This is a genomic window from Aidingimonas lacisalsi, from assembly GCF_008079445.1.
In the GTDB taxonomy this organism is placed as follows: Bacteria; Pseudomonadota; Gammaproteobacteria; order Pseudomonadales; family Halomonadaceae; genus Aidingimonas; species Aidingimonas lacisalsi.
The window spans coordinates 168583-226253 of sequence record NZ_VRYH01000005.1 but is presented as its reverse complement, the minus strand read 5'-3'; the positions used below and the strand labels follow the sequence as shown (position 1 = coordinate 226253).

Annotated in this window: 50 protein-coding genes (2 of these 50 only partly in view); 22 read left to right on the top strand and 28 right to left on the bottom strand. The window is 58.4% G+C overall.

Annotated elements, in window-relative coordinates; translation table 11 throughout:
- From FVV99_RS12455 to FVV99_RS12440, 4 genes are all read right to left on the bottom strand, one after another.
- On the bottom strand, position 1 holds a 1-nt sliver of the coding sequence (locus FVV99_RS12455) for a YcjX family GTP-binding protein (protein WP_148254398.1). It extends 1403 nt beyond the left edge of the window; just 1 of its 1404 coding nucleotides falls inside the window; the start codon is cut by the window's left edge — 1 of its three bases falls inside, at position 1; its stop codon lies beyond the left edge, outside the window.
- A 26-nt stretch (positions 2-27) separates the two neighbouring features.
- Positions 28-1206 carry an MFS transporter gene (locus tag FVV99_RS12450; protein ID WP_148254397.1) on the bottom strand — a complete coding sequence of 393 codons (1179 nt, stop codon included), beginning with the start codon at positions 1204-1206 and terminating at the stop codon, positions 28-30.
- 10 nt (positions 1207-1216) lie between these two features.
- Positions 1217-2227: a GlxA family transcriptional regulator gene (locus tag FVV99_RS12445; protein ID WP_148254396.1), complete on the bottom strand. Its 1011-nt coding sequence runs from the start codon at positions 2225-2227 to the stop codon at positions 1217-1219.
- Positions 2228-2376: 149 nt separating this feature from the next.
- A complete protein-coding gene (locus FVV99_RS12440) occupies positions 2377-3972 on the bottom strand; it encodes a solute:sodium symporter family transporter (RefSeq protein ID WP_148254395.1) in 1596 nt (531 codons plus the stop codon).
- A gap of 298 nt (positions 3973-4270) precedes the next feature.
- Here FVV99_RS12440 and FVV99_RS12435 point away from each other — a divergent pair, with 298 nt between their 5' ends.
- Both FVV99_RS12435 and FVV99_RS12430 read left to right on the top strand, forming a co-directional pair.
- A complete protein-coding gene (locus tag FVV99_RS12435) occupies positions 4271-4819 on the top strand; it encodes a DUF924 family protein (protein ID WP_201745085.1) in 549 nt (182 codons plus the stop codon).
- Positions 4820-4876: 57 nt separating this feature from the next.
- Positions 4877-5119 carry a GlsB/YeaQ/YmgE family stress response membrane protein gene (locus FVV99_RS12430; protein WP_148254394.1) on the top strand — a complete coding sequence of 81 codons (243 nt, stop codon included), beginning with the start codon at positions 4877-4879 and terminating at the stop codon, positions 5117-5119.
- 178 nt (positions 5120-5297) lie between these two features.
- On the opposite strand, the gene gabT is transcribed toward FVV99_RS12430, so the two are convergent.
- Together gabT and FVV99_RS12420 are read right to left on the bottom strand one after the other, a co-directional pair.
- Complete coding sequence (gabT, locus tag FVV99_RS12425) at positions 5298-6596, bottom strand: 4-aminobutyrate--2-oxoglutarate transaminase (RefSeq protein ID WP_148254393.1); 1299 nt, start codon at positions 6594-6596, stop codon at positions 5298-5300.
- A gap of 33 nt (positions 6597-6629) precedes the next feature.
- Complete coding sequence (locus tag FVV99_RS12420) at positions 6630-8075, bottom strand: NAD-dependent succinate-semialdehyde dehydrogenase (RefSeq protein ID WP_148254392.1); 1446 nt, start codon at positions 8073-8075, stop codon at positions 6630-6632.
- A 232-nt stretch (positions 8076-8307) separates the two neighbouring features.
- Here FVV99_RS12420 and FVV99_RS12415 point away from each other — a divergent pair, with 232 nt between their 5' ends.
- Both FVV99_RS12415 and FVV99_RS12410 read left to right on the top strand, forming a co-directional pair.
- Complete coding sequence (locus tag FVV99_RS12415; RefSeq protein WP_201745084.1) at positions 8308-10761, top strand: DUF1266 domain-containing protein; 2454 nt, start codon at positions 8308-8310, stop codon at positions 10759-10761.
- A gap of 170 nt (positions 10762-10931) precedes the next feature.
- Entirely contained in the window at positions 10932-11522 is a 591-nt protein-coding gene (locus FVV99_RS12410) for a C40 family peptidase (RefSeq protein WP_148254391.1), read from the top strand.
- On the opposite strand, the gene FVV99_RS12405 is transcribed toward FVV99_RS12410, so the two are convergent.
- On the bottom strand, positions 11507-12421 hold the full coding sequence (locus FVV99_RS12405; protein ID WP_148254390.1) for a LysR family transcriptional regulator: 915 nt from the start codon (positions 12419-12421) through the stop codon (positions 11507-11509). The two genes, FVV99_RS12410 and FVV99_RS12405, sit on opposite strands and share 16 nt — an antisense overlap.
- Before the next feature lie 88 nt (positions 12422-12509).
- Between FVV99_RS12405 and FVV99_RS12400 the strand changes: the two genes are divergently transcribed.
- Positions 12510-13715 (top strand): MFS transporter, encoded by a 1206-nt coding sequence (locus tag FVV99_RS12400; protein ID WP_148254389.1) that lies wholly within the window; start codon positions 12510-12512, stop codon positions 13713-13715.
- Here the strand turns inward: FVV99_RS12400 and msrA are convergent.
- On the bottom strand, positions 13683-14327 hold the full coding sequence (gene msrA, locus FVV99_RS12395) for a peptide-methionine (S)-S-oxide reductase MsrA (protein ID WP_148254388.1): 645 nt from the start codon (positions 14325-14327) through the stop codon (positions 13683-13685). The two genes, FVV99_RS12400 and msrA, sit on opposite strands and share 33 nt — an antisense overlap.
- A 161-nt stretch (positions 14328-14488) precedes the next feature.
- On the opposite strand from msrA, the gene FVV99_RS12390 reads away from it, so the two are divergent.
- Both FVV99_RS12390 and FVV99_RS12385 read left to right on the top strand, forming a co-directional pair.
- Positions 14489-16648: an FAD-dependent oxidoreductase gene (locus tag FVV99_RS12390; RefSeq protein ID WP_148254387.1), complete on the top strand. Its 2160-nt coding sequence runs from the start codon at positions 14489-14491 to the stop codon at positions 16646-16648.
- Positions 16649-16693: 45 nt separating this feature from the next.
- Positions 16694-17329, top strand: a complete 636-nt coding sequence (locus tag FVV99_RS12385; RefSeq protein WP_148254386.1) for a CDP-alcohol phosphatidyltransferase family protein — start codon at positions 16694-16696, stop codon at positions 17327-17329.
- 97 nt (positions 17330-17426) lie between these two features.
- Here the strand turns inward: FVV99_RS12385 and slyD are convergent, their stop codons facing one another.
- On the bottom strand, positions 17427-17915 hold the full coding sequence (slyD, locus tag FVV99_RS12380) for a peptidylprolyl isomerase (RefSeq protein ID WP_148254538.1): 489 nt from the start codon (positions 17913-17915) through the stop codon (positions 17427-17429).
- Positions 17916-18156: 241 nt separating this feature from the next.
- Between slyD and FVV99_RS12375 the strand changes: the two genes are divergently transcribed.
- Positions 18157-18441, top strand: coding sequence for a hypothetical protein (locus FVV99_RS12375; protein ID WP_148254385.1), 285 nt, complete (start codon positions 18157-18159; stop codon positions 18439-18441).
- Positions 18442-18526: 85 nt separating this feature from the next.
- Here the strand turns inward: FVV99_RS12375 and FVV99_RS12370 are convergent, their stop codons facing one another.
- The 9 genes from FVV99_RS12370 to FVV99_RS12330 form a co-directional block, all read right to left on the bottom strand.
- On the bottom strand, positions 18527-19000 hold the full coding sequence (locus FVV99_RS12370; protein WP_148254384.1) for an outer membrane lipoprotein: 474 nt from the start codon (positions 18998-19000) through the stop codon (positions 18527-18529).
- A gap of 225 nt (positions 19001-19225) precedes the next feature.
- Entirely contained in the window at positions 19226-20824 is a 1599-nt protein-coding gene (locus tag FVV99_RS12365; protein ID WP_148254383.1) for an isocitrate lyase, read from the bottom strand.
- A gap of 272 nt (positions 20825-21096) precedes the next feature.
- Entirely contained in the window at positions 21097-21525 is a 429-nt protein-coding gene (locus FVV99_RS12360) for a GNAT family N-acetyltransferase (RefSeq protein ID WP_148254382.1), read from the bottom strand.
- On the bottom strand, positions 21522-22715 hold the full coding sequence (locus tag FVV99_RS12355) for a cupin domain-containing protein (RefSeq protein WP_148254381.1): 1194 nt from the start codon (positions 22713-22715) through the stop codon (positions 21522-21524). The genes FVV99_RS12360 and FVV99_RS12355 overlap by 4 nt, the downstream gene beginning before the upstream one ends.
- A 42-nt stretch (positions 22716-22757) precedes the next feature.
- Positions 22758-24122: an adenylosuccinate lyase gene (gene purB, locus FVV99_RS12350; RefSeq protein WP_148254380.1), complete on the bottom strand. Its 1365-nt coding sequence runs from the start codon at positions 24120-24122 to the stop codon at positions 22758-22760.
- Positions 24123-24149: 27 nt separating this feature from the next.
- Positions 24150-24788, bottom strand: a complete 639-nt coding sequence (hflD, locus tag FVV99_RS12345; protein ID WP_148254379.1) for a high frequency lysogenization protein HflD — start codon at positions 24786-24788, stop codon at positions 24150-24152.
- Positions 24785-25921 carry a tRNA 2-thiouridine(34) synthase MnmA gene (gene mnmA, locus FVV99_RS12340; protein ID WP_148254378.1) on the bottom strand — a complete coding sequence of 379 codons (1137 nt, stop codon included), beginning with the start codon at positions 25919-25921 and terminating at the stop codon, positions 24785-24787. The genes hflD and mnmA overlap by 4 nt, the downstream gene beginning before the upstream one ends.
- Positions 25922-26018: 97 nt before the next feature.
- Complete coding sequence (locus FVV99_RS12335) at positions 26019-26468, bottom strand: NUDIX domain-containing protein (protein ID WP_148254377.1); 450 nt, start codon at positions 26466-26468, stop codon at positions 26019-26021.
- Entirely contained in the window at positions 26465-27061 is a 597-nt protein-coding gene (locus FVV99_RS12330; RefSeq protein WP_148254376.1) for a pseudouridine synthase, read from the bottom strand. Before FVV99_RS12330 ends, FVV99_RS12335 begins: the two co-directional genes overlap by 4 nt.
- A 319-nt stretch (positions 27062-27380) precedes the next feature.
- Here FVV99_RS12330 and FVV99_RS12325 point away from each other — a divergent pair, with 319 nt between their 5' ends.
- The 3 genes from FVV99_RS12325 (at position 27381) to clpA (ending at position 32672) form a co-directional block, all read left to right on the top strand.
- Positions 27381-29615, top strand: a complete 2235-nt coding sequence (locus tag FVV99_RS12325; RefSeq protein WP_148254375.1) for an NADP-dependent isocitrate dehydrogenase — start codon at positions 27381-27383, stop codon at positions 29613-29615.
- 260 nt (positions 29616-29875) lie between these two features.
- A complete protein-coding gene (gene clpS / locus FVV99_RS12320; protein WP_148254374.1) occupies positions 29876-30205 on the top strand; it encodes an ATP-dependent Clp protease adapter ClpS in 330 nt (109 codons plus the stop codon).
- A gap of 193 nt (positions 30206-30398) precedes the next feature.
- Positions 30399-32672, top strand: a complete 2274-nt coding sequence (gene clpA, locus FVV99_RS12315) for an ATP-dependent Clp protease ATP-binding subunit ClpA (RefSeq protein WP_148254373.1) — start codon at positions 30399-30401, stop codon at positions 32670-32672.
- Positions 32673-32801: 129 nt separating this feature from the next.
- Here clpA and infA read toward each other — a convergent pair whose 3' ends face one another.
- From infA to aat, 3 genes are all read right to left on the bottom strand, one after another.
- Positions 32802-33020, bottom strand: a complete 219-nt coding sequence (gene infA, locus FVV99_RS12310; protein ID WP_013332816.1) for a translation initiation factor IF-1 — start codon at positions 33018-33020, stop codon at positions 32802-32804.
- A 144-nt stretch (positions 33021-33164) separates the two neighbouring features.
- Complete coding sequence (locus tag FVV99_RS12305) at positions 33165-33899, bottom strand: arginyltransferase (RefSeq protein WP_148254372.1); 735 nt, start codon at positions 33897-33899, stop codon at positions 33165-33167.
- Positions 33900-33999: 100 nt separating this feature from the next.
- The gene (aat, locus tag FVV99_RS12300; protein ID WP_148254371.1) at positions 34000-34710 is read right to left on the bottom strand and encodes a leucyl/phenylalanyl-tRNA--protein transferase; all 711 of its coding nucleotides are present in this window, start codon (positions 34708-34710) and stop codon (positions 34000-34002) included.
- Positions 34711-34891: 181 nt separating this feature from the next.
- On the opposite strand from aat, the gene FVV99_RS12295 reads away from it, so the two are divergent.
- Positions 34892-37939, top strand: coding sequence for a DNA translocase FtsK 4TM domain-containing protein (locus FVV99_RS12295; RefSeq protein WP_148254370.1), 3048 nt, complete (start codon positions 34892-34894; stop codon positions 37937-37939).
- 133 nt (positions 37940-38072) lie between these two features.
- On the top strand, positions 38073-38708 hold the full coding sequence (lolA, locus tag FVV99_RS12290; RefSeq protein WP_148254369.1) for an outer membrane lipoprotein chaperone LolA: 636 nt from the start codon (positions 38073-38075) through the stop codon (positions 38706-38708).
- A 59-nt stretch (positions 38709-38767) separates the two neighbouring features.
- On the opposite strand, the gene FVV99_RS12285 is transcribed toward lolA, so the two are convergent.
- Positions 38768-40099, bottom strand: coding sequence for a replication-associated recombination protein A (locus FVV99_RS12285; protein ID WP_148254368.1), 1332 nt, complete (start codon positions 40097-40099; stop codon positions 38768-38770).
- A gap of 175 nt (positions 40100-40274) precedes the next feature.
- Here FVV99_RS12285 and FVV99_RS12280 point away from each other — a divergent pair, with 175 nt between their 5' ends.
- Positions 40275-40823, top strand: a complete 549-nt coding sequence (locus FVV99_RS12280; protein WP_148254537.1) for a hemerythrin domain-containing protein — start codon at positions 40275-40277, stop codon at positions 40821-40823.
- Positions 40824-40841: 18 nt separating this feature from the next.
- Here the strand turns inward: FVV99_RS12280 and FVV99_RS12275 are convergent, their stop codons facing one another.
- A complete protein-coding gene (locus FVV99_RS12275) occupies positions 40842-42107 on the bottom strand; it encodes a Y-family DNA polymerase (RefSeq protein WP_148254367.1) in 1266 nt (421 codons plus the stop codon).
- Between the two features lie 18 nt (positions 42108-42125).
- Complete coding sequence (umuD, locus tag FVV99_RS12270; protein ID WP_148254366.1) at positions 42126-42566, bottom strand: translesion error-prone DNA polymerase V autoproteolytic subunit; 441 nt, start codon at positions 42564-42566, stop codon at positions 42126-42128.
- Positions 42567-42715: 149 nt separating this feature from the next.
- Between umuD and FVV99_RS12265 the strand changes: the two genes are divergently transcribed.
- The 5 genes from FVV99_RS12265 (at position 42716) to FVV99_RS12245 (ending at position 51712) form a co-directional block, all read left to right on the top strand.
- A complete protein-coding gene (locus FVV99_RS12265) occupies positions 42716-43609 on the top strand; it encodes a LysR family transcriptional regulator (RefSeq protein ID WP_148254365.1) in 894 nt (297 codons plus the stop codon).
- On the top strand, positions 43606-44421 hold the full coding sequence (gene murI, locus FVV99_RS12260; protein ID WP_148254364.1) for a glutamate racemase: 816 nt from the start codon (positions 43606-43608) through the stop codon (positions 44419-44421). Before FVV99_RS12265 ends, murI begins: the two co-directional genes overlap by 4 nt.
- 20 nt (positions 44422-44441) lie before the next feature.
- On the top strand, positions 44442-45545 hold the full coding sequence (gene trmA, locus FVV99_RS12255; RefSeq protein WP_148254363.1) for a tRNA (uridine(54)-C5)-methyltransferase TrmA: 1104 nt from the start codon (positions 44442-44444) through the stop codon (positions 45543-45545).
- Positions 45546-45744: 199 nt separating this feature from the next.
- Positions 45745-50583, top strand: coding sequence for an NAD-glutamate dehydrogenase (locus FVV99_RS12250; protein ID WP_148254362.1), 4839 nt, complete (start codon positions 45745-45747; stop codon positions 50581-50583).
- Between the two features lie 109 nt (positions 50584-50692).
- Positions 50693-51712, top strand: a complete 1020-nt coding sequence (locus FVV99_RS12245; RefSeq protein WP_148254361.1) for a quinone-dependent dihydroorotate dehydrogenase — start codon at positions 50693-50695, stop codon at positions 51710-51712.
- A 108-nt stretch (positions 51713-51820) separates the two neighbouring features.
- Here FVV99_RS12245 and rmf read toward each other — a convergent pair whose 3' ends face one another.
- On the bottom strand, positions 51821-52027 hold the full coding sequence (rmf, locus tag FVV99_RS12240) for a ribosome modulation factor (protein ID WP_148254360.1): 207 nt from the start codon (positions 52025-52027) through the stop codon (positions 51821-51823).
- Positions 52028-52363: 336 nt separating this feature from the next.
- On the opposite strand from rmf, the gene rlmKL reads away from it, so the two are divergent.
- Positions 52364-54568 (top strand): bifunctional 23S rRNA (guanine(2069)-N(7))-methyltransferase RlmK/23S rRNA (guanine(2445)-N(2))-methyltransferase RlmL, encoded by a 2205-nt coding sequence (rlmKL, locus tag FVV99_RS12235; RefSeq protein WP_148254359.1) that lies wholly within the window; start codon positions 52364-52366, stop codon positions 54566-54568.
- Positions 54565-54888 (top strand): glutaredoxin family protein, encoded by a 324-nt coding sequence (locus tag FVV99_RS12230; RefSeq protein WP_148254358.1) that lies wholly within the window; start codon positions 54565-54567, stop codon positions 54886-54888. The genes rlmKL and FVV99_RS12230 overlap by 4 nt, the downstream gene beginning before the upstream one ends.
- An 85-nt stretch (positions 54889-54973) precedes the next feature.
- Here FVV99_RS12230 and FVV99_RS12225 read toward each other — a convergent pair whose 3' ends face one another.
- Positions 54974-55252, bottom strand: a complete 279-nt coding sequence (locus tag FVV99_RS12225) for a hypothetical protein (protein ID WP_148254357.1) — start codon at positions 55250-55252, stop codon at positions 54974-54976.
- A gap of 119 nt (positions 55253-55371) precedes the next feature.
- Between FVV99_RS12225 and pdxB the strand changes: the two genes are divergently transcribed.
- Positions 55372-56514, top strand: coding sequence for a 4-phosphoerythronate dehydrogenase PdxB (gene pdxB / locus FVV99_RS12220; RefSeq protein WP_148254356.1), 1143 nt, complete (start codon positions 55372-55374; stop codon positions 56512-56514).
- 5 nt (positions 56515-56519) lie between these two features.
- Here the strand turns inward: pdxB and htpX are convergent, their stop codons facing one another.
- Positions 56520-57422, bottom strand: coding sequence for a protease HtpX (gene htpX, locus FVV99_RS12215; RefSeq protein ID WP_148254355.1), 903 nt, complete (start codon positions 57420-57422; stop codon positions 56520-56522).
- A gap of 154 nt (positions 57423-57576) precedes the next feature.
- Positions 57577-57671 carry the final stretch of a pyridoxal phosphate-dependent aminotransferase gene (locus FVV99_RS12210; RefSeq protein WP_148254354.1) on the bottom strand. Its footprint extends 1132 nt past the window's final position, so only the last 95 of its 1227 coding nucleotides appear in the window; its start codon lies beyond the right edge, outside the window — the gene reads right to left on this strand; its stop codon occupies positions 57577-57579.

Genomic DNA, 57671 nt, shown 5'->3' with positions numbered 1-57671 from the left:
TCGGTGTGATTCCGTTCGCTGCGATAATCAGCCACTAATGTGCGGGTGTTGTCCGCGTCTGGCAAGCCGTTGCCAGACGAGTAGCGCAATGGGGAACAGCGACATGGGAATCAGCAGAGCATTGAGCAATGACCACCCCAGCCGATCCACGAGCGGGCCGGCCAGCAAAGCGGTCAGTGCGACCGTGGTAAAGACCAGGAATTCGTTGGCAGCTTGGGTACGCGCTTTTTCAACCGGGCGATAGGCTTCGGTGAGGAGGCCGGTGGCGGGTAGGAAGGTAAAGTTCCAGCCGAGACCCAACAGAATCAACGCGATGTGAAACCCCATAACGCCTGATGCGAATTGCGAGGCGATGGCAGACCCCATGAGTAGCAGGCAGCCCGTGCCGATCATGCACGTCGTGCCGAAACGGGCCGTGAGATGGCCAGTAATGAATGAAGGCAGAAACATCGCCAGTACGTGCCACTGAATGGTCGTTGCAACATGGTCGAAGTGAAAGCCGGCGTTGGCCATGGCCAGCGGCGTTGCCGTCATGGCAAGATTCATGACGCCATAGCCGATCAGTCCCGAAAGGGCAGCAACGATAAAAACGGGTTGGCGAAGGATCTCACTGATGGGTCGGGACCGCCCTTCGCCATGTGTCGCTGCCGCCGGTGGCAAGCGAGTCAGTGACAGGATGATCAGTGCTATCAGATAAAGCGCCCCCAGACCAAGAAAGCTGCCGAGAAAGGGGGTAGCGGCGATCTCGCGGCTGACACGCGCTAGCCAGGGGCCGAAAAACGCCGCCAGCACACCGCCTCCCATGACCAGGCCGATGGCACGGTCACGTAGCGCGAAGGGGGCCGCCTCGACAGCCGCGAAACGGTAGAGTTGGCCAAAGCCAATCCCGATGCCTATCATCCAGGTACCTGACATGAAAAGGAAAAAGCGCTCGCCGATCAAGGCTTGACTGGCAATGACGACGCCGATCAGCCCCATCAGGTTGCCGAGCATGAAACCGCGCTTGCGTCCAAGCCGAGCCATGATCAACGAAGCGGGAATGGTGGCACACATCAGCCCGAGCCACTGGGTAGCGACCGGTGCCGTGGACCACGCGGGCGTGGGCGCCAGTTCGGCGCCAATCAAAGGAGACACCGCAATCAGCAGAATGTTGCCGCTAACCAGTAAAGCTTGGCAGAGCGACAACAGCATGACGGTAATCGGCATGGGCTCTCTCCTAGTCTTCCTTGAGATATGAAATCGAACTGTCGTGACTGACGCGACGACCGAAACGCTGCCGATAGGTCATTGGTGAAACGCCATAGTGTCGCTGGAACAGTCGGCGCATCTGTTCGGCACCCCCGAGCCGCCAGTGCTGAGCCAAGCGTTCCAATGAGGGAGCTTGAGAGCTATCGATCAAAGCGAGCCGGGCATGTTCCAGGCGCAGTCGAGTCAAATAGGCACCTGGCGAGGTTCCCAACTGGTCACGAAAAAGGCGTGATAGATGACGTGGCGACACGGCGATGATACTGGCCATGTCCTCCAGTCGGTGGACTCGGCTCGGATCGGCATGAAGTCGGTCCAACACTTGCCGCAACGGCCCGGTGGACTGTTGCTGCCGGGTGAGGAGGTCGCTGAACTGCGACTGCCCTCCAGGACGATGTAGGAACATGACCAGTTCGCGGGCGACTCGGCCAGCCAATTCGCTGCCATGATCGGCTTCCAGCAAGGAGAGCGCCAGATCGATGCCCGCCGTCACGCCAGCGCTGGTAAAACGACCGCCGGATTCGAGATACAGGGCGTCGCTGTCTACCGCGATACGTGGATACTCTCTGGCCAATTGCTGGCTGTGCCGCCAATGCGTGGTGGCTCGATGACCGTCGAGCAGCCCGGCGGCAGCCAGCAGAAACGCACCGGTACAGACGGAGCCGAGCCGGCGGACCGTGTTTGCCTGATGTTGCAGTATCTGTTGCAGTGCCTGCGATTGACATTGTGCCGTGACCCCGCTGCCTCCGGCGATCAGCAGCGTATCGAGTGGTGCCAGGGACTGGAGTTCCTGCCAACTGAGGTCGGCATGGAGGGAGAGGCCGCCGTTGGTGCTAACAGGGCCGGAGCGTTCGGCGACCAGCGACAACCGGTAGAGTGTCCTGCTGCTCAGTCGGTTGGCGGTGGCGAAGACTTGCCAGGGGCCTGTGACATCCAGCAGTTGGCAATGATGATAGGCCAGCAGGGCGATGGTACGGGACATGATGTTGACACCTCGTCAGTGATTCGAGAAGTGTCGGCTCTGCACGGCATGTCTGCAATGACCCATCTCCCACCAATCAGGACATGCGGGTAAAAAAACGCCCTGCCTGAGAGGCAGGGCGCTGAAGCGTTGGTGATGAGATTAGCGTGCTATCCGGCAAAGGCTGCGTAGATAGCGATCACCAGGACGACCAGGATGATGCCTGCAGGAATGGCACCCTTCCATGGCGTCAGGTCGACGGCGCCACTGTCTTCATGAACCCACTCGACCTCACGTGGCCGTAGCTTGCCGATCAACAGCATGACGAGGACCATCAGAACGAAGATGCTGGCGACGAAGTGGAATTCGCTCATGACTGCAGGCAGCAGTGTGAAGGGCGGGATGAAATAGCCGGCGAAGATCAGCAAGCAGCCGCCTATCAGACCGATCTTGGCCCCCATGGCGGGAACACGCTTGGTCAGCAGACCCACCAGCACCACGGCCAGGATCGGGATGAAATAGATGGCATTCATCTTCTGCAGGTAGCCGAAAAGGCTCTCCTGGCCAGCCAGCAACGGCGCGATGGTCATCGAGGAAACCGCCATGACCCAGCCGAAGATCTTGCTTGCTTTGACGACCTGGGTTTCGGTCGCATTCTTGTTGAGCACGCCCTTGTACAGCCCCATGCTGAACAGCGTCGTGGTACTGTTGAGCGCCGAGTTGAACGACGACAGAATGGCGCCGACCATCACGGCGGCAAAGAAGCCGGTTAGATAGGGCGGCAGCACGTTGAATACCAAGTGGCCATAAGCTTCATCGGCGCGGATACCCTGATCGGCATACAAGTGATAGGCGATGATGCCGGGTAATACCAGGTACAACGGCCCCAACAGTTTGAAGAAACCGGTCAACAAGACGCCTTTCTGACCTTCGGCCAGGTTCTTGGCTGCAAAGGTCCGCTGGATGATCTGCTGGTTGGTGGTCCAGTAGAACAGGTTGATCAGGAAGACCCCGGTGAACAGCGTCGAGAAGGGAACCTGCTGATCGCTGCCACCAATGGAGTTGAGCTTCTCCGGATTGGATTCCTTGAGCGTTTCCCAACCGGCCATGATGCCGGCGTTATCGCTGACAGCCTGGAGGCCGAAGTAAACGATGACGAAGCCGCCGACCAGGAGACCGATACCGTTGAGAGTATCCGAGACGGCAACGGTGCGAAGACCGCCGAACAGGGCGTAGACCGAACCGATCAGGCCGACCAGCCATACCGTGCCCCAGAGGAGGACGGAATCGGATTGAATGCCGGTCAATCCCTGCAGATCGAGCATGCCCTGCAGGCCGACAGCACCTGAATAAAGAATGATCGGCAACAGGATCACGGCGTAGGCGATCAGGAAAATGATATTGCAGATCAATTGCGTGCCGCTGTCGAAACGAATCTGCAGGAGTTGCGGTATTGTCGTGATTCCACTGCGTAAAAAGCGTGGCAGGAAGAACAGTGCCAATGCCACCAAGGCGAGTACGGCAACGACTTCCCAGGCCATGACACTCAAGCCATCGGTAAATGCCGAGCCATTGAGCCCCACCATTTGTTCGGTGGAGAGGTTGGTCATCAACAGTGAACCGGCAATCAAGGGGAATGTCAGGCTACGACCGGCAAGGAAGAGGCCGCTGGTGCTCTTATGATCGTCCCGTCGCGTGACACGCCAGGTAATGAAGGCGACCAGCCCGGTAAAGAACAGGAACGACGCCAGAGTCAAGGCATGCATGGTATCGTAATCCTTCAAGTCATGGATGGATGTTCGCGGCGTTGCCGAGTAAAAGTTGCGTAAACTTACGACTAACGAGGGGATTTTAGTGGGCTGAATCGATTCCTCCATTCATCTTTGGTCTAATGTCTGACATTTGGCAGTCAGTGTCCGTCATGCGCCGGTGACTCGTTGACTCTGCATACGCACCTGCCGTGGCGTTTGGCAGGCAGTGCGTATTCGACATGTGCGGTGAGGCGGGCCATGATTACACCATCGTTAACTCGTAGCTTCATTGAGGCGTTGCCAGAGACTCACTATGAACGACATGACGGCCCAGACTGTGTTGGCGTTCTGGTTCGAGGAACTGTCACCGAAACAGTGGTTCATCAAGGACGAGACGTTGGATCGTACGATCACGGAACGCTTCAGCACATTACTCGAAGCGGCCATTCGTGGTGAATGCTGGCGGTGGCGGCAGTCGGCACAAGGGCGTTTGGCGGAAGTCCTGGTGCTGGATCAATTTTCACGCAATATCTATCGTGATACACCGGGCGCCTTTGCTCAGGATCCCCAGGCGCTGGTGCTGGCCCAGGAAGCGGTGGTACGCAAGGTGGATCGGCATCTCGAGCCATCGGAGCGGGCTTTTCTCTATATGCCATTCATGCATAGTGAATCATTGCTGATGCATGATGAGGCCCTGCGGCTGTTCGATCAGCCCGGCCTGGAGGACAACCTGCGTTTCGAGCATCGGCATCGAGAGATCATCGAACGGTTTGGACGGTACCCGCATCGCAATGCCATTCTGGGGCGTGAATCCACTGAGGAAGAGCGGTGCTTTCTACAGGAACCGGGCTCATCATTCTAATCGGAACAGCGGGATGATGGGCATTATTGGAAGATGTCAGCAACAGGAGCGTGAACTATGGGATTGATTGCGTGGTTGATCATCGGTGGGTTGGCAGGCTGGATCGCCGGCAACATCATGCGCGGTGGGGGCTTCGGGATTCTCGGTAATATCGGAGTCGGTATCGTGGGGGCTGTGGTCGGCGGTTTTCTGTTCAGCCTGTTGGGCCTGTCTTCCGGCGGATTCATCGGGTCGCTGGTAACGGCCATCGTGGGTGCCGTGGTGCTATTGTGGGTGGTTGCCAAGATCAAAAAGGCCTAGCGTGCTATTTTGACTTGCCAACGAACCGCTGGATTTGAAGCCGAGCAGTGTCGCGAATTTGGGGCTTGAGTCGGGCGCGGCGCGACATGCCTGGTGTCCCTATATATAAAAGCCGCCCGAAGGCATCCCTTCGGGCGGTGGACGTAGCGCCAGCCGGGCTTGCCGGCACAAACGTGGTTCAGGCTGTCGCTTGAGCCTTGTTGCCGACCAGTTCGGTCAAGCTGGCCTCGATGATATCGAGCCCTTCCTCCAATAGCTTGTCCTCAATGGTGATCGGCATCAGGAAGCGAATGGTGTTACCGTACATCCCGCAAGAGAGCAGAATCAGCCCCTTCTCACGCGCCTTCTTGCACAGTGCACCGGCCAAGTCCGCATCAGGCGTGTGGTCGGCTTTGCTGGAGACTAGCTCGAATGCTGCCATGGCGCCCAGGTTGCGTGGGTTATCGACGCAATCGAAGTCCTGCTGCCATTGGGCAAAGCGTGTGGCCAACTTGTCACCCAGCGCCTGGCTTTTCTCCAGAATATTGTCTTCTTCGAATACCTCGAGAACGGCGAGCGTGGCTGCACAGGAGACCGGGCTGCCGGTATAGGTGCCGCCCAGCGAGTTACCGCCAGAGGCGTCCATGTGCTTGTCGGTACCGACGACCGCTGAAATCGGCATACCATCGGCCATGCTCTTGGCCATGGTCATGATGTCCGGTTCCACACCGCTGTGCTCAATGGCAAACAGCTTGCCGGTTCGGCCGAAGCCGCTCTGGACTTCGTCGATGATCATCAGGATACCGTGCTCGTCGCAGATGTCCCGAATCGCCTGCAGGAAGCTGGGGGACGCAGGGTAGAAACCACCTTCACCCAATACCGGCTCAAGGATGATGGCAGCCGTATCCTTGGGGTTGGCATCGGTCTTCAATGCCATCTTCAGGCCACGCAGCGCCTCATCTTCACTGACACCGTGATAGGGTACGGGGTAGGGGGCGCGGAAAACCGTTCCCGGCATCGGGCCGAAGTCGGTCTGGTAGGGGTTGACCTTGCCGTTCATGGCCATGGTCATGAAGGTGCGGCCATGGTAACCACCATCGAAGCAGATCACATTGGTCTTGCCGGTGGCGGCGCGGGCTACCTTGACGGCATTTTCCAGCGCTTCGGCACCGGAGTTGGCGAGCATGACCTTGGCATGACCACGTACCGGAGTGAGTTGGCTGAGCTTTTCCGCCACTTTCACATAGCTTTCATAAGGCATTACCGTCTGGCAAGTATGCATGACCTTGTCGAGCTGTGCCTTGACTGCTTCGACCACCTTGGGATGGCGATGGCCGATGTTGAGAACGCCGATGCCACCGGCGAAATCGATGAAGCGATTGCCGTCTGCGTCCCAGAGTTCGGCATTTTCTGCACGATCGGCGAACTGAGTGGCGGGGCTGGCGGCACCGCTGGCGACATAACGCTGCTTGAGCTCGTTGAGTTGGGCGTTGTTCATGATCGATCTCCTGTCCAGGAAAGAGTAGGGCGCTCAAAGGCCGCCGATACAGACGTATTTTAGCTCAGTGTATTCATCCAGGCCGTGATGCGATCCTTCACGACCGAGTCCGGATTCCTTGACCCCTCCGAAGGGCGCCAGCTCGGTAGAAAGGAGCCCCTCGTTAACGGCTACCATGCCATATTCAAGGCCTTCCATGACATGCCAGATGCGGCGGTAGTCGTTGGCATAGAAATAGGCGGCCAATCCGAATTCGGTAGCATTGGCCATCGCAATGGCCTCATCATCATGGTCGAATCGGAAAACAGGGGCCAGCGGGCCAAAGGTTTCCTCGGTGGCAACACGCATGTCGTCGGTGACATCGGCGATGACCGTGGGTTGGAAGAAGGTACCGCCGAGCGGATGCGGCTCGCCGCCGCAGATCAGTCGGCCGCCTTGGCTCAAGGCATCCCGAATATGAGACTGTACCTTGTCGACGGCGGCGTCATTGATCAGGGGGCCTTGCACCACGCCTTCTTCAAGTCCGTTACCGACCTTGAGCTCCGTGACGCGCTTGGCCAGTTTTTCCACGAAGGCATCATGCACTCCCGATTGAACGAGGAACCGGTTAGTGCAGACGCAAGTCTGGCCGGAGTTGCGGAATTTGGAAGCAATGGCGCCTTCCACGGCAGCATCGAGATCTGCGTCGTCGAAAACGATGAACGGCGCATTACCGCCCAGTTCCATCGACGCCTTCTTGACGGTCCCGGCGCATTGAGCCAGCAATGTCTTCCCAACCGGCGTTGAACCGGTGAAGGATACCTTGCGGACACGTGGGTCGGTGGTCAGAACCTCACCGATGGCGGCAGGGTCCTTGGCCGTCACGACATTCAATACGCCTGCCGGGAAGCCGACTTGTTCGGCCAGCTTGGCCAATGCCAGTGCGGTCAACGGCGTCGCTTCGGCGGGCTTGATCACTACCGGACAGCCAGCAGCCAGTGCCGGTGCGCACTTGCGTGTGATCATGGCCAAGGGGAAATTCCAGGGGGTAATGGCTGCCACGACACCGATGGGTTCGCGAAATACCAGCAAGCGCTTGTCAGCCCCCTGACTGGGGGGCGTTTCCCCCGCCATTCGTTTGGCTTCTTCGGCATAGAATTCCACAAAGGAGGCACCGTAGGCGACTTCTCCACGCGACTCACCGAGTGGTTTCCCCTGTTCGAGAGTCATCAGCCGTGCCAGGTCGTCTTGATGTGCCATGATCGCGTCGAACCAGGCACGCAATAGGGTAGCGCGTTGCTTGGCCGGTGTTTTTCGCCAGGCTGACCAGGCGGCGTCGGCGGCGGCGACGGCATCTCGTGTATCGGCGGCGGTCAGATCAGGGACGTCGGCCAGGTGGTCTCCTGTGGCGGGGTTGGTCACTGGGAACTGCTGTCTGCCTTCCCGCCAACGACCATTTATGTAAGCTTGGGGGATCAGTAGATCGGGTAACTGGGGCATGTTGACTCCTTGAATGGCACCGATCGGGTTGTAGGCATCATTATCGTGAATGTCATCATATTTGACGGAGTGTGCATTATTTAAAACACGTCGCCAACTCTTTTCTGGTCCACGCGATGGCAGCCGACACGTCATAATATCGAGCCATCGGCGATCGCTTCGCTTTCGGCTACACTAGGCGCCGTTTGGCGAATCGTATTCCGTTGTGCAATAGCCCATGTCGAGGTGAACATTGGTCGATCCCCTTAAAGTTTGGTGGGCCCAGCAGTTGGTGCTTTGCGGTTGGCCATTCGAGCCCGACCCGACCGCCATGGATCCTGAACTCGCTGAAGAGCGCCTTAGGCTCATGGATGTGCAGGATCGCGGTGAGCTGGGTTGGCGTCTGCTCGATGCCTGTACGCCGGAAACGTCGACCCCGGCCGCTCAACTGTCAGCATTGGAGTGGCTGGCACTGGCAACAGCCTCGCGTTGGATGGATGAAGCCCGAGCGCTTGCCTGGGTGCATCACCTGGCAGATGACATAACGAGACGTCACCAAGGTCTGGATGAGTGGTTGCGTGCCGTGCGACGAGCCCGTGGTGCTGAAGGGTGGGTGCTCGGGGACGATGAGTTTCCCCAAGCTTGCGAGGCGTTGGCGACACTGGAACGTGAAGGCGAGGGCATTACCTGGGACCGGCTTGTCGGAGCATTGCAGGCATCGGAGCCGACGTCTTCCCTGTGGGCCGATCCACCGGTATGGCGATTGCGTGCGATGTTCGCCCCCACGCTAATGACGCCAGCCAGAGCTGCATGGGATGCACCCAACGCGGCTGAGTGGTTGCGTCGGGAGTGGGGGGTTACCGGTCGTGATGACCTGGTGCGCACCCTGTTGTGGTTGGCTGGCCAAGGTGACCGCTATCAATGGGACATGGATGCCACTCGGCTGCTCGATATGGAGACATCCGCTCGCTACCGCTGGCTTGCCTCGCTTCAGGATGGCGTACCGTACGGGCGTACCCTGGTCGATTTTGTCTCCCGAGGAGAGCCACTCGAGTGGGCTGCATGGGACTGGTTACGGCTGGTGGAACTCGCTTTTATCGGTGATGGCCTGGCGTGGCTCGATGCCGACGAGGCCCGCGCCTTCGCCGCGCATGCTGCTGATCTGATGTCGCATCGTTACAACGACTGGATCGCTTTGACGAATGCCTATCAGCGAGGCCGGAGCCTGTTCGAGGGACGAGACCTCATGGCGGATATCAAACGCGACTGTGCATCACTTTGGTATTCGCCGGTCAGTCCCTGGCAGCTACCGCTGGCGGAATTGCTCGACGAGCAGACTCGTGACATGGCGCGGGCGACACTACGGGAGTGGCGCAACGGCGCCATGCACTGGGTCCTGACGCTGGCCTCGGTGCGTGAGCCGGGCTTGCTGAGTCGTCAGGCAAGGGTGATGACATCGCCGTCTGACGATCAACGGGAACAGGCAAGGCAACATCTGCGAGAGACGCTGGGGGTATATCCCGGTGACGGTGCGGCGTCACTATCGCGCTTCTGGCTACCTGCCCAAGCGCATCATCTCAATCAATTGGCAGCGGATGCCAGCCATGGGGCCTTGCCACCTACTGAAACCCGGTTAGGAAAACCTGACCCGGGGGCCGTGCAGCAGCGTACCCGGTTGCAGGGCTGTAGCCGCCATGCGGCGACCATTCACATGGCGGAGAAGTTCGCCTTCTATCTGCAATTGGCCATGGACAGCGGTGATTTCGACCCGCGGGAGCTGGAAGCGATGGCCGATGCCTTGCGTAGTGTTCTGTGTCGTTTTTATGGCGATCCCCGCCGTCTGCTTGATGCCTGGGCGGCGTGGGAAACGGCGCTGCCGGAAGATAGTGCCATGTCTCTGGTTCAGGATATCCACTGGCATCGCGATGATCCAGGCAGTCCATTCCATTGGCTCGACTGGCAGATCTCGGCCTGGGATGAGCCGGGGCAGAGGCCTAGTCTCCGACGCTTTACCGCGCTGTCACTGGTGGGGCCGTTGAATCCCAACGTCTGGGGGGAACCGATGGAAGAAAGCGCGCGAGAATGCCAGGCGATTCGCGAGTGGCTAGATGGCCATTATGCTCTGCACGATGGAGACGCCTTACGAGAGTTCCTGGATTTCTTGTTGCATGCCGGTGATCGGCAGGAATATCAGATCAACTATGCGCCTTATACGCTGAACCAGGCGCGTTTAGCCTCGGAAATTGCGATGCTGGAGTCCAGTGAGTGCGATGAAGATGACCGCAATCACCTGCTCAGACTCCAGCGTGTTCGTGATAACGACGCACGTTGCAATGAGGTGGACATGGCTGCCTGGGATGCCGCCCAAGCCGTCGATCTGGCGATGGCCGGCCGACAGCTCGGTTGGCTGAGTGCCGACGACTTCAATGCCTATCTGGATGCGTCGGCGGCACTGGCTGAAGCGCATTATGGAGAGTGGTCGGCCTATGCGGCCGGGTTGTATGCCGGCTTCGCGTTTTTCATGGCGGAGACCGACGAACGAGACACGTTTCTACTGCGCTTCCGGGAAGCCCTGGTCGCCTGGTTGACGGGGGCACCTCCCTTGGCTGGCCCTTGGGCCAGCCTGGACTTCCCTGGTGCCAGACCTCACCATTGGGCGCCCATGCATATCGATACCTTGTTGGGCGATGCCCATACGCTGCATTGATCGATTGGGTATGGCAGGGACGGTGTGTGCCGAGGTGTTGATAGCCAGACTCGCCAAACACGCGAAAGTTGATTATATTCATTAACTTTGTGAGTGACTTGTCGCTTTGCGTTAGGGGCGTGACGCTTTGAGACAGGTCGAATCCAAGAATCATAAACGGGATCGCTAGGATGCTGCGACTTGCAGGATGCTGTCTATTGCTGGCCGGTCTGGCCGGCTGTGCTAGTACAACGACCCAGGATACCGAGGAAGGCGACTATTTCAGTGACAGTTCGGCTCAGGTGCTACCCAATTCGCCATTGGATGGCCCGTTATTGCAGAGTTTCCTGCAGCCGTCGCCCAAGGTGATTCGACAGGCCTTGCTGGAAGAGCATCGACGTTGGGTCGGGACGCCGTATCGCCTGGGTGGAGAGAGTGAATATGGCATCGATTGTTCGGCGCTGGTGCAGGCGGTGTTCGACGAGAGCTTTGATACTCACCTACCTCGCACGACTCAATCACAAGCACTTCAAGGCCATCAAATCCGGCGCGAGCAGTTGGAAGCCGGTGACCTTGTCTTCTTCCGTCCGCCTGGCGTCTATCGGCATGTCGGTATCTATGTCGGGGAAGGCCGCTTCCTGCATGCCTCGAGCTCCCAGGGCGTGATCCTCTCCGATATGGACAATATCTACTGGAGGCGTCACTTCTGGCAGGCCCGTCGTCCCATGGAGCCGACGCGGTTGGCGCAGCGTGCCATGTTGACGCGCTATTCCGGTTCATGACCTCTATCGTCGGCGAGCGCTTGCTGATGATCGATCACATAATCGACGAAGGCCTGTTCGGCACGTGACAGGCCCGTACGAGCCGACCAGGCCAACGACAGGTCGAGCTTGGCCGGCGGATCGAAGGAGACGGCAGTGAGCTCGGGATCATCGATGACGCGTCTCAGGAAGGTCGTAATACCGAAGCCTTGGCGAACGATCGCCTTCGTGAGTGGTATCAGGTTCGATTGAAAGGCGACATCGGCTTCGTGGCCGGTCTTTCGGGCGAGTGCGTCGACGAATTCGCGATGGAAATAGCCATCCTGAAACAGTACCAGCGGCTCGCTGAAGAAGGCATCGGCCGCGACTGCCTCGAGGCCCGCAAAGGGATGGTCGACGGGAACGCAGATGACCATCTCTTCACGCAGAAAATGCCGTCTTGCCAGGGCCTGGCTCGTGGCATCATCCACCACCACGCCCAGATCCAGTTCAGCGTCGTGGATCATCTGTTGCAAGCGTCTCGTCCCCGCCTCGATGACGGTCAGACGAATCCCCGGGTGACTTGCCTTGAAGCCCATCAGTAGTGGCGGGAAATAATAGGAGCCCAGCATCGAAGGGATACCGATACGGACTTCGCCCTTGACCAGGTCGTGGAGCTCCCGCATTGCCAGATGCGCGGCATCGGCGCTAGTCAATAACTCCCTGGCATGATGGCAGAGCGTCTCGCCTTCCGGGGTCAGGGTGATGCGTCGTTCGTGACGATGCAGCAGCTGTACATCCAGGCGTTGCTCCAGGTTGGCGATGGTTTGGCTGATGGCCGATTGGGCGACATGCAATTCCCTGGCGGCCGCACTGAAACCTCCGGCGTCGGCAACATTCACAAGCACACGCAGGGCGCGTAGATCGAAGGGCAAGTTCATAAGTTAATCCGATAGCTCGTATCTTGATGTTCTATTTGGATGATGCCTTGAGACGCGCGATCATGGCCACTCCTGACGGGAGGCATTCATGATCGAAGCATATAGCCGGGAATGGTGGCGGGCGACGCTGGCGCTGTGTCTAGGCTCGTTCACGGTGTTCATCAATCTGTATGCGCCGCAGCCTTTGCTACCGGAGTTGCGACACACGTTCGGGATTTCGACGCTGATCGTCGGATTGGCAATGTCGGCTTCGACACTGACACTGGCTGTGGCGTTGTTGTGCTTCGGCTCGCTTTCCGACGCGATCGGGCGTCGGGCGATCATGCGTGTCACCCTGTTGTTGACGGGCGCATGTTCCCTGGGACTGACGCTGGTGCCAAGTTTCGAGCTGTTGTTGGCCGTGCGTGCGTTGCAAGGATTCGTGCTGGGAGGTCTGCCGGCGGTGGCGATTGCCTGGATGGGTGACGAATTCGACAAACGGGCCTTGATGCTGGCGGTAGGGCTGTATATCAGTGCCAACACGTTGGGCGGTATCGGTGGACGCATCATTGGTGGAACGGCAGCCCAGTTTGGAGGCTGGCAATCCAGCTTTCTGGCTGTCGGGGCGCTTAGCGTGGTGTGTGTGGCGCTCTTCTGGAAACTATTGCCACCGGCACGTCACTTCCAGGCGACCGCCTTTGAGTGGCGATCTGCCCTGGTGTCGATTCGTGGTCATCTTGGGAACCCCGTCCTGCTGGCCGCTTACCTGATCGGTGGACTGAATTTCCTGATTTTCATCAATCAGTACAGCTATATCACGTTTCGGCTGAGTGAGAGTCCGTATGCGTTGAGTACCCAGTGGCTCGGCATGATCTTCCTGACCTATCTGGGAGGCACCTTGGGGTCCGCACTGTCCGGGCGCGTAGCTCAGCGCCTCGCGCAGCCAACCTGCATGATGCTGGGTATCGCGATCCTGATGATTGGGACGCTGATCACGTTGGCCTCATCGCTGACGGTGATCCTCGTCGGGTTGACCATCAATGCCTTCGGTTTCTTCTTTTGCCATTCCATGGCGTCGAGTTGGGTAGGGCGGCAGGCGCTACACGCCCGTGGGAGCGCGTCGGCGCTCTATCTGGTGTTCTATTATGTCGGTGCGAGTCTGGGAGGGTTCTATCTCGAACCGTTCTGGTTACTGGCTGGCTGGCCGGGCGTCGCTACAGCATCGTGGCTGGTGCTGGCATTGACGCTGCTCACTGCAGGGTGGTTGAGACGACGTGAGCGTTCACTCCGAGCGTGCCACTCGGCCATCGGCTAGCCCGCCGGCTTCGTCTTCCCAGACCTCTTCCAGACGCTCCTGACGGCCGCAACCGGATTTGTAGAAGCGGTATCGAACTGGATTTTTCTGATAGTAGTTCTGGTGATATTCCTCGGCGGGATAAAAGGCGTCGAAATCCTCGATCTGAGTCGCGATCGTTCGGTCGAATCGTTCGCTGAGTTCGTCACGGGATTGTTCAGCGAGTTCGCGCTGCATCTCGTTCATCGGGAAGATCGCACTGCGGTAGGAAGCGCCAACATCACAGAACTGCCGGCCTTTGGCAAAGGGGTCGATGTTACGCCAAAAGACGTATAGCAAGTCCGCGTAATCGACCTGGTCGGGATCGTATTCTACCTCGACGACTTCGGCGTGACCGGTACCTCCATCGACGACATCTTCATAGCTGGGCGACTCGACGTCACCGCCGCTGAATCCGGAGGTCGTGGCCAACACGCCTTCGACAGGGTCGAAGGCTTCCTCGACGCACCAGAAACAGCCACCTGCAAAGACGGCTCGTGCCGTATCTCCATTCTCCTCGGCGTGTGTTGCCGATATGATGGCGAGGGACAGGGTGGTGGCACCCAGGTAGCGCAGAAGCGTCGCTGATGACATAGTGCTTTCCTGGTTATTGGATGATGTCTTCTGTTGGATGGCGTCAGCGGCTTACAGTTCACTCATGACAGGGTGAATGGTAAGGAATGCGCGTTATCTTCCACCAAAGGTACAGGCTATTGGCATCAATCTGAAGTCATCTTCGACAGGGAGCGCCTAGCTTGACATCACGCCGACTGATTCTCGTTGCCGCTATCGTTACGATCGTGCTCGCCTTCTTTATCAGCGGGGCTCACGAGGCCCTGACCCTGGAAACGCTCAAATCCCAGCAGAATCAGTTCCAGGACTGGCTTGCCGCTGATCCGCTTGTGGTCGGTGGGGGCTTTTTCGTGATCTATGTCGTCATGGCGGCTTTGTCGCTACCCGGAGCAACGCTGTTGACGGTCCTGGGTGGCGCCTTGTTCGGACTGGGCTGGGGGCTGGCAATCATCTCGTTTGCCAGCACCATCGGGGCGACACTGGCATTCCTGATCGCTCGCACGCTGGCACGTGGAGCGATCGAACGTCGGTTCTCTCGCCAGCTCGAGAGCATCAATCGAGGTATTGCTCGTGAAGGCGCCTTCTACCTGTTCACGCTACGCCTGATTCCGCTCTTTCCGTTCTTCGTCATTAACCTGGTGATGGGCCTGACACGTATGCGCGTCAGGACGTTCTATTGGGTAAGTCAGCTCGGGATGCTACCGGGCACGGCCGTTTTCGTGAACGCCGGGCGTGAATTGGGTGAGCTGGAGTCATTGAGTGGGGTACTGTCGCCGGGCTTGATCCTCTCGTTTGCACTGATCGGCTTTTTCCCTCTGTTGGCAAGGCGTGTGGTGGACATCGTCAAGCGCCGACGCATGGCGCGTCGTTATGGCAAGCCGCAAAGCGCCGATTACGATGTGGTGGTCATCGGTGCGGGGTCCGCCGGACTGGTCGCAAGTTATATAGCGGCGGCCGTCAAGGCCAAGGTCGCTCTGGTCGAAAATGAGCGGATGGGAGGCGATTGTCTCAATACGGGATGCGTCCCCTCCAAAGCGTTGATTGCTTCGGCTCGACGAGCTCAGGCGGTGCGTGAGGCCCCTCGTTATGGGGTCGAGGCCGGTGAACCGAACATCGATTTTACGGCTGTCATGGCTCATGTACACCGCGCCGTTCATGACGTGGCACCACACGACAGTGCAGAGCGTTATCAGGGATTGGGCGTCGAGGTCATCGAGGGACAGGCTCGCTTGCAGACCCCCTGGGAAGTCAGGGTGGGGGAGCGGGTGTTGACTACACGTCATGTGATTGTCGCAACGGGAGCCCGCCCCAGGGTGCCGGCATTACCGGGACTCGATCGTATTGAGGTTCTGACTTCCGACAATCTCTGGCAGCTACAGACACTGCCGCAGCGCCTGGCAATCATCGGGGGTGGCCCGATTGGTTGCGAGATGGGACAGAGTTTTGCGCGACTGGGGAGTCACGTCACGTTGATCCAGCGCGAACGGCAATTGTTGCCGCGAGAAGATGTCGATGTGGCAGCGACTCTCGCCGATCGTCTGGTGAACGAGGGGGTGGATCTGCGACTTGGCTGGCGTGCAGTGCGTGTCGAGAGAGGGCCGGCATATGGCGATGGCGATCATGTGCTGGTGATCGAGCGTGAGGGTGAAACGGGCAATGAGGTGACGCGAATCGTCTTCGATCGCTTGCTGGTGGCGACTGGGCGTCAGGCGAATGTTGCAGGGTTGGGTCTCGATACTCTGGGGATTCAGACCCGGGATGATGGCACGCTGGATGTCGACGATACGCTGCGGAGTCTGCATCCGAATATCTGGGCCTGTGGCGATGTGGCCGGTCCCTATCAACTGACGCATGCCAGTGCTCATCAAGCTTGGCATGCCGCCGTCAATGCATTGTTCGGCGACGTCAAGCGTTTCAGTGTCGATTATCGCTGTCTACCGGTCGTAACCTACTGTGAGCCGGAGGTGGCTCGGGTCGGGCTGAACGAGCGTCAGGCCCAGAAACAGGGCGTTGCCTTCGAACTGACACGTTATGCGTTCAATGAACTGGATCGTGCCATCGCCGAGAACCGCACCGATGGTTTCGTGAAAGTCCTGACTGTGCCGGGAAAGGATCGTATTCTAGGGGTCAGTATCGTGGGGCAGGGGGCGGGAGAACTGCTGGCAGAGTTCACTCTCGCCATGACGCATGGCATCGGCCTCAACAAACTGCTGGGAACCATACACGCCTATCCGACCTGGTCCGAGGCGGTGAAGTCGAGCGCCGGTGTATGGAAAAACGCTCATAAACCCGAACGCCTGCTGGCGCTGCTCGCACGCTATTTCCAATGGCGCCGGCGTTGATCGTTCAGGCTAGCGTGACTGATGGTTGCATGACGAGGAGGCACCATGCTGGATCGTTGGACGATGCCATTGACTCACACTCCGCTGGATGCTCTGGCACGTATACTGGTTCGTTGTCGAGTGACGCCGACTCAAGTGACGGTGGCAGGATTCGCTATTGGCATGTTGGTTGTACCGTTACTGGCCTGGGAATTCTATGGCTGGGCACTGGTGGTCATCATCGTCAATCGATTGGCGGATGGTATCGATGGCGCTTTGGCGAGACGCACCCACTCAGCCAGTGATGCGGGAGGGTTCCTCGATATTGGCCTGGATTTCCTCTTTTACGCTGCTGTCGTTCTCGGGTTCGCCCTGGCCGATCCTATCGCCAATGGCGTAGCAGCAGCCCTGTTGTTGTTCGCTTTCGTGGGCACGGGCAGCTCGTTCCTGGCCTTCGCGATCATGGCCGCCAAGCACCGGCTGGAACGTCCCCAGTTCGAACAGAAAGCCTTTTACTATCTGCATGGCCTGACGGAGGGGACCGAAACGGTCGTGGCGTTCATCGTCTTTTGTCTATGGCCGTTGCATTTCCCCTGGTTGGCGACCGTATTTGCCGCTGCCTGTCTAGTAACGACAGCAACGCGCCTGTGCGGGGGGTATGCAACATTGAAGCGTCAGGGAAGGGACGGCAACAGCGAGTGAAATGAGATCGGTCAGCATAAAAAAGAGCAGCGCGAAGCTGCTCTTTTCCTGAATGACTTGCATCGTTCCGGGCGTGCCCCGACGACGCAATTCTCTATCAGTGTTCTTCGTCGCCTTCGCCTTCGCCATGGACGTGGCCATGCTCCAGTTCTTCCTGGCTGGCTTCACGTACCTCAGCGATTTCAACATCGAAGTTCAGTGTCTGGCCAGCCAGCGGATGGTTGCCATCGACCGTAACGGTGTCGCCTTCGACCTCGGTCACAGTGACCATCAAGGGGCCGCCTTGAGTCTGTGCCTGGAACTGCATGCCCGGCTCAACCTGATCGACACCCTGGAAGGCATCGCGCGGGACTTCCTGCACCAGCGACGGCTGAGTGTCGCCATAGCCTTCGGCGGGTTCAACAGTTACCTGCAGCTTTTCACCGCTCTCGCGGCCTTCCAGCTCTTTCTCCAAGCCCGGAATGATGTTTCCGGCGCCATGCAGGTAGGTCAGGGGGTCGCGGCCTTCCGAGCTGTCCAGCACATCCCCTGATTCGTTGGTCAGGGTATAGTGGAACGCGACAACGGAGTTCTGCGCAATCTGCATTGAGGGACCTTTCGGTGAGTACATGTCATTATCATGGTAACGTGACATCCTTGGACCTGTCAGGGGCATCTGGAATTTTTTCACTTTTCGTCGGTGCGCCTTGACGTTGATGCAAGCAGTGAAAGCACGGTTGCGCTGCATTTCTCGCTAAGGATAGGCTGGCGATATAGGATTATCCGAGCGGCACTTCGAATGCCGCCACTCTTGCTGATGTACGATAGTACGTACCCGGAGGTAGCCCATGACCGTGACGTTGATCTGGTTGGTCGCTTTTGGCGTGATTTTGTATCTGTGCCTACGTAGCTGGGCTGGTACGTTAGAGCCGTTTCTTGATGGCAAGCTGCCTCGGCAGTTGCAGAGTGACCGGGACGATCGCTGGATCTGGTCGCCGGCGATTGCCGTGCTCGGGGCGACATTCATCGTGCGCCCTATCGAGATGCTGATGACATTGATCGTGCTGGCGCTGGTGTTGTGGCTGGGCAAATGGCTAGTGTGTCTGGGAATGAGTCGGGTCAAACTGCACTGAGTGGCAATGCTTGTCACCTGCACATCGATCAGGGCCCGCAAGTTTGTTTGCGGGCCCTGTCGTGGTGATGACTCCGGTGGCTGACTCAGTAAGGCGCAACGCTCATGTTGGCGCCACTGCCGATCAAGCGTACACGTTGACCGACGTCCAGGCTGCCAGCTCTGTCCTGACGTTGCACGACGACGACATTTTGGCCATTGTCTTGCTGAACTTCGATTTCCAGGGCATTGGTACGGTTGGCTGCATCTTCGATCTTGCGACCCGCAACGCTACCGCCCAAGGCGCCGGCTGCCGTCGCTATCGTACGTCCTGAACCGCCTCCGACCTGATTGCCCAGCAAGCCGCCGATGACGGCACCGCCGAGTCCACCAATGACACCACTGTTCTGATCTTCGGCCTGGATCTGGACGGGGCGAATGGCGGTGATGGTGCCGTAGCTGACGCGTTGCGCCGTCTCTGCCTGACTGCCGCGATAGACATCGCCCGAGTAGGGACTGGTGTTGGCACATCCGGCCAATGTCAGCACGCTGATACCCAATACGAGAAGAAGACGCTTCATGGTAGGACCTCCTGATACACCCATAGGAACCTCATTTCCTTGTCGAGGATTGTAGAACAGTGTTTTGTAACTCGTCCACTCTTTAGGCCGGTTAGGGGCCAGCGGATTATTGTCCCCCAGTGTAGCGCGTGAGACGCATAAATAATGTGTAAAAATGCGAAAAAACGGGAAGGCATGAGCCTTCCCGAAGGATCGGGAGTCTATCGCGATGCATTGTCGTACGTGCTAGCCGAACTGATTCATGGTGTTGTCCTTGCCACTCGCCTTGAGAGCGCCATCGCCGGCAAAGTACTCTTTGTGATCGTCTCCCAGATTGGAGCCGGCCATGTCCTGATGCTTGACGCAGGCAAGACCTTCGCGAATTTCCCGCCGTTGCACGCCCATTACATAAGCCAGCATGCCATCCTCACCGAAATATCCCTTGGCCAGTTCGTCGGTGGACAGGGCCGCCGTGTGATAAGTGGGCAGCGTGATCAGGTGATGGAAAACACCCGCTTGTTGTGACGCGTCACGCTGGAAGTTACGGGTCCACTCATCGGCTACGGCGGCCAGTTCACTATCGTCATACTTGGCATCCATCAGCTGATCGCGGTCATATTCGGACACGTTTCTTCCTTCCTGCTGCCAGGCATCGAAGACTTGCTGGCGGAAATTGAGTGTCCAGTTGAAGGAGGGAGAATTATTGTAGACCAGCTTGGCGTCGGGCACGACACTGCGTACGCGATCGACCATCTTGGCAATTTGCCCGACATGGGGTTTTTCCGTCTCGATCCACAACAGGTCAGCTCCGTGCTGCAGGCTGGTGATACAGTCCAGAACCACGCGGTCCTCGCCGGTTCCGGAGCGGAAGCGGTAGAGGCCATTGGCCAGACGTAGTGGCTTGCGCAGTTCGCCATCCTGTTTGATGACGGTGTCGCCCTCGTTGATGTCATCGCTGGTATCGATCGGTACGGTGTAAAGGTAACTGTTGTACTGATCGGCCAGGTCGCCAGGTTCCTTGCTGACCGGTAATTTCTGGGTCAGGCCGGCCCCTAGCGAGTCGGTACGCGCAACGATGACGCCATCGTCGACTCCCAGTTCCAGGAAGGCGTAACGAATGGCATTGATCTTGGCCAGGAAATCCTCATGGGGCACGGTGACCTTGCCATCCTGGTGGCCACACTGCTTGGCATCGGAGACCTGGTTCTCGATCTGCAAGCAGCAGGCGCCGGCTTCGATCATCTTCTTGGCCAGCAAGTACGTCGCCTCCTCATTGCCGAAACCGGCGTCGATATCGGCAATGATCGGAACGACATGGGTTTCGAAATTGTCGATCCGTGTCTGTACAGCCCGAGTGGCAACGTCGTCACCATGTTGGCGAGCGTCATCGAGTTCATGGAACAAATGCCCCAGTTCTCGCGCATCGGCCTGGTGAAGGAAGCTGTAGAGTTCCTCGATCAATGCCGGCACGCTGGTTTTTTCGTGCATGGACTGGTCGGGGAGTGGGCCGAATTCGCTACGCATGGCGGCGATCATCCACCCGGAAAGGTACAGGTAGCGCTTATCCGTCGTGCCATGATGACGCTTGACTGCCAGCATTTTTTGTTGACCGATGAAGCCGTGCCAGCATCCCAGCGACTGGGTATAGCGTGAAGGATCGACATCGTACTCTGCCATGTCCCGGCGCATGATACCCGCCGTATACCTGGCGATATCCAATCCGGTCTGGAAGCGGTTCTGCACCTTGAGTCGGGCGACATATTCCGGATTGATCGTGCTCCATCGCTCATCATGGGTCTCGCAGAGTCGTGTGCTGGCTCTGAGTGCATCTTGGTATGTCGACATAGCGCTATCCTCTCTCGTTTGTCAGTGTTATCGAGTGACTTTTTTCAGCACTGTTTCCCGTCGTTGACAGATTCTTGTCTATGCTGCGATGGCGAAGAGATGTCGAAGGAAGCGTAGCGTTTTCCCTTGCCATGGCTGAAACTATTGTCGATAAATAGCGCCATCCACAATTATTATTTGGGGGTAATTAGCGTTGTAACCTGACTACATTCAGGGCTTTGGTAGGCCCGTCATGTAGTGAAATTTCGTGGCGTTATCACAAGGCGGGAAAATCAATCGGATAGCGGTAGTCGCATATGGAAGTGAGGGATGCCGGCATCAACGAATTCGCTGCCAAAAGGCTCAAAACCCAGCCGCTGGTAAAATGCCAGGGCGTGGGTCTGGGCGGCCAGCTCGACGCGAGGGTGGCCGGCTTTGCCGGCGGCATCGATAGCGGCATGCATGAGTGCCTGGCCAATGCCTAGACCCCGGCCGTGGGGAAGTACCGCCACGCGGCCTATGTGGCCATCAGGTAGCAGGCGCGCGGTACCCATGGCTTCCTGATCATGCCAGGCGAGGAAATGTAGGCTGTCATCGTCGCGCCCATCCCACTCTTCGTGCTTGGGTACATTCTGCTCCTCGATGAATACCAGACGGCGTATCTCGCTGGCCAGTTGACCCAGAGCGGCCCAATTTCCCTGGTCGACCGTCAGCCTGCTCACTCCATGTCCTCGACGATCTGGTCGTCATCGAGCGGCCAAGCCAGGCTGCCCCGGTCGACGAGCGAGGCCAGCAGAGCAGCGGCATCTGCATAGGTCAGGAGGGCGTCGGTGATCGGTGCATCGGACGCGAGATGACGAGCCAGCGGTAGTGCGCAGTCGATACCGTCACCATCGACGAACAACGTGGCGCTGGCATCGTCAAGGCGGCGCCAGGCAAAGCGGGATCCTGGAGTACGTTCCAACGACTGTCCCGCCTGTAATTCGACAACAAGCGCCTGGGTATCGGTCGGGGACTCCGTCGGGACCAACTGGTCGACATATTTGGGTTGAGTCATGACACGACCGAACCATTGGGCCAATTGGGTCGGATCGTCGAGGGTCTCGAGGATCAATGAACGCATACGCGAGAGTGCTTCGTCATTGACTTCACCAGGATCGGCTGGCGGTGTCATGGCGGCATCGGAATACCGATGCGACGCGGGTTGATGCTCGCCGACATAGTCCGCAAACGAGGTAATGGCCTCGTCGGCGGAGGGGGCGCGAAAGCCGATCGAATAGGTCAGGCAGTCGTCGGTTCGGCTGACGCCATGATGAGCGATACCGGGTGGCAGGTAGAGCATGTCGCCAGGTTCGAGCACCCAGTCCTGGCTGGCATCGACTTCGAAATGCCGGAGTATCTTGAGGTCGATGCCTTCAATGATCGGGGCGTCTTCGGACACATGGCCACCGAGTTGCCAATGGCGTTGGCCACTGCCTTGCAGCAGGAAGACATCGTACTGATCGACATGAGGACCGACATTACCGCCGGGCGGTGCATAGCTGATCATGATGTCGTCTAGGCGCCACCGTGGTACGAAAGTGAAGTGCTCAAGCAGTTCGGCGACTTCGGGCACGTAATGATCCACGGCCTGGACGAGTAGCGTCCAGTCGCGTTCGGGGAGGGTGCTGAACGTTTCGTCATTGAACGGCCCCTCGTGAATCTGCCAGGACCCATTGGCACCATGCATGTCGACAAGCCGCGCCTCGACCCCTTCTTCACAGGCGAGTCCGGCCAGATCGTTCGGGTCGAGTGGGCTCTCGAAATCCGGAAATGCGCCACGAATCAGCAACGGCTTGCGTTGCCAATAATCACGCAGGAATTCGGTGGCTGTCAGCCCACCGAGTTGTCGTAAAGGCGTATCGGGAGACATGCGCACCACCTCCGTTCATAGGGCCATATGCTTGCTCGTGGCTTAAAGTCTGCGTGCCTGAGCTGCGGCATTACCGATGTAGGTAGCCGGTGTCAGGGATTTGAGTTCGGCCTTGACCGTAGCCGGCAATTCCAGCGAATCGATGAAGGCGGCGAAGCCGACCTGGTCGATACGTTTCCCCCGAGTCAGTTCCTTGAGTTTCTCGTAAGGTTGTTCGATGCCGTAACGACGCATGACGGTTTGAATCGGTTCGGCCAGGACTTCCCAACTGGCATCCAGGTCTTCCGCCAGACGCTCGGGGTTGGCTTCGAGTTTGTCTATCCCTTTCAAGGTCGCTTGGTAGGCGATCAGTCCATGGGCCAGCCCGACCCCAAGGTTGCGAAGTACCGTCGAGTCGGTGAGGTCGCGCTGCCAACGGGAGATCGGGAGCTTCTCGGCCAGATGAGCGAGAATGGCATTGGCCATACCCAGGTTGCCCTCGGCATTCTCGAAGTCGATCGGGTTGACCTTGTGCGGCATCGTCGAAGAGCCGATCTCGCCGGCAACGGTTCGTTGCTTGAAATACCCCAGCGAGATATATCCCCACACATCGCGATCGAAGTCGATCAGTATCGTATGGAAACGTGCCATCGCATCGAACAGTTCGGCAATGTAGTCGTGGGGTTCGATCTGGGTCGTGTAGGGGTTGAAGCTCAGTCCCAGAGTTTCGACGAAGATACGGGCATTGTCTTCCCAGTCTACCTCCGGGTACGTCGTCAAATGGGCGTTGTAGTTGCCGACCGCGCCGTTGATCTTGCCCATCAGTTCGATACGTTCGATCTGTCGCAGTTGGCGTTGCAAGCGATGGGCGACATTGGCCATCTCCTTGCCCAGCGTCGTGGGGGTAGCCGTCTGACCATGGGTTCGTGACAGCATGGGCTGCTCGGCATGGTCATGTGCCAGCCCCACGATGGCATCGGTGACCTCCTGCATGGCGGGGAGCAGAACGTTGAGACCGCCCTTGAGCATCAAGGCGTGCGACAGGTTGTTGATGTCCTCGCTGGTGCAGGCGAAGTGCACGAATTCACTGATGGCATGCAGCTCGGGTTGCTCGGCGATCCGCTCCTTGATGAAGTATTCGACCGCCTTGACGTCATGGTTGGTGATACTCTCGATCTGCTTGATGCGTGCGGCATCGGCTTCGGCAAAGTCTTGCACCAGGGTGTTCAGGAATGCCGTCGCTGCGGCGGACAGCGGAGGGACCTCAACGATACCCGGGTGAGAAGCCAGGCGTTCCAGCCAGCGGACCTCGACGACGACGCGAGCACGAATCAGCCCGAATTCGCTGACGTGTTCGCGCAGGGCTGCTGTCTTGTTGCCGTAGCGGCCATCGATGGGGGATAAGGCTGTCAGGGATGAAAGTTGCATGGTCGTCGTCCAGAACGAAAAGAAGCGTCAATTAAGTTCGTCGAGGGCTCGCTTGAGTGCACCGCGCTGGAATACCAGCTTCCAGCGACGGCCGCCTTGCTGATGCCATAGCAAGGCGAAACGGACCCCGGTCAATAGGGCGGCGCGGACACGCTCGGGCATCATCGGGCTTTGCAGCAGCGAGGGGTCTCCCTGTACGACGATGCGGTACTTGAAGGTCGATAGCGTATCCTGATACAGCTCGCCCAGGCTGGCGATCACATTTTCGTGGATAGCACCGAAATGATCGGCCTGCCCGTGAATGCGGGACAGTCGTTGTCCCAGTTCGGCCATCATGTCGTCGTTCTTGCGCAGCTTGTTCATGAGCAGCAGCAGCGAGAAACCGTAACGCAGTACGACGGGATTGGCTTGTTTGCGACCGACCACGGCTTCGAGGATTTCCAACCCTTGGCGCAGATTGTTGGGATGGCCGCCATAAATGCTTTCAAAACTGTCCGGGTTCGTATCGGTCGTAGCACGGATCAGAGTTTCCCAGGCTCGCTCATCGACCTGGCCGGAACGTGCCAGTTCGTCGACCTGACTGGCTGCCTGGAAAACGCCGGCGAGTGCCAGCGCCTGTCGTCCGACGGGACTCTCGGGAGCGGGATGGATAGGAATGGTATTCATGTACCGAGCTCCTGAGAGGCGGGTACCGTCGTCGTCCAGGTATCGCGGATCACGCCGCCTCCCAAGCAGATATCGTCATCATAGAGAACCAGCGACTGCCCGGGGGTGACGGCGCGCTGCGGGTTGTCGAAAATGATATCGACGCCTCCATCGTTGCGGACTTGCATGTGACAGGCTACGTCAGCCTGGCGATAGCGTGTCTTGGCCTGGAAACGGCCTTGCGTTACCGGGGGCTGCCCCGCAACCCAGTCCATCGCTTCAGTCGCCAGGCTATCGCTGTAGAGCCAGGCGTGGTGCTTGCCCTGAACGGCTACCAGGACGTTCCGATTCAGGTCCTTGTGGGCGACGTACCAGGGATCTTCCGAGTAACTGGAGAGGCCGCCGATGCCCAATCCTTGCCGTTGTCCCAGGGTATAGTACATCAGGCCCATATGTTCGCCGATCACGTCGCCCTCCGGCGTCTCTATGCGTCCGGGCTGAGCCGGCAGGTACTGCTGAAGGAAATCGCGGAACCGTCGTTCACCAATGAAACAGATACCGGTGGAATCCTTCTTGCGTGCCGTGTCGAGACCATGACGTTCGGCAATGGCTCGCACTTCGGGTTTCTCCAGCTCGCCGAGCGGGAACAGGGTCCGGGCAATGGCCGACTCCGGCACCGCATGCAGGAAGTAGCTTTGGTCCTTGTTGGGGTCGCGTCCCTTGAGCAGGCGGGGGCGGTTACCGTCGGGCCCCTCTCGCTGACCCCGGCGAACATAGTGCCCCGTAGCAATGAGGTCGGCACCCAGCATTTCGGCGTATTCGAGGAAGACCTTGAACTTGATCTCGCGATTGCAGAGCACATCAGGATTAGGCGTGCGGCCGGCCTGGTACTCCGCAAGGAAGTGTTCGAAAACATTATCCCAGTATTCGGCGGCGAAATTGGCCGTATGCAGTTTGATGCCGAGCTTGTCGCACACGGCCTGAGCATCCGCCAGATCCTCCTTGGCAGTGCAGTATTCCGTACCGTCGTCTTCGTCCCAGTTCTTCATGAACAGGCCTTCGACCTGATAGCCCTGCTCGATCAGCAGAAGCGCGGATACGGAAGAGTCGACACCGCCGGACATGCCGACGATGACCTTGCCCGTGGCTGACATAGGCATTCTCGGATCGGGTGACAGTAAATGGGCCGGTATTATACACGATACTGCCCACGCGCTTCGAGCTTTGGTCCACGAGTGACACGGCGGCAGGCTAGCGTTCCTGAATCACCTCAAGCGGAAATACCCGGCCCAATCGAGTGTCGAGCAGACGTCGCATGACCAGCGGGCTCCTCAATCGACCGGCACGGTCCAGGTCCTCGATCTCGTCGAATGTCAGCCAGTGCACGGCATGGATATCGGTGTCCAGTTCGTTACCCAGATGCGCCAGTGCCATACCGACATACCCGTGGCTATGAAACGTAACGCCTTCCTGGGTGCGATAGACATACAGGCCTAGGTAGTCGGTGATACCGACACGCCAAGCGGTTTCTTCACGCACTTCCCGTTCGGCGGCCGCGAGTAGCGTTTCATCGGGCTCCAGGTGGCCGGCCGGCTGGTTGAACAGTGTGAAAGGGCCGCCGCGATCCTCCTCGACCATCAGGTAACGTCCGGCGCGCTCGACGACGGTGGCGACAGCGACTCGTGGTGTCCAGCGTGTCATCGTTGGAACCTCCTCGCTCGGCGGTCAGGGGCGGTGCGGGTCTTGGCTGGCGCATGCAGCGTGTCGTGGCGCCACTCGCCGGGTTGCAGGCCGTCGAGTCGCCAGGGGCCGATGGCGACTCGAATCAAACGTAGTGTCGGGAGACCGACATGAGCCGTCATGCGTCTCACCTGACGGTTGCGCCCTTCCTGCAGCGTGATTTCCAGCCAATGGGTAGGGATGCACTGCCGCTGTCGTACCGGGGGATACCGCTCGGCAGCGTCCGGTATGTCTAGCCGCCTGACCTTGGCCGGGCGGGTTCGGCCATCGTTGAGTACGACACCGTCGCGCAATGCCTTCAATGCACTCTCATTCGGTTCGCCTTCTATCTGCACCCAGTAGGTCTTGGGCTGTTTATGGCGTGGGTGGCTGATGCGGTGGATGAGTTCACCATCATCGCTGAGCAATAATAATCCCTCTGACTCGTAGTCCAGGCGGCCAGCGGGATAGATGTTCGGGATGTCGATGAGGTCTGCCAACGTCGAGCGACCTTCGCGGTCCCGGAATTGTGAAAGTACGCGATACGGTTTGTGCAGTAAGTAGAGCGAACTCATATAGGTGTCATCTAGCCTGTTGTCATTCATGGCCGGGCTTGCACTCTCGATGCAGGCCGATTGTCGACATTGTTCATGCGCAGGCGGGACTGAACTGGTATACTCCCGCGTGATCGTTGGGGCGCCGTCGTCGCAACCGGACCGTCAGAGTCCTGTCCCTGCATGGTGGCCCGAGCGTCATGGCCCATGTGAACCGGGTCGCGCCACGTCTTCATCGAGGGCCGTGGGAATGCGCCCATACAGTTGTGCTTCGCAGTCGAGCCATGACATACCGCTCAATTTCATGCAACTGCTGTGACCAAGAGAGTTTAACGCTGATATGTCTAAAACGCCGAAGATTATCTATACGCTGACCGACGAGGCTCCCGCACTAGCGACTCATTCTCTTCTACCGATCATCGACGCCTTTACCGATCCCGCCGGCATTGAAGTGGAGACACGGGATATTTCCTTGGCTGGCCGAATCATCGCGCTGTTCCCCGATTACTTGAGCGAAGCACAGCGACTCGGTGATCACTTGGCGGAACTCGGTGACCTGGCCAAGACGCCGGAAGCCAACATTATCAAGCTTCCCAATATCAGTGCTTCCATTCCTCAGCTCAAGGCGGCGATCAAGGAATTGCAGCAGCAGGGCTACAAGCTGCCCAATTATCCGGAAGAGCCGCAGAACGCTGAAGAGCAGGAAATCAAGTCACGCTACGACAAGGTCAAAGGCAGTGCGGTGAATCCGGTGCTGCGCGAGGGGAACTCCGATCGTCGTGCGCCGCAGTCGGTCAAGAGCTATGTACGCAAGTACCCGCATCGTCTGGGGGAGTGGAGTGCCGACTCTCGGTCTCACGTGGCGCACATGCAGGAAGGCGATTTCTACAGCAGTGAGAAGTCGGCGATGATCGCGACCGCAGGAAATCTGAAGATCGAGCTGGTCGCTGACGATGGCTCGACTCAGACTCTCAAGGAGACAACGCCGGTACTCGCCGGTGAGGTCGTCGATGCCGCCGTGATGAGCAACCGGAAACTGCGTCGTTTCGTCGCTGCCGAGATCGAGGATGCCAAGTCCAGAAACGTGCTGTTTTCCCTGCATCTCAAGGCGACGATGATGAAGGTTTCCGATCCGATCATCTTCGGTGCCGTGGTATCGGAGTTCTATCGCGAAGTGCTGGATAAGCATGCTGGCGAGCTGGATAAGGTCGGCTTCGACCCCAATAATGGCATCGGCGATCTCTATAGCACCATCAAGGCGTTGCCCGAAGCCAAACAGAACGAGATCACGTCCGATATCGAGTCGCTCTACGCTCAGCGGCCTCCGCTCGCCATGGTCAATTCGCACAAGGGTATCACCAATCTGCATGTCCCCAGCGATGTGATCATCGATGCGTCCATGCCGGCCATGCTGCGCGATTCCGGACAGATGTGGGGGGCTGACGATGCCCTGCATGATACCAAGGCGGTGATCCCCGATCGCTGCTATGCCGGCATCTATCAGACGGTGATCGAGGATTGCAGGCAGAATGGTGCCTTCGATCCGACCACCATGGGTAGTGTGCCCAACGTCGGCCTGATGGCGCAGAAGGCCGAAGAGTATGGGTCTCACGACAAGACCTTCCAGATTCCGGCCGATGGCAGCGTGCGCGTTACCGACGGCCAGGGTAACGTGATCTTCGAACACGGCGTCGAAACGGGTGACATCTGGCGCATGTGCCAGACCAAGGATGCGCCGATCCAGGACTGGGTCAAACTGGCCGTGACACGTGCGCGAGCCAGCAACACGCCGGCCGTGTTCTGGCTCGATGCCAACCGTGCCCATGATGCGCAGCTGATCCAGAAGGTCGAGCGGTACCTGAAGGATCACGATACCGCTGGCCTGGATATCCGGATCATGGCGCCGGAAGACGCCATGCGTTTCTCACTGGAGCGCATTCGCCAGGGGCAAGACACCATTTCGGTGACCGGTAACGTACTGCGCGATTACCTGACCGATCTGTTCCCCATCATGGAACTCGGTACCAGTGCCAAGATGCTGTCCATCGTGCCGTTGATGAATGGTGGCGGTCTGTTCGAAACCGGTGCCGGCGGTTCCGCTCCTAAACATGTCCAGCAACTTCTCGAGGAGAACCACTTGCGTTGGGATTCCTTGGGCGAGTTTCTGGCACTGGCGGCTTCTCTCGAGCATCTCGGCGAGAGTTTCGGCAACCAGCGCGCCAAGCTGCTGGCCGATGCACTGGACCAGGCCAATGGCAAATTCCTCGATAGTGACAAGTCGCCCAAACGCAAGGTCGGTGAACTCGACAATCGGGGCAGCCATTTCTACCTGGCGTTGTACTGGGCTCAAGCGCTGGCCGAACAGGATGGCGACTCGGACCTCAAGGCACTTTTCGCACGTCTGGCCGAGACACTGGAAGCCAACGAAGCGACGATCGTCAACGAACTGGCCAAGGTGCAGGGGCAGCCAGTCGATATCCGCGGTTACTACCATCCCGACTTCGACCTGACCCGCCAAGCGATGCGTCCGAGCCGGACGTTCAACGATGCACTGGCGATGGTTGCAAAGGGCTGAGTTTCGCTGTCCCCGGGACAGTGACCCCGACAAGTCACGTCTTACCCCCTCGCCCGCCACATGGGCGAGGGGTTTTTTGCGTCCGGCCCCCTTGCAAGAGCGCCTTCATGGACGCATCTTTGTAGTGAACCCCGGTGAACATATCGCGTCGAACGAGTGTCGACATCGAAATGGTAAGCCGGCTCGAACGATGGAATAGTGTTGCTATGCAAGATGTCGATGCACCTGACAGGTTATGCCAAGCGTCGCCATGGTTGGGTATGACGCGCCCATCTGAGCCGCAGGAGGATGAAGATGCCGATCTGGCGGTGCAGTCATCCGATCCCGAGTTGGCTGAGCCTCCTTTGTACAAGGTGGTATTGCATAATGATGACTTCACTCCGATGGAGTTCGTCGTCGAAGTACTGCAGAGCTTTTTCAATATGGACAGTGAAAAAGCGGTTCAGGTGATGTTGGCGGTACACACTGAGGGCAAAGCGACCTGCGGTATCTTTACGCGGGATATTGCGGAAACCAAGAGTCATCAAGTCAACCAGTACGCCAGGGAGTGTCAGCATCCGCTGTTGTGTGACATCGATGCAGCGGATTGACGATGGCCGACCTCGTCGGCACGACAAGCCGGTGAGGCTCATGAAATGCTGGGTATCGACGCCTGATGAGGAATTGGACGATAGACTGAGAGTTGAAACTTGCACTTGCGAAACGCGTCAAACTGCCCGATGGTGAAAATGCCGGTTATAGAATCTGCTGACTGATAACCGAGGCGGCGAGAAGGGGACTGCCATGCTGAGCAAAGAACTTGAACTGACCCTTAACACGGCCTTTACCGTGGCGCGTTCCAAACGCCACGAATTTATGACCGTGGAGCACTTGCTACTGGCATTGCTTGACAATGCCTCGGCGGCAGATGTGCTACGTGCCTGCGGTGCGAATCTCGATAAGCTGCGCTCGGATCTGCAGGATTTCATCAATTCCACGACGCCCTTGATCCCCGAAGACCAGAGTGATCGTGAAACTCAACCGACATTGGGTTTCCAACGTGTACTGCAGCGAGCGGTCTTCCACGTTCAGTCATCGGGAAAGAGCGAAGTCACCGGTGCGAATGTGCTGGTAGCGATCTTTTCGGAACAGGAAAGCCAAGCGGTCTATTTCCTCAAGCAACAGAACGTGGCGCGGGTCGATGCCGTCAATTACATCGCACATGGGATCTCCAAGGTTTCCGGGCATGGGCAGAATGCGTCGTCTCCTTCTCCCGATACCGAGGAGGCCGAGGAGGGGATCAGTGAGGGCAATGCCCACCCCTTGACTGGCTACGCAACCAACCTCAATGAACAGGCCCGTATGGGGCGTATTGATCCTTTGATCGGCCGTGATCACGAACTGGAGCGTGTCGTTCAGATCTTGGCACGCCGTCGCAAGAACAACCCGTTGCTCGTTGGCGAGGCCGGTGTGGGCAAGACGGCCATTGCCGAAGGGCTGGCCAAGCGCGTCGTCGAAGAAGACGTGCCGGAAGTCATCAACGATGCTGTCGTCTATTCGTTGGACATGGGGGCGTTGCTGGCAGGCACCAAGTATCGCGGCGATTTCGAGAAGCGTCTGAAGAGCTTGCTGGCTGAGCTCAAGAAACAACCCAATGCGGTCCTGTTCATCGATGAGATACACACGGTGATTGGGGCTGGTGCTGCCTCCGGCGGCGTCATGGATGCCTCTAATCTGCTCAAGCCTATGCTCTCTTCCGGCGAGCTACGCTGCATTGGCTCGACCACTTTCGAAGAGTACCGCGGTATCTTCGAGAAGGACCGGGCTCTGGCGCGTCGTTTCCAGAAAGTCGATGTGCAGGCGCCGTCGGTCGAAGATACGATCGGTATCCTGAAAGGGTTGCGCGGCCGTTTCGAAGAGCATCACAAGCTCAAGTACTCCGACGGTGCCCTGGAGAGTGCCGCGCGCCTGTCCGACCGCTATATCAACGACCGGTATCTGCCGGACAAGGCGATCGATGTCATCGACGAGGCCGGTGCTCACCAGCGGTTGCTGCCACCGGAAGTACGCGTCGACACGATTGATGTCGATCAGGTCGAGGCAGTAGTGGCATCCATTGCCAGGATTCCACCGAAGAGCGTGTCCAGCTCCGACCGCAAGCTGCTCGAAAATCTCGAGCGCGACCTCAAGATGCTGGTATTCGGTCAGGAGGAGGCGATCACCAGTCTGTCAGCAGCGATCAAACTATCACGGGCGGGTTTGAAATCGCCTGACAAGCCAGTGGGCAGTTTTCTGTTCTCCGGCCCGACCGGCGTGGGTAAAACCGAGGTGGCACGTCAGTTGTCGGCCTTGATGGGAATCGAGCTGGTACGCTTCGACATGTCCGAGTACATGGAGCGCCATACGGTGTCGCGCCTGATCGGCGCACCTCCCGGCTATGTCGGTTATGACCAGGGTGGCCTGTTGACCGAGGCCGTCACCAAACAGCCGCATTGTGTGCTGCTGCTCGACGAGGTCGAAAAAGCGCATCCAGAAGTGTTCAACCTGTTGTTGCAGGTCATGGATCATGGCCGGTTGACGGATAACAATGGTCGTGAAGCCGATTTCCGTCATGTCATCCTGGTCATGACGTCGAACGCGGGTGCCGAGCAGATAGCCCGGCGTTCCATCGGTTTTCAGACACAGGATCACACCTCCGATGGCTTGGAGGCCATTCGGCGAACGTTTACACCGGAATTCCGCAACCGCCTCGACGGCATCATCCAGTTCCACGGCCTGGCGCCCGAAGTCGTGCGCAGCGTGGTCGACAAGTTCCTCGTCGAGCTTCAGGCACAACTCGATGAGAAGCGGGTTCAACTGGATGTCGACGAAGCGGCTCGAGCCTGGCTGGCCGAGAAAGGGTACGATCCGGAAATGGGCGCCCGACCCATGGCGCGCTTGATACAGGAGAAAATCAAGAAGCCATTGGCTGAGTTGATCCTGTTTGGTGAACTGGCCGATCACGGTGGCGTGGTGCACGTTACCCTGGAAGAGGGCAGCGATGAGCTGCGTCTCGCCACGGAAGCCGAGATGGCTTGATCCCATGATGCAACGGAGGGTCAATGGTCGCCATGACCCTCATGCAACTCCACCGGCGCCCTGTCAGATCGACGGGGCGTCGTTTTTTACATAGGCCGGAGTGGGGCGGGCCGGGACGGGACGGCGGCTTCAGCGAGAGCGGTAGACGATGCGACCCTTGGAAAGGTCGTAAGGAGTCAGTTCGACCTTGACCTTGTCACCGGTAAGAATCCGGATATAGTTCTTGCGCATCTTGCCCGAGATATGGGCCGTCACCACGTGGCCGTTCTCCAGCTCGACGCGGAACATGGTATTGGGAAGGGTGTCTACGACCACGCCTTCCATTTCGATATGGTCTTCACGTGCCATATAGGCGGTTCCTCACTGATTGTACGAAACAAGACGAGCGCCGGTAAGTCAGTCACCGGCCAATCGGCTGCCAATCCTGCATAGCCGATCAGGATAGCGCGATATTGTGCCGCATGCCGGTCGTCAAGGCAAAAATGCCGTGCATTATGGGATCGCGCGCCGCCAATGACGGCCGTCGAGATATTCCAGGGGCTGGAAGGCTTGCTTGTAATTCATCTTGCGACAGTTGCGAATCCAGTATCCTAGATAGAGATGGGTTAGCCCCCATTCCCTGGCGAGATCGATCAGGCGCAGAATGACATAGGTGCCCAGTGAGCGCCGATCAAGATCGGGATGCGGGTCGAAATAGGTATAGATCGCCGAAATGCCATGTCCCAACAAGTCGATGGCAGCCACGGCCAGCAGCGTCCCGTCGAGACGAAATTCCATCAGTCGGGCATACGGGTGATCGGATGTCAGGAAAGTGCGATATTGCTCCCGGCTGGGAGGAAACATGTCACCATCGGCATGGCGCTCATGGATGTAGCGTGAATACAGTGTGTAGTGTTCACTGTCGAACCTGGCTGGTCGCTCGTGGAGTGTCAGGTCCGCATTGCGATTGATCAGTTTTCGCTGGGTGCGGGTCGGGATGAAGTCGGCGACTGGCACGCGCACGGAAATGCAAGCACGGCAGTTTTCGCAATGTGGCCGATACAGGTGTCTACCGCTACGGCGAAAGCCGAGTAGAGTCAGCGCCTCATAGACACTCTGTCCGGGAGTTTCCTGAGGGTCGAGGAATAGCGTCGTGGCTTCACGATCCTCCAGATAGCTGCAAGAATGAGGGACGGTCAGGAAAAAGCGCAGATCCCGCACGGGGTGTTGCGGAGCGTTACTGCTCACTGTAACGACCTCCTTCCGCCTGTATGCTGAACCGAGAATGGTTTGTCTGGCGGCGTTGGACCGACATGTCATGGTGAACGGCCATCATGTGCGGAACCTTTCATTCCGGGGCAGGCGCTGCGTCCTCCATGACTTTGCCGGAAAACATGTCAGTGGATGCATCAATATACTGCTCAAGATAGTCGATGAATGCTGTACGAGCGATGTCTCGAGCACCTAGCCGAGCCAAGTGTTCGGTATGCATCTGGCAGTCGATCATGCCGTTACCCTGGTTCTGGAAATGACGGCACAGGTGCACTAACGCCACCTTGGAGGCGTCTCGTTCCAGAGAAAACATTGATTCTCCGAAAAAGACGCAGCCGAGAGCGACACCATACAACCCCCCAACCAGTCGATCACTGTGCCACACTTCCACGGAGTGAGCATGGCCGAGCCGATGTAACCGTCGATAGGCCTCGGCCATTTCGGTGGTGATCCAGGTGCCCTCACGATGCTCACGACTGGCGGCACACTGATGAATGACCGTGTCGAAAGCATGATCGATGCTGACATGGAAACCACCGTTTCGCAGGCGTTTCGCCAGACTTCGATGAATGCGGAGTTCGTCGGGGAAGAGCACCATGCGCGCTGAAGGGGTCCACCATAAAATCGGCTGTCCATCGCTGAACCATGGAAAGATGCCGCGTCGATAGGCGGCCAGTAGCCATTCGGGGGTCAGATCTCCGCCTGCAGCCAGTAGCCCATCCGGGTCATCGAGGGCCTGGTTACTATCGGGAAACTGGACAAGAGTCGCTGGAAGCCAGGGCAGCATGGTATGAGATCGTTGCCTGTTGTGGGTAACGTTACCTAGTGTGACGGCCTTTATCGTGGGGCTCAAGCGACTGGAGCCCTGTGCCAAGCGGAAAAGGCCCGGTATGATATTGCGTGGAGTTGAGAAACTTCCCGCAATGGAACCACGTTGGACGCCATGAAAGGGCAAGGGGGAAGGCCACTTGAGTGTCAATAAGAAAGCTGCGAGCCGCTCGCGATCCACGTCTCAGTCCAAAGGGGCTGCGTCGCAAGCCAAGGAAAGGGCACGACGTTTCGGGTTACGCTTGCAAGGTGCGACACGAGAAGGCGTTGTCATACTGCTGCTGGCCGGCTGTGTTTTTCTACTGTTGGCCTTTTTCAGTTATCAGCCCAGTGATCCTGCCTGGTCGCGCAGTGGCCCCGAGACCAATGTGGCCAACTGGATGGGACCGGTGGGCGCTTGGCTGTCCGATATCCTGTACTCGCTACTGGGTGCCAGTGCGTTATGGTGGCCCGGTATGCTTGGGTTCGCAGCGTGGCGGTTGATCCGTTCGCGACAAGTCCGCTTCGAATGGGATACCACGGCGCTGGCTGTCAGGACCGGTGGGTTGGTGTTGCTGCTGTTGGGCACCACGACCCTCGGTGCCTTGCACTTCTACCATCCGGATAGCCGCTTGCCCTACGCAGCCGGGGGTATTATAGGGGAGGGGCTCGTCGATGCCCTGGTTCCGCTCGTCAACCCTCATGGCACGACACTGTTGGCCTTGGTTGCCTTGCTATGTGGCTTTCCGCTGTTTTCAGGCTTGTCCTGGCTAACGGTCATGGATGAAGTGGGACATGGCCTGGTGCGTATGCTCAAAAGGGGGGGGAGACGCCTATCCGGTACTCGTGAGCGGCTCGCCGAGCGACGGGCTGCATCACGTGCCGAAGCGTCGGTGGCGTCTTCCTCAACGGCTGCTGAAACGGTCGATGACGCCGCTACCGGTCATCGCCCTTCGTGGTGGCAACGTCTGCGTCGTCGGTCCGCCCGGTCCGTGCCGGCGCTGGAGCATGGAGAACCCAAGGGGACGGACATTCCATGGGAGGTCCCGGAGAAAACGCCTTCTGCCAAACGTCCTGAGGCCGCCTATGTCAATCAGGTCTCCAGCGAAGTCAAATCAAGCCCAGGTGGATTACGTCCCGAGGTCGAGGAACCGGCTTGGGCCGGCATGTCGTTGCGTGCTGAGCGTGACGAAGCGGCTGGGACTCGCCCATCGGTGTCGGCAGCGACACCGGGGCACACGGACGACGAGACAGGCATGACGACGCGTCAGAGGCATGCCGCGGAGGCAAGTGAGTCTCGGGCTAGCGTGGCATGGGCCTCGTCCGGATCCTCACCGCATTCACCGGTGCGTAGTGAAAAGCAAGAGCCGCAGTTGAGCCATTGGCGCGACCTGGATTGGCAGGAGGACGAGGATGGCGACGAACCACGTCTCATCTGGCCGGAGCCCGAAGACGGCGGTGATGCAGCCTCCGAGGCTTATGACGTTACTGCGCTGTCTGACGGCAGCAACGATGTCGCCAACCGGAACCAGCCTGGCGAGGCAGATGGTGGCGACGAGGTGGCGAGTGACGACACTCCCTCGATCGCCAGTGCCGAACAAGGGCAGGCGGCGGCCGCCGATCCTCGGAGCCCGGCGCTCTGGACGGTCGAGCATCTGCAGAGTCAGCGTCCCCAACTCGATGCATTCCCGGAGCCTGATGGCCAGTTGCCGTCCTTGCGGCTGCTGACGCCGCCGGAAGCCCGCCAGCCCAATTATACGACGGACCAGTTGGCCGATATGGCGGAACTGCTGGCAACTCGTCTGCACGAGTATGGTGTCAAGGCCGAGGTCGTGGAAACCTGGCCCGGTCCAGTCATCACGCGTTTCGAGATCAAACCGGCAGCCGGCGTCAAAGTCTCCAAGATCAGTAACCTGGCGAAGGACCTGGCGAGGTCGCTGATGGTCAAAAGCGTCCGTGTCGTCGAAGTGATACCCGGGCGTCCCACGGTCGGTATTGAAATTCCCAACCCGAAACGGGCGATGATCCGGCTACGCGAAGTGATCGACTCCGACCGTTACCAGCAACCCGATTCGGCGTTGACGCTGGCGCTGGGGCAGGATATCGGTGGGGCATCGGTGGTGGCCAACCTGGGCAAGATGCCGCACTTGCTGGTGGCTGGCACCACGGGGTCGGGCAAGTCGGTGGGGGTCAACGCCATGTTGATTTCCATGCTGCTCAAGGCATCGCCGGACGAATTGCGACTGATCATGGTCGATCCCAAGATGCTGGAATTGTCGGTCTATGATGGCATCCCGCATTTGCTGGCACCGGTTGTGACCGACATGAAAGAGGCCGCCAATGCCTTGCGCTGGTGCGTTGCGGAAATGGAGCGTCGTTACAAGCTGATGGCAGCCATGGGAGTACGCAATATCGCTGGCTTCAATGAAAAACTCGATGAAGCCGAACGCGCGGGCGCCCAGGTCGCTGATCCTCTGTGGGAACCTCAACCCTGGCAGATGCATGAACAGCCGCCGGTCCTGGAAAAGCTGTCGTACATCGTGGTCGTCATCGATGAATTCGCTGACATGTTCATGATCGTTGGCAAGAAAGTCGAGGAGCTGATCGCACGACTCGCCCAGAAGGCGCGTGCTGCAGGGATTCACTTGATTCTGGCGACACAACGCCCCTCTGTGGATGTCGTTACGGGGTTGATCAAGGCCAATATCCCCTCGCGGATGGCGTTTCAGGTGTCCTCGAGAGTGGATTCCCGCACGATCCTCGACCAAGGGGGGGCCGAGAATCTGCTTGGCCATGGCGACATGTTGTATCTGCCGCCCGGTGCCGGCCAGCCGATGCGTATTCACGGGGCATTCGTCGATGATGACGAAGTGCATCGTGTCGTGGAAGACTGGAAGCGGCGCGGTGAGCCGGAATACGTCGAGGAGATACTGTCAGGCGGCGTCTCTGCCGATGCCTTGACCGGCCTGGCAGCTGACGGGGGTGGTGAAAATGAAGACCCCGAACGAGACGCCTTGTATGACGAAGCCGTGATGTTCGTGACCGAGTCGCGCCGAGCGTCTATTTCGGCAGTACAGCGGCGTTTCAAGATCGGCTACAACCGGGCTGCACGGCTGGTCGAGGCCATGGAGAGTGCAGGTGTCGTGTCGTCGATGGGAACCAATGGTTCACGTGAAGTCCTGGCACCGCCACCCGTAGGGGATGGATGATCGTGGTGTCGATACGTAGTGAGGAAATATGCAGCAAACGAGGAAGCCGGGTGATGAGGGCAACTCCTGATGTATCGGATTGTCCATGAGCCAGGTGCCACACTTGGCAAGATGCTGAGTCCAAGGAGCAAACATGAAGTTTAAGACGTCGTTACTGCTACTGCCCCTCTCCGCCGCGATGTTGCCGCTATCCGTCAGTGCCGATGAGGGAGCTGATCGGTTGACCGCATTGCTGGAGCCGCTGGAAACTTACCGGGCTGATTTCGAACAGCATATTCTCGATGGCAGTGGCGAACGTTTGCAGGAGGCGAACGGCCGCATGTGGCTGTCGCGACCTGGCCAGTTCCGGTGGGAGGTAAATGCCCCCTACCGGCAGGAAGTCGTTTCGGATGGCGAGGACGTCTATCTTTACGACCCCGATCTGGAGCAGGTGACGGTTCGAGGCCTGGATCAGCGTATTACTCACACACCGGCGTTGCTGCTTTCCGGTGACGCGTCGGATCTGACTGATAGTTATGACGTGGACTATCAGCAACAGGAGGGACACGATGTCTTCACGCTGACACCGCAGACCGCCGATACGTTGTTCGAGGAGTTGTCCATGGCTTTCGATGGCGACGAGCGTCTGACCATGCTGGAAATGACCGACAGCACAGGTCAGCGTACGGCGATCGAGTTTTCTTCGATCCAGGTCAATGCCAATATCGATGACTCGCACTTTGAATTCGACATCCCCGACGGAGTGGACGTGATTCGCGAGAGTGAATGATCACGTGACCGGCACCGGGTTGGGGCTTGCGGTACCGCTCGTCGCACCGACCCGGTGTCTCACTCATCCGCTTGACTATCCAGTGTTGCCCGCCACTCCATGATCTGTTTGAAGCGCGCTTCTTGCCCATGGTCACTGGGGGTATAGAAGGCGGCTTTCGGGGTCCCGTCAGGCCAGCAGTCATGTCCGCTACCTGCGGGGTAGCCGTTTGGTTCGTTGTGAGCGTAACGGTAGCCTTCACCATGGCCCAGTTCGGCCATCAGTTTGGTCGGTGCATTGCGCAGGTAGGTGGGAACCTCGAGGTCAGGATGCTCGGTGACAAACGCTTTCGCCGCGTTCCAGGCCTGATCGATGGCATTGCTCTTGGGAGCAACCGCCAAGTGGATGGCGGCGTGGGCGATAGCACGCTGTCCTTCATAGTCGCCTAAACGCAGGAACGCATCCCAGGCGGCTATCACCAACGGCAGGGCGCGGGGGTCGGCGTTACCAACATCCTCCGAGGCAATGGCCGACAAGCGCCTGATGACATCCAGCGGGTCGCCGCCACCCTGAATGAACTGGGCCATGTAAAGCAGGGCGGCATCGGGGCGCGATGAACGGACCGACTTGTGGATGGCCGATAGCAGGTCGTAGTAGTGATCTCCCTGTTTGTCGAATGCACTGGCGCGATGACCGATGACATCCGCGATGGCGTCGTCCGATAGTCGTTCACCGTGTTCCTCGGTGGTCGTAAAGTCGCATGCCGTTTCCAGTAAGCCCAGCGCGCGGCGTGCATCGCCGTCGGCGGCGCGTGCAAGTTTGGCCAGCACCTCATCGTCAACATGAATCCGTCGTTTGCCGAGACCGCGTTCGTCGTCTTTCAGAGCCTGGTGCATGACCTCGAGCAACTCCGATTCATCGAGTGCCTTGAGTACATAAACGCGTGCGCGAGACAGTAGGGCCGAATTGACCTCGAACGACGGATTTTCAGTCGTGGCGCCGATCAGGGTCAGTAGCCCCGATTCCACGTGGGGTAACAGAGCGTCCTGTTGGCTCTTGTTGAGACGGTGGATTTCGTCGAGGAAGAGCAGTGTGCTACGCCCTTGGGATTGTGCGAAACGCGCCCGCTCCACTGCGGCACGAATCTCTTTGACACCCGCCATCACCGCGGACAGATGCTCCAGTTCGGCCTCCGATTCGTTGGCCAGGATTTCCGCCAGTGTCGTCTTGCCGACTCCCGGAGGTCCCCACAGGATCATGGAACGTACGGCTGCCGTTTCCGCCATTCGACGGAGAGGTTTGTCCGGCCCGACCAGCGCCTGTTGGCCGATATAGTCCGTCAATCGCCGGGGCCGCATACGGTAGGCCAGCGGCGCGCTGTCTTGTGACTGATGGTGGCTGAAAAGATCCATAATACCTTGAAATCATTTGATAAAATTGAATAACGCGACGGCGGCGCCGTTAGGGTCTATCCTTACGATTCAACCCATCCTGACTGACTCATGGCCATTGAACCGAGGCCCCGGTGGCGAATCCAATGACATACTGACATTCGCCTTCGACTGCAGAGGAGGCTCTGTGATGCCGATGTTGACCCAACTGCGTCTGGATCATGCCAACATGGCGCGTCTGTTGCATGTGCTTCAACTCAAGCACAAGACGCTTGCCGCCGGTGAGCGTCCCGACTTTCAATTGGTTCGCGAGGTCGTTGATTACATTCTCGATTACATGGATGACTTTACTGTACCTCTGGAGCGTATCTGCAGTGAGCAACTATCTGCCAAAGCGCCGCAATCCGTTGAATTGAGTCGCCGCCTGGCGGATGACTACAAGGCGCTTCATGAGCGGTTGATGCGTTTGTCCCAGGATATCGACATGATCCTGATGGATGCAGTGATACCCATGGATCGATTTGCCGACGATCTCAAGGCATACCTTGATGCGCATCGTGCTTATCTTCGTGAAGAACGGCAATCGCTGTTTCCTCTGATTCATGAGCATTTCGACGAGGCAGATCTGCAACGTCTGGCCAATGCCTTGCCGGAGGGTGCCTCCGTCAAACTGGAGCAACTACAAGAGGCCTACCCGCAACTTTATGCTGAACTGAATGCCGCTCCAGAACCGGTCACGACCTGACACCACGCTGCATGGCCGTCAACGACCGCTGACCTTGGGCAGCTCCTCCCAACGCGTCGTATAGCGTGGGGAGCGTTGACGGCTCTGCATTCGCCAACTGGCATTGGTTGCTTGGACTCCCAGTGTCAGGGCTTCGTGCCCGAATCGTTGCCGGACATTGTCCCAGACCGACATCAGCCGCTCTTGCTGAGGCGAATCGTGACTCTCGAAGAGATTGGCCTGCTGGTAGCGTCGCGATGTCAACTCGGCGAGCATGATACCCAGCTTATGGTAGGCATGGCTTTCACGCCACAGACTGCCGAGCAATTGCTGGGCATAGTGGTTGAGATGGCGAGTATCGGCACTGGGGCAGGGTAAGCATGCCCATAGACTGCTGCGTTGCTGTGGCTGGTCCTGAAAAGGATTGGTGCGCAGGAAGACACCGACGGCACCTGCTTGCATACTGTCGCGGCGTAGCTTCTCGCCCGCCTGCTGGCAGTGATGGCGGAGTGCTTCAGCCAACTCGCGAGGATCGTTCAGTGAACGGCCGAACGAGCGCGAGCACAGAATATGGCGCCGCGGTACATCGAGTTCCTGAGGCGTCAGACAAGGGGTACCGCCAAGCTCTCGGGCGGTACGTGCCACCACGACGTTGAAGCGGCGTTTCAGCCATGCCTGGGGGGCATCCCGCAGGGCGGCTGCCGTCATGATGCCCTGGCCGGTCAAGGCGGACTGCAAACGTTCTCCTACCCCCCAGACGGCATTCAAGGGCAGTTCCCGCAACCAGGCGGACAGGCACGGATCGTCATGATGTGTCCAGACGCATACCTGGGACGCGTGCGGTTGACGTTTGGCTCGCTGGTTGGCCAGTTTGGCCAGTGTGCGTGTCGGTGCGATACCTACCGATACGGGGATCCCGACGTCTTTATCCACGCTGTGTACCAGCGAGTGAGCCAGTGCTTCGAGCTCGTCGGTCGCGAGCCCATGCAGGTCGAGAAAGCACTCATCGATGGAGTAGGGGTCCAGCGCCGGAACGCGTGTGCTGATGACCTGCTGGACGCGTGCTGACAGGTCACCATACAGCGCGTAGTTCGAAGAGCACAGATGGAGATGACGCCGTTGGGCAGGCTCGATTTTGTGCGTCGGGATGCCCATTGGTATGCCTAGCGTCTTGCACTCCTGTGAGCGGGCAATGACACAGCCGTCGTTGTTGGAAAGTACGGCGACCGGCCGGCCAGCGAGTTCGGGCCGAAAGAGCCGTTCACAGGCGACATAGAAATTGTTGCAGTCGACGAGAGCGAACATGGAAAGCCTGTCTGGATGTCAATTGGCGCAGAACTGACGACGACACGAATGAATGACGTGGCTGACGACACCCCAGAGGCGGATGTCGTGCTCGTCGTCGAGCGGAATACGGGCATGGTCCGGGTGTGCGGGACACAACCATGACCTATGGCGGTTGCCATCCAGTTGTTGGAGGCAGAGTTCACCGTCCAGCACGGCGATGATCCAGTCACCGCGTTGGGCCGTCAGGGAACGGTCGACGATCAACAGGTCGCCTCGCTGAAAACCGCCACGAGCTTGAGTGTCATCGGCAATCCGCATGAAGAAGGTGGCTGCAGGATGTGGCACCAGATAGCGGTGCAAGTCCAGGGGAGCCTCACGGTAGTCGTCGGCCGGTGAGGGGAAGCCGCTGGCACTCCGAGCGAACGGGTCGGGAATGGTCTTGTCCGTCGCAGGTCGCGAGTGAGGGTCGACATGCATGTGCGATCATCCTGAGCGTTGATTGATACTGTAAAAATAACCAGTATTCTGGTTGTGTGCAAGATCAGCAAGGGTCACCGTGTCACGGCGTCGCACGACAGCGGGGGCTAGGGTAGAATGCGCGCATTGCAACGTCGAAGGCCTTGAACATGGACCGCTTGCAGGCAATGCAGATTTTTCGTGCCGTCGTGGAGGCGGGTAGCTTTGCCGGTGGCGCGCGTCAGCTCGGCCTCTCGAATGCCATGGTCAGCAAGCAGGTGGCGCGTCTGGAGCACTGGCTGGGTGTACGGTTGCTGGTACGTACGACGCGCCGTTTGCAGTTGACCGCTGAAGGCGAACGTTATTTGCGTGAAGCCGGCCGGCTGGTGGATGAACTCGTCGAACTGGAGGCCGGGTTGGGCGAACAGCGTGGCGATATCCGCGGCCGGTTGCGTTTATCGGCCCCGTTGGATTTCGGGGTGCGCGAGTTGATGCCGGCCCTGCGAGCTTTCGAACAGACACACCCTGCTGTCGAACTCGACGTGGTGTTGGAAGACCGGCGTGTCGATCCGCTGGCGGAGGATTTCGATCTAGTGATCCGAATTGGGGAACTGGAGGATTCCAGCCTGATCGCACGTCGGTTGATGGATATGCCGCTGCACCTGTATGCCGCGCCCGCCTATCTGGCCAAGCATGGCGAGCCGTCGCATCCTCGCGAACTGAGTGCCCACAGTTGCCTGCATTACAGCCTGCAGAGTGGCGGTCCCGGTTGGACGCTCTGGGATGGCGGCTATCCGGAGCGGATTCGGTTTCGTCCGGTGCTGACCTGCAATAATGGGCGTGCCTTGGTGGAAGCCGCGGTATTGGGAATGGGCATCGTGCTGAAACCGGCATTTCTGGGGGAACCGGAAGTGTCGCGTGGACGCTTGGTCAGGGTGTTGGAGAAATACCGGCCACCATCGATGGGTGTCTATCTGCTGTATGCCGAGCGAGAGTTGATGCCGACGAGGCTGAGAGTGTTGATCGATTCACTGCTGGAGCACTTCAAGGAGACCACGACGTGAGTGGGCCGGTACTGATCTTTGATTCCGGTGTCGGTGGGCTATCGGTCGTCACATCGTTGCGGCAACGGTTGCCTGGAGCGGCGCTGGTCTATGCCTGTGACAATGCCATGCTACCTTATGGCACCAAGTCCGATGCATGGCTGATCGAACGTATCGTCGCGGTCTGCAAGGCAGCCGTCGCTGCCAGCCAAGCGAGTGTTCTTGTCGTGGCCTGTAATACCGCCAGCACACTGGCCTTGGACGTACTGCGGTCCAGGTTGACGGTGCCCGTCATCGGTACGGTGCCGGCCATCAAACCGGCTGCCCATTTGTCCCGGAGTGGACACATCGCGCTTTTGGCCACGTCGGCTACGGTCAACCGCCCCTATACACGGGACTTGATCGACACCTTCGCTGCCGATTGCCGAGTTCAGCGTATCGCTGCCGATTCGTTGGTGACACAAGCCGAGTACTACCTTGCCGGCCAGGCTGTGGATATGGCAGTGATAGCCGCCAGCCTGGCACCGTTATGGCGTGATGAACGTTTGGATACCGTCGTGTTGGGGTGTACGCATTTTCCGCTGTTGCGTGACGTGTTGGTCTCGCTGGCTCCATGGCCGGTCGCCTGGATCGATTCGGGAGATGCCATCGCGCGGCGTACGGCACAAGTGGTGAAATCGCCGAGCCCTGGCAGGGGGCAGGGCGATGCCTGGGTGACCGCGGACACGGAGGAGGTGACGGCAGCCCTGTCCCGTCATGGGTTTGCCACTCCGATACGGCTTCTCATTCCAGACGGCATGTCAGCGCGATTATCGCCCCTTTATCCTCAATGAGCCGTGGAGAGTAATCTTTCGTGTCTGTTCCCGTCGTTGACCCCGACCGTTATGACGAACAACTCGGTGCCAAGCGCGACCGAGTGATCAAGCAGTTCGCGCGCTTCGACCCGCCTCCGCTTGAAACATATGCATCGCCGGCAAGCCATTATCGGCAACGGTGTGAGTTCCGGTTATGGCATGAAGGTGACGATCTGTTTTACGCAATGTTCGAGGTCGATAGGGAAAACCCCAGTCAGAAGCGTGTGATCCGTCTTGATGAGTATCCAGTGGCCAGTCACCGGATCAATGGCATGATGCCTCGGCTGCTGGACGCTCTGCGCGGTAACTCCGTGCTACGTCGGAAGCTGTTTCAGGTGGAGTTTCTGACGACACTCTCCGGTGAGATGCTGATTACTCTCATTTATCACCGCCAGTTGGACGATGAGTGGGAAGCTGAAGCTCGAGATCTGCAACACCAACTGGATGCAATGATCATCGGTCGGGCGCGTAAGCAGCGACGCGTACTGGCGCGAGACCATGTCTGGGAACGATTGACGGTCGATGGGCACGACTTCGTTTATCAACAGGTCGAGAACAGTTTTACCCAGCCCAATGCTGCTATCTGTCAGTCAATGCTGTCATGGGCTCGTGATGTCACTCGGGGGAGTGATGATCGAGATCTGGTTGAGCTGTATTGCGGTAACGGTAACTTCACGGTCGCCCTGGCCGAGAATTTTCGCCGGGTGCTGGCCACTGAAATTTCCCGTACGTCGGTAGCATCGGCAAGGACCAACCTGGCAGCCAACGGGGTCGCCAATGTCCATGTCGCCCGCATGTCCGCCGAGGAATTCGCGGCCGCACTCAAGGGGCAAAAAGGAGGGCGTCGAGTGGCTGAAATGGCGCTTGACGACTACGATTTCTCTACCGTATTGGTGGATCCGCCGCGTGCCGGGCTGGATGACGCGAGTTGTGACCAACTGAGCGGTTATGATCGGATCGTTTACATTTCATGCAACCCCGATACATTGGCTGACAACCTGGACCGCCTGGGACGTTCACATGAGGTGAGCCGATTTGCGCTGTTCGATCAGTTTCCCTGGACCCATCATTGCGAGTGTGGTGTGGTGCTGGAAAAGCGTTAGCGTCGCTTGGGTCAGGACAGGCGCAGCGTCAAGGGGTAATGCATAACTGACATGCTCCATGAGAGAGAAGTAATGGAGTAGGGCCCGGCGTAAGACTGACGTAAGCTAATGTCAAACGTGACCGACGCAGGGTCGCGCCTGAATGTTGAATGTCATTCGAGGACCGCACAGGGGCGGTCCGATCAAGCCGAGGTGATTGATGCAACACGGTGCCATCGAAGGGAAGCAGGAATTTCTGGCTCAGTTTCGGGAACAACTGTCCAAGCGGCTCACGGATGACAAGGTTGAGCCGATCATGGCGTTTGCCGACATCCTCTATTCGCGGGCGTCCATCGAGGACCTGTCCGAACGGCGGATGGAAGACATCTACGGGGCGACGCTTGCGACCTGGCATTTCATTCAGGCTCACGATCCCGACGCCCCCAAGATCCGCGTCTATAACCCGGATTTCGAAGAGCACGGATGGCAGTCCACTCACTCCGTGGTTGAAGTGTTGCACCCGGATATGTCGTTCCTGGTGGATTCCGTTCGCATTGAACTCAATCGTCGTGGCATCACGGTCTACTCCATTCACAATGCCGTTCTGGCAACCGAGCGCGATGACGCGAACCGCTTGCAGCGCCTTGCCCGTCCTGGTGACAAGAACGCACCCACTCGGCGTGAGTCGTTGATAGTCATCGAGATAGACCGCCATTCCGATCTGGAGTTACTCGAGGAGATCGAAACCAGCTTATATGATGTGCTTCGCGACGTCCGCACCGCCGTGAACGATTTCGAGCCCATGTGCGAGAAGGTGCGTGAGGCACTCCAGGAACTCAAGGCGAAGCGTCCCAAGCAGGTCAAGAGTGCCGACCACAAGGAGGCGATTGCTTTCCTCGAGTGGCTGCTCGAAGACAATTTCACCTTCCTGGGTTGTGATGAATACGAAGTCGTGGCCGGGGACGAGCACGATGAATTACGTAAGGTGCCGGGCAGTGAGCTGGGAGTCTTCAAGCTGGACCAACCGCACTACCGCGAGCGTATCCGTAACGACCTGGGCGTCGACGGCGACCATTATATCCTGGTTCCGGAGCTACTCTCGTTCGCCAAGAGTGCCTATCATGCCCGCGTCCACCGTCCCACCTATCCGGATTATATCTCCATCGATCGTTATGATGACGAAGGACGGGTGATCGGCGAGCGTCGTTTCCTGGGGCTTTATGCGGCAACCGTCTACAACGATTCACCACGACATATTCCGGTCCTGCGTCGCAAGATCGATGCGGTCATGGAAGCGGCCGATGTCAATCCTGCCGGCCACGACGGCAACCAGTTGCGCCAGATCCTCAATGTCTACCCGCGGGATGACCTGTTCCAGACCTCGGTCGGTGAACTGTGCCAGACGGCCGTTGGCATCCTCAATATTCGCGAGCGGCGGCAGGTCAGGCTATTCATTCGCGAAGATCGTTTCGGCAAGTTCTATTCCTGCCTGGTCTTCGTGCCACGCGATGTCTTTTCGACCGATTTGCGTGTGCGTATCCAGACCCTGTTGTGTGAAGAACTCGATGCCACCTTCGGCGATTTCAATACGTATTTGTCCGAATCGGTGCTGGCACGCATCCAATTGATACTGCGTTTCAATGGTGATGCTCCCGTTGATTATCATCTCAAGCGCCTTGAGCAGAAAGTCATCAACCTGGCACGCAACTGGAGGGACGATCTGCATGCCGCCATGGTAGAAGGGTTCGGTGAAGAGCAGGCCAACCGGTTGATGGATATCTACCGCGACGCCTTCCCGATCGGCTACCGCGAGGATTTCTCGGCACGTACTGCCGTCTATGACATCGATCACATCAATGAACTCGACAGCGGTGCGCCCCTGTCGATGTCGTTGTATCGTTTGGTCGAGGAAGAAGGAGACGGCGTCAATCTGAAGCTGTTCCACAAGGACAACCCGATTCCTCTCTCGGATGTCCTGCCAATGATGGAAAATCTGGGGTTGCGGGTCATTGGTGAATACCCTTACGAGATTGAGCGCAGTGATGGCAGCTACTGGATTCATGATTTCTATCTCGAGCATCACGGTAGTGAAGTCGTCAACCTGCAGGAAATGCGCGACTCATTTACCGAAGCGTTCAAGCGGATCTGGGTCGGAGACGCAGAGAACGACCCCTTCAACCGTCTGGTGATCGGCGCCAATCTGGCCTGGCGGGAAGTCGCCATGCTGCGAGCCTATGCGCGTTATCTCAAGCAGATTCGCTTTGGACTGTCGCAGCTCTATATCTCCACGACGCTTACCAATCATCCGGACATCACCCGTGAACTGGTGCATCTGTTCGCCTTGCGTCTGGACCCGAGTGGCGACCAGAGTGCCGACGCCATACAGGAAAGCGTGACGCGTCTGCACCGGCTGCTCGATGACGTGGCCAGCCTTAACGATGACCTGTTGATTCGCCGTTACATGGAGCTGATTCAAGCGACACTGCGCACGAATTACTATCAGCCCGATGCCAATGGTGAGCTCAAAGGATATATCGCCTTCAAGCTCGAGCCGTCACGCGTCACGGGGATGCCCAAGCCACGCCCTGCCTACGAAATCTTCGTCTATTCACCGCGCGTGGAGGGTGTGCACCTGCGCAGCGGCAAAGTGGCACGAGGTGGGTTGCGCTGGTCCGATCGTCATGAAGACTTCCGCACCGAGATATTGGGGCTGGCCAAGGCGCAACAGGTCAAGAATGCCGTTATCGTGCCGGTTGGCGCCAAGGGAGGCTTCGTCTGCAAACGCCTGCCCGACGGCAGTGACCGAGATGCACTCCAGCAGGAAGGCATAGCCTGCTACAAGATCTTCATTCGTGCGCTGCTCGATGTCACCGATAACCTGGACGGCAATACGGTGGTTCCTCCCCGAGCGGTCGTCCGCCATGACGATGACGACCCCTATCTGGTCGTCGCCGCTGACAAGGGGACGGCGACCTTTTCCGATATTGCCAATGAGATTTCGCTGGAATATGGCCACTGGTTGCGTGACGCCTTCGCCTCGGGCGGTGCCAATGGCTATGATCACAAGAAGATGGGGGTCACCGCGAAAGGCGCCTGGGAGTCGGTCAAACGGCATTTCCGTGAAATGGGCATCAATACCCAGGCGGATCCGTTTTCGGTGGTAGGTATCGGCGACATGGCCGGTGACGTATTCGGCAATGGCATGCTGCTGTCCGACAAGATTCGTCTGGTTGGTGCCTTCAATCACCTGCATATTTTCGTCGATCCCGATCCGGACGTCGCCAAATCGTTCGCTGAACGTCGGCGGCTTTTCGAACTGCCGCGGTCAAGTTGGGAGGATTACGATACCAAGCTGATCTCGAAAGGCGGCGGCATCTTCAGCCGCAGCGCCAAGTCGATTCCGATCTCCAAGGAGATGAAATCCGTTTTCGGCATCACGGCAGACAAGCTGGCTCCCAACGATCTGCTGAATGCCATGCTCAAGGCCGAAGTGGATCTGATCTGGAATGGCGGGATCGGCACCTACGTCAAGGCTGAAGACGAAAACGACTCGGAGGTTGGCGACAAGGCCAACGATGCGCTGCGCGTCAATGGCAATGAACTCAGGTGTCGCGTCGTTGGTGAGGGCGGCAATCTCGGCCTGACGCAACGAGGTCGCATGGAAGCGGCATTCAACGGTGTGCGCGTGAATACCGATTTCATCGATAATGCCGGCGGGGTCAATTGCTCGGACCATGAGGTCAATATCAAGATTCTGCTCGATGATATCGTCAAGCGTGGTGATATGACCGACAAGCAGCGCAATCAGTTGCTGGCGCAGATGACGGATGATGTCGCAACGCTGGTCCTGCGTGGCAATTATCGTCAGACCCAGGCACTGTCATTATCCGAGATTCTGTCACGCGAAGGGATGGGCCCTTACCGGCGCTTCATCAACGAGCTCGAGGCCAGCGGCCATCTCGATCGCGAGCTGGAATTCCTGCCCAGCGACGAGGCATTGCTGGAACGTTCCCAGGCGGGCGGAGGGCTGACTCTGCCGGAACTATCGGTATTGATCTCTTACGCCAAGAGCGTTCTCAAGGATGACCTGATTGCCTCTGATGTGCCCGATGATCCCTATATCCGGCAGCACCTGGAGCGTATCTTCCCCCAGGTACTGGTGGAGCGTTTCAAGACGGAGATCTACGATCACAAGCTCAAGCGAGAGATCGTGGCGACCCAGATCGCCAATGATCTGGTCGATCACATGGGGATCGTGTTCGTGCGCCGCTTGATGGATACGACCGGCAATGATCGGTCGGATATCGCCAGAGCGTATATCATCGCCCGTGACAGTTTCCATCTGAATGAGATATGGGAACAGATCGAGGCACTCGACAATCAGGTAGAGAGCCAGGTTCAGTACCGTATGATGCTCGACTTGATGCGCTTGTTGAGACGGGGGACACGCTGGTTCCTGCGGCAGCGTAGCGGTCTGACGACCAAGGATAGCATCGAGCATTTCGCGCCACGGTTGGCGCAACTGCAAGAGAGCCTCGACGAGCGACTGCGAGGTGGTGAACGCGAGGTCTGGGAGGCGCGCCGGGCCGAACTGGTCGAGACAGGCGTTCCCGAGTCGCTGGCCAGAAGCGTGACATCGAGCACGAACCTGTATTCTGGCTTGGGAGTGATCGAGGCCGCCAAGCAGTCGGGTGAAAAGATTCAGCGTGTCGCTGAAGTCTTCTATGAAATCGGCCACCGCCTGTCATTGCCGCAGGTCATTGAACAGATCAACTCATTGAGTGTGCAGGATAGCTGGCAGGCCCAAGCGCGGGAAACCTTCCGCGATGATCTCGATCGGCAACAGTTGGCGCTGACGGTGAGTGTCCTGACGATGGAGGGCGCACCCAGAGATGTCGAACCTCGCGTCGAACAATGGCTGACACGGCATCACTCCCTGTATCAACGTTGGTGCAACCTGTATGAAGAGATTCGTTCAGGCAGCCAGGGGGGCTATCCGCTATTTGCGGTGGCGATTCGCGAGTTGGTGGATCTGGCGGAAAGCAATGGCGAGGGCTAGTCGATCCACCGGACTGGTAACGAAGGTTTCATGATGGATTCGCGGCCGGCGGAGAGACTGCGCTATACTCGCCGGCCGTTTTATCGTCATTCCATCGACAGGGAGCGTCATGTACCGATTCGTGCGACCGTTACTGTTTCGGTTGGATCCGGAAACCGCTCACGGTATTACGCTTTCAGCGCTGGATATGGCCCATCGCCTGGGTATGGCGGGCGTTTTGGGCGGTGGTCGGGTCGACGACCCGGTAGAGTTGATGGGGCTGCATTTTCCCAATCGGGTCGGACTGGCTGCCGGGCTCGACAAGAACGGGGATCACCTGGATGCCCTGGGAGCGCTGGGGTTCGGGTTCGTGGAAGTCGGTACCGTGACCCCTCGGCCCCAGGAGGGGAACGCTCGCCCGCGTCTATTCCGGCTACCTGAAGCTGGTGCCATCATCAATCGCATGGGGTTCAATAACCGCGGCGTTGATCATCTGGTGGCTCGGGTACGGTCGAGTCGCTATACCGGCGTGATCGGCATCAATATCGGCAAGAACCTGACGACACCGGTAGAGCGTGCGGTGGACGACTATCTGACGTGTCTTGCCAAGGTGCATGCGCATGCACACTACATCAGTGTGAACCTGTCGTCGCCGAATACACCGGGCTTGCGCAATTTGCAATTTGGAGAGCATCTGGATGCCTTGCTGAGTGCGTTGCGGGAGGAGTCTCTGCGTCTGGACCAAGCCAATGGCCGCCGCGTACCGTTGGCCGTCAAGATTGCGCCGGACATGAGCAGTGATGAGGTGGCTCTGGTGGCCCGTTCGCTGACGACGCATGCCATTGATGCCGTCATTGCCACCAATACGACGATTGCCCGCGACGCAGTGACGGGATTGCGTCACGGCAAGGAAAACGGCGGGTTGTCGGGGCGACCGGTGCATGAAGCGTCGACTATCGTGGTTCGTGAGTTGCGTCGACAATTGCCAGGTATGCCTATCATCGGGGTCGGGGGCATCGATAGTGGAAGCGCCGCTCTCGCCAAGCGTGAGGCTGGTGCCGATCTCGTGCAACTGTATTCGGGGTTGATCTATCGAGGGCCGGCGCTGGTGGGAGAATGCGCGCAGGCATTGGCGACGACCGGACAGTGACGAAATGACACTGTACTGCTCACGTGTGGAGTGCCGCATCGGCTGAATGGGGTACATCAAAAAGGCCCGCGTTTTGGGCACGGGCCTTCGTAGGGCAACGATGGAGTGTTACGTCACCATGGGGTTCTTGTGTATGCCGGAGACCCCGGTCATTCCGGCCCACTGATCCCCTCGACCTTCACGCCAACCGCTCATCCAGTATTCGCGAAGATTGACATCCTGGCTAGGACAGTCATCACGGGAACGGCCTGTAATGCCTGCTTTATAGCCGTGAACATAAGCACGCTGGAAGCGATCACGTTTCTGTCGTTTCATCGGATGGCCTCTTGAAGGAAGCGTTGATTGATGACTAACAAACGTATAGTCCTCGTTCATGATCAGGTTGCGTATCAGGCACTCCCTTGTCAGAAACTGCGTTGTTGATTTGGCAACCTGCTGTCGCGGCGCCTGAAGGATACGTTCAGGGCATGCCTGACGTCAGGCCTACGCCGCAAGGGTGTCCGCGAACAGGAAACGCATGCGTTTTTCAGTAGCTACCCTTTTACATCTAGCTCATCATCCGGTGTTCTGTCGACAAGCGATTTGTCATAAGTGCATCATCAAGTCGACATTACAGGAATATGAACCATGACAGGGCTCGAGCCGCCGTCAATGACTATGTCACAAGCCTCTGATTATATGAATATTTTTGCCACCTGCCCCAAAGGGATTGAAGACCTGTTGGCGGACGAGTTGGCGACGCTCGGCGCCCGGATCGGCAAGACCACGGTCGCAGGCGTTCACCTCCAGGCGTCGTTGCAGGAGGCCTATCGCTTCTGTCTCTGGTCGCGCCTGGCTAACCGAATCGTGCTTTGCCTTGCTCAGGTGCAGGAGATCGAACATCCCGAACAATTGCAGGCGGCCAGCCGGGCGCTCGACTGGACGATGCATTGGCGTTCAGGAACGACGTTGGCGGTGGATTTCCACGGGCAGTCGCCGCATATTCGTCATACTCGCTTCGGTGCTCAGACGGTCAAGGATGGGGTGGTCGACGCCCTGCAAGCCGCCGGCAATCCACGGCCACATATCGATACGCGGTCGCCGGATCTCCGGCTTTATGCCCACCTGCATCGTGGGCGACTGATACTGGGTATCGACTTATCCGGTGAGAGCTTGCACAAGCGTGGGTATCGCCGTGATCAGGCCCATGCGCCGCTCAAGGAAAACCTCGCCAGTGCATTACTGATACGTGCTGGTTGGCCCGAGCGAGCGAAGGCGGGAGAGTCCTTGGTCGATCCACTATGCGGTTCCGGCACGTTGCTGATCGAGGCAGCCTTCATGGCTGCCGATATGGCTCCCAACCTGCGACGCGAACGCTTCGGTTTTCATGGTTGGGCGGGACATGATCCCGCTGTTTGGCATGAACTCAAGCGTGAAGCTGAAGCACGGGCGAGCATCGGACGGAAACGCTGCCGGGCCAGGCTGTTCGGATTCGATCAGAGCCCCCAGGCGCTCGCTGCAGCCAAGGCCAATGCGATGCGTGCCGGCATCCCGGCGTTGATAGAACTTGAGGGCGGATCGCTGTCGACGCTACAGCGTCCCGAGGAGTTGCGATCGGAGGCCTCGGGGTTGCTGATGACCAACCCACCTTATGGCGAACGGTTAGGCGAGTTACCCGAGCTGGTCTCGCTGTATACCGAACTTGGCAGTCTCGCTCGGCGCAGCTTTCCTGGATGGCGCCTGGGACTCTTTACCGGCAACCCGGATCTCGGCCACCGAACCGGCATGCGCGCCGACAAACAATACGCCTTCAAGAACGGGCCGTTGGACTGCAAGCTGTTACTGATCGATGTGCCGGGGAACGACGGTGAGGACCAGGTCGCACAGGGAACGCCTGAGGATGGGGCGCCTCATGGCGAAGGGGCCCGTATGTTCGCCAATCGCTTGGAAAAGAACCGCAAGCGATTGAAAAAGTGGCTCAAGCGTAGCGGGGAAACCTGCTATCGGCTCTATGATGCCGATATGCCGGAATACGCCCTCGCCATCGACATTTACGGCGAGCATGTGCACGTGCAGGAATACGCCCCTCCCAAGACAGTCAATGCTGCTCAAGCTCAGCGTCGTTTGATGGACGCGCTGACGGTCATACCCGACGTGTTGGATGTACGAGCCGACCATGTTCATGTCAAACAGCGTCGCCGTCAGGCGGGCACTTCGCAGTATCAGAAACAGGCGGCGAGTGGTGAGCGTTTCCAGGTACAGGAAGGGTCGGCACGCTTCTGGGTCAATCTACGTGACTATCTGGATACGGGACTATTTCTCGATCACCGGCCTGTTCGCCGGATGCTGGCGGAAATGGCGGCCGGCAAGCGATTCTTGAACCTGTTCTGCTATACGGCAGCGGCCACGGTGCATGTGGCGTTGGGAACGGCGGAGTCCGGTGGTGCCAGCGACAGTGTCAGTGTCGATCTTTCCAATACCTATCTCGACTGGGCGCGTGACAATATCGCCTTGAACCGGCTTGATCCCAGCCGCCATCGAGTAGTGAGAGACGACTGCATCCATTGGCTGGAGACGGCCGGCAGCGAGTTCGATTTGATCTTCATGGACCCGCCGACGTTTTCCAACTCCAAGAAGATGGATGACACCCTGGACATTCAGCGTGACCATCCTCGATTGGTCGACCTGGCGATGGCACGTCTGGCGTCGGCGGGGACCCTGGTTTTCTCCAACAACCAGCGGCGCTTTCGCATCGATAGCGATCTGACCGAGCGCTATGCGGTCGAGGATATCTCGTCGCGGACCTTCGATCCGGACTTCTCGCGCAACCCGGCCATGCACCATGTCTTTCTGATTCGACATAGAGAGGATGCATGATCCGACTGACGCTCTACACGACACTGGGGTGCCACCTCTGTGAGCAGCTCGAAGCGCAAGTCGTCAGGCTCGGTAGCGATGAGGTCGGTCTTGCACGTGTCGAGATCGCCGACGATGAGACGCTACTGGCCCGTTATGGTGAGCGTATCCCGGTGTTAGTGGATGCGGCGGGGTATGAATTCGATGGCGCTCGCTCTCCTGAGCACCTGGCTGACTGGCTTGCCGAGCGGGGCTGCTTGCGCGACGCCGCCGCGATAACGGATGCGTCCCATGCATCGTCGATGGGATATTGGCGCGATGGACGACGCTATCTGGGCTGACTCGATCCGGACTGCATACGGAGCGATCAGCGCCGAACCGTACGCAAGATCGTTGCCGCTAGTGACATAGTAGGTAGCTTACGGCTTATGATTCAAGCAACGATAGCTGGCGGACGGCATCCTGCCCTTCAGGTGTTTCATCCTGGGTTTCCAACACCTTCTTAAAACCGCGTGAGGCTTGGATGGTGGCTTCGTCATCCAGCCACATCAGCGCCTGGGTATGATCGTCCGCCAGACGATGCTGAAGGCCACCGAATTGGGTGCCTATCTGCCCCCAGGCGCGGCTGAATATCCAGTCACCGAACATGTCCTGATGGATATGCACGAGAACATAGTCATGGTCACTTTCCCAGCGAACGATCACGGCGACTCCTGCTGCGCGGGTGGGGAACGGCTCATCATGTGTCGAGTCATGTTATTGTAACGGCACGCTGTTTTGGCTCAAACCGCCTGATCCTTCTCCATGACGCAAGGAGGCCGACAATGCGCATCGTCGCCGATCGAGATATCCCCGGGGTGGAGGCGTGCTTTGGCCAGCTCGGCGAACTGACGCGCCTGCCTGGACGCGAGATCGATGCCGCCGCCGTGCGCGATGCCGAGGTCTTGCTGACACGCTCGATTACCCGTATCGACGATCGCCTGGTCGCTGGGTCGCGCCTGCGTTTTATCGGTACCTGTACCATTGGCACCGATCATGTCGATCGGGAAGCGTTGATGTCCCATGATATCGACTTTGCCAGTGCGCCCGGATGCAATGCCGAAGCGGTGGTCGACCAGGTGTTATCCTGTTTGTTGACCGAGGCCCAGCGTCAGGGCACGGAGTTGGATCGCCGCTGTGTGGGAATCGTTGGCGTTGGTCACGTGGGGGGGCGGTTGTTTCGTCGGTTGTCGGCACTCGGCATCGAGTGTCTTCCATGCGACCCACCCCGAGCGGCAGCCGAACCCAGCGAAACGTTCGTCGATCTGGATACCATCATCGCTCGCTGCGATGTCATCTGCCTGCATACGCCGTTGGTCGGCCACGGAGACGACGCAACCCGGCATTTGCTGGATGCCCGACGGATCGCGGCTCTGAAGCCGGGGACCTGGTTACTCAACGCGGGGCGAGGGGAGTGCCTGGATGGTATCGCGCTGCGTGATCGGCTACAGCGGCAAGGTGATGTCACGGCGATCCTCGATGTCTGGGAAAACGAACCCGCCATCGATGAAGCGTTATGGCGACATGTGGCCATTGCGACCCCTCATGTGGCCGGTTACAGCCTGGATGGCAAGCTGCGTGCGACTCATCAGATATATACCGCACTCACGACTCGTTTCGGGCTGCCAAGGCGTCAGAGCTTCGATACGTTGACACCCCCACCGGCATTATCGTCATTGACCCTGAGTGCCGGGCTAGCGCCCTGGGATGCGCTACGATTATGCGTGCGCGCCGTGCACGACGTGCGGCAGGAGCACGACCGCTTGACGCTTGCTCGATGCGAGAAAGGGATGCCGGCAGGCTTCGATGCCTGCCGGACAGGCGAGGTCAGACGACGGGAATTTTCGACACTGACCGTAGCGCTCGAGGCGGAAGCCGCCGAGTTGGCTCCATGGCTGTCGGCGGCGGGGTTCGGCGTTCGTTCATGAGCTCATCATTGCCGGTAGGAGGACTCCTTGAGCGCGCGGATGCGATCGTCCAGCGGTGGGTGGCTGGCAAAGAGCCGTTCCATCACCTTGCGCGTCTGGCCTGTGGTGATGGCGAAGGCGGTTAGCGTATCCGGCATCTGGTCGGGCATTTCGGTTTCCGCTTTCAGACGGCCCAGCGCGCCGATCATGGCCGCACTGCCTGCCCATTTGGCTCCGGCGGCGTCGGCTCGATATTCACGGAAACGCGAGAACCAGGCGACGATGACCGAAGCGATGAGCCCGAATACGATCTCTGCGACGATGACGACCGCAAAGTAGCCTATGAAGCCAAGGCCTCCACCATTGTCGCGGCTGCGCAGGAAGTTATCGACCAGATGGGCCACGATGCGCGCGAAGAACATCACGAACGTGTTCAGTACACCCTGGATCAGTGCCAAGGTAACCATATCGCCATTGGCGACGTGTCCAATCTCGTGGGCGAGTACTGCGCGCACTTCTTCCGGTTTCATTCGGTTGAGCAAACCGGCGGAGACAGCGACCAGCGCATCATCCTTCTTCCAGCCCGTCGCAAAGGCATTGGACTGCTGGGCCGGAAAGATGCCGACTTCCGGCGTCTTTATGCCGGCGTCACGGGCGAGTTCCTCAACGGTATCGAGCAGCCATTTCTCGGTGGCATTGCTAGGTTGCTCAATGATTTGGGCGCCGGTACTGCGCTTGGCCATCCACTTGGAAATGAACAGGGATATCAGTGAGCCGGCCATGCCGAAAATGAAGCAGAAAATCAGCAACGCATTCATGTTCAGCCCGTTGGCATTGAGGTAGGGCTCAACGCCGAGCAGACGCAACGTAATACTGGCTATCAGTATGACTGCCAGGTTGGTCGCCAGGAAAAGAATGATTCTCATCATGTTGCCAGAACTCCCGCTGTGGTCTGTATCCGAGTCGCCGACAGGGCGATCACTGATAGCTTAGATACGGCCTAGGCCGTTGTGTTTCAAGCACCTGGCCGTTTTTATCAATGGTTCGTCATGTGCCGTTGGCTGGTATCGATCGGCACCGGTCTTATTGCCGGTATCGCTCCAGGAAACGACCGAAACGCTCCAGGGCATCTCCCAGTTGCTCCGCCCACGGCAGTGTGACGATTCGCACGTGATCGG

What these genes read in the sequence shown, in the direction of transcription:
- FVV99_RS12450 (WP_148254397.1), bottom strand. Translation starts at nt 1,206, where the DNA reads ATGCCGATTACCGTCATGCTGTTGTCGCTCTGCCAAGCTTTACTGGTT.
- FVV99_RS12445 (WP_148254396.1), bottom strand. Translation starts at nt 2,227, where the DNA reads ATGTCCCGTACCATCGCCCTGCTGGCCTATCATCATTGCCAACTGCTG.
- FVV99_RS12440 (WP_148254395.1), bottom strand. Translation starts at nt 3,972, where the DNA reads ATGCATGCCTTGACTCTGGCGTCGTTCCTGTTCTTTACCGGGCTGGTC.
- FVV99_RS12435 (WP_201745085.1), top strand. Translation starts at nt 4,271, where the DNA reads ATGAACGACATGACGGCCCAGACTGTGTTGGCGTTCTGGTTCGAGGAA.
- FVV99_RS12430 (WP_148254394.1), top strand. Translation starts at nt 4,877, where the DNA reads ATGGGATTGATTGCGTGGTTGATCATCGGTGGGTTGGCAGGCTGGATC.
- gabT (WP_148254393.1), bottom strand. Translation starts at nt 6,596, where the DNA reads ATGAACAACGCCCAACTCAACGAGCTCAAGCAGCGTTATGTCGCCAGC.
- FVV99_RS12420 (WP_148254392.1), bottom strand. Translation starts at nt 8,075, where the DNA reads ATGCCCCAGTTACCCGATCTACTGATCCCCCAAGCTTACATAAATGGT.
- FVV99_RS12410 (WP_148254391.1), top strand. Translation starts at nt 10,932, where the DNA reads ATGCTGCGACTTGCAGGATGCTGTCTATTGCTGGCCGGTCTGGCCGGC.
- FVV99_RS12405 (WP_148254390.1), bottom strand. Translation starts at nt 12,421, where the DNA reads ATGAACTTGCCCTTCGATCTACGCGCCCTGCGTGTGCTTGTGAATGTT.
- FVV99_RS12400 (WP_148254389.1), top strand. Translation starts at nt 12,510, where the DNA reads ATGATCGAAGCATATAGCCGGGAATGGTGGCGGGCGACGCTGGCGCTG.
- msrA (WP_148254388.1), bottom strand. Translation starts at nt 14,327, where the DNA reads ATGTCATCAGCGACGCTTCTGCGCTACCTGGGTGCCACCACCCTGTCC.
- FVV99_RS12385 (WP_148254386.1), top strand. Translation starts at nt 16,694, where the DNA reads ATGCTGGATCGTTGGACGATGCCATTGACTCACACTCCGCTGGATGCT.
- slyD (WP_148254538.1), bottom strand. Translation starts at nt 17,915, where the DNA reads ATGCAGATTGCGCAGAACTCCGTTGTCGCGTTCCACTATACCCTGACC.
- FVV99_RS12375 (WP_148254385.1), top strand. Translation starts at nt 18,157, where the DNA reads ATGACCGTGACGTTGATCTGGTTGGTCGCTTTTGGCGTGATTTTGTAT.
- FVV99_RS12370 (WP_148254384.1), bottom strand. Translation starts at nt 19,000, where the DNA reads ATGAAGCGTCTTCTTCTCGTATTGGGTATCAGCGTGCTGACATTGGCC.
- FVV99_RS12365 (WP_148254383.1), bottom strand. Translation starts at nt 20,824, where the DNA reads ATGTCGACATACCAAGATGCACTCAGAGCCAGCACACGACTCTGCGAG.
- FVV99_RS12355 (WP_148254381.1), bottom strand. Translation starts at nt 22,715, where the DNA reads ATGTCTCCCGATACGCCTTTACGACAACTCGGTGGGCTGACAGCCACC.
- purB (WP_148254380.1), bottom strand. Translation starts at nt 24,122, where the DNA reads ATGCAACTTTCATCCCTGACAGCCTTATCCCCCATCGATGGCCGCTAC.
- hflD (WP_148254379.1), bottom strand. Translation starts at nt 24,788, where the DNA reads ATGAATACCATTCCTATCCATCCCGCTCCCGAGAGTCCCGTCGGACGA.
- mnmA (WP_148254378.1), bottom strand. Translation starts at nt 25,921, where the DNA reads ATGTCAGCCACGGGCAAGGTCATCGTCGGCATGTCCGGCGGTGTCGAC.
- FVV99_RS12335 (WP_148254377.1), bottom strand. Translation starts at nt 26,468, where the DNA reads ATGACACGCTGGACACCACGAGTCGCTGTCGCCACCGTCGTCGAGCGC.
- FVV99_RS12330 (WP_148254376.1), bottom strand. Translation starts at nt 27,061, where the DNA reads ATGAGTTCGCTCTACTTACTGCACAAACCGTATCGCGTACTTTCACAA.
- FVV99_RS12325 (WP_148254375.1), top strand. Translation starts at nt 27,381, where the DNA reads ATGTCTAAAACGCCGAAGATTATCTATACGCTGACCGACGAGGCTCCC.
- clpS (WP_148254374.1), top strand. Translation starts at nt 29,876, where the DNA reads ATGACGCGCCCATCTGAGCCGCAGGAGGATGAAGATGCCGATCTGGCG.
- clpA (WP_148254373.1), top strand. Translation starts at nt 30,399, where the DNA reads ATGCTGAGCAAAGAACTTGAACTGACCCTTAACACGGCCTTTACCGTG.
- infA (WP_013332816.1), bottom strand. Translation starts at nt 33,020, where the DNA reads ATGGCACGTGAAGACCATATCGAAATGGAAGGCGTGGTCGTAGACACC.
- aat (WP_148254371.1), bottom strand. Translation starts at nt 34,710, where the DNA reads ATGCTGCCCTGGCTTCCAGCGACTCTTGTCCAGTTTCCCGATAGTAAC.
- lolA (WP_148254369.1), top strand. Translation starts at nt 38,073, where the DNA reads ATGAAGTTTAAGACGTCGTTACTGCTACTGCCCCTCTCCGCCGCGATG.
- FVV99_RS12285 (WP_148254368.1), bottom strand. Translation starts at nt 40,099, where the DNA reads ATGGATCTTTTCAGCCACCATCAGTCACAAGACAGCGCGCCGCTGGCC.
- FVV99_RS12280 (WP_148254537.1), top strand. Translation starts at nt 40,275, where the DNA reads ATGTTGACCCAACTGCGTCTGGATCATGCCAACATGGCGCGTCTGTTG.
- FVV99_RS12275 (WP_148254367.1), bottom strand. Translation starts at nt 42,107, where the DNA reads ATGTTCGCTCTCGTCGACTGCAACAATTTCTATGTCGCCTGTGAACGG.
- umuD (WP_148254366.1), bottom strand. Translation starts at nt 42,566, where the DNA reads ATGCATGTCGACCCTCACTCGCGACCTGCGACGGACAAGACCATTCCC.
- FVV99_RS12265 (WP_148254365.1), top strand. Translation starts at nt 42,716, where the DNA reads ATGGACCGCTTGCAGGCAATGCAGATTTTTCGTGCCGTCGTGGAGGCG.
- FVV99_RS12250 (WP_148254362.1), top strand. Translation starts at nt 45,745, where the DNA reads ATGCAACACGGTGCCATCGAAGGGAAGCAGGAATTTCTGGCTCAGTTT.
- FVV99_RS12245 (WP_148254361.1), top strand. Translation starts at nt 50,693, where the DNA reads ATGTACCGATTCGTGCGACCGTTACTGTTTCGGTTGGATCCGGAAACC.
- rmf (WP_148254360.1), bottom strand. Translation starts at nt 52,027, where the DNA reads ATGAAACGACAGAAACGTGATCGCTTCCAGCGTGCTTATGTTCACGGC.
- rlmKL (WP_148254359.1), top strand. Translation starts at nt 52,364, where the DNA reads ATGACTATGTCACAAGCCTCTGATTATATGAATATTTTTGCCACCTGC.
- FVV99_RS12230 (WP_148254358.1), top strand. Translation starts at nt 54,565, where the DNA reads ATGATCCGACTGACGCTCTACACGACACTGGGGTGCCACCTCTGTGAG.
- pdxB (WP_148254356.1), top strand. Translation starts at nt 55,372, where the DNA reads ATGCGCATCGTCGCCGATCGAGATATCCCCGGGGTGGAGGCGTGCTTT.
- htpX (WP_148254355.1), bottom strand. Translation starts at nt 57,422, where the DNA reads ATGATGAGAATCATTCTTTTCCTGGCGACCAACCTGGCAGTCATACTG.